Raw genomic sequence first — 40,853 nt, 5'->3', positions numbered from 1 at the left:
TGTCATGCGTTGAAGAGCGAGACGGGGTGGCAGGTGTTGCACCATCGGTGATGGCACGCTTGAGTGGACGTCGCCGACCGGGCGCACGTTCGTGAGTGAGCCGGCCACGGTCATCCGCACGGCGTCGCCTGTGCCGAGACCCGCACCGGAACCGCGCACGCCCGATCCCGATCCCGAGCCCGACCCGGCGCCGTACTGACGGTCGGCTCGCCCGGCCGCAGATCCAGAACTCAGTCCCGACCCCAGCGGCTCAGTCGGTGCTTTGAGGGGCTAGCGTTGGGTCATGACTGCGATCACTGACGATCTGCCCGCCCGCCTCCTTCACGAAGAGCACGATGGGTGGCAGGCGATTCTCGCCGGCCGCGGCGGAGACTATTACCGGCGAACGATGACCGCGGACGGACTGCTGATCCTGCCGGGCAGGATCGTCACCCGCGACGAAGCGATCGCCTTCTTCAAGGAGATGCCCGCCATCACGAGCTACCAGCTGCGCGAGCCGGCCGTGGTGCGTCAGAACGAACACGCCGGGGTGCTCGTCTACCGGCTCCTGGCCCACCGCGGAGACGAGGTGATCGAGGCGAACGCGGCCACGACCTACGTATTCGCTGACGGCGGCTGGTGCGTCGCGACGCACCAGCAGACCGCCCTGTAACGGCAGAGCGGGGCAGTTTTTCCGCTCCGTTGCGGGCCGTCCCGGCAGGGTTGTGAACGCCGGAGCCCGGGGATACCGTGGCTGTCAAACTGCCACAGAAGGGACTCCGGCCATGGCTGATTTCAGTAATGAGGGACTAGCGGACCTGTACCGTCGATCCGGTTCGGTGTCGAGTGCCTACGTTGACGTGACCCAGGATGCGCAGAACCCCCGGCGCACCTCCTCCCTGCGCCAACGCACACTGCGGGAGGCGCTGACCGACGTCGGTGCCCCGGAGATCGACATCAGCACCATCATCGAGCTGATTGAGGAGCCGCCGGGCGTGGGCGGTCCGATAAGCCGGCTGATGTTCGTGCGGCAGGGCGTGGTCGAATTCAACGAGGTGCTCTCGGGGGAGCCGCTCGGCGAGTTGCTGGTCTCCTACGGGCCGGTGCCCGCTCTGATCCCCCTGCTGATCCACCGCCCGCGGGACCTCAGCTACGTGGTGGCCGAGGCCGGGCGCGACGGCGGCGAGGTCACCCTCTACCGGCTCAGCCGCTCGCACCCGGTCTCCAAGGTGAAGGTGGAGGGCGACACGGAGTTTCTCACGAAGGTGGGTTCCGAAGACGACTTCCTCGCGAACGGGCGCTATCAGCACCACACCGAGGAGGTGTGGAAGCGCAACGAGGGCCAGATCTCCGCCGCGATCGACGAGGTCGTGCGGGACAGTAAGGCCGAGCTGCTCGTGCTCACCGGCGACGTGCGTGCCCGCCAGTTGCTCGTCGACCAGCTCTCTCCCGCAAGCCGCGCGGTGCTGCACGTCGTTCCCACGAACACCCGCCCGGGTGGTGCCACACAGGAGGAACTCGAAGGTGACCTCAATCGCCACCTCGCGGCGATTCTCGCGCAGGAGGAGCACGACGCCCTCGAGCGGCTGGGGACGGGACAGGGCAGCGGCCTCTCCGAGCTCGACTTCGCGGCCGTAGTGCGGGCCATGCAGCAGGGCCAGGTCGATGTGCTTATGCTGGCCCCGGACCGGATGATGGGGACGACTCTGATCGCCCTCGACCGCGAGCCGTGGCTGGCAGCCACCTCGGCCGATGCCCTCGGCGCAAGTGAGCTCGGATCGGTGCCGGCCGCCGACGCGCTGATCCGTGCGGCGATGCTGACGGATGCGCGGGTGATGGTGGTGTCTCCCGGAGAGCTTCCGGCGGAGACGAGCGCCGCCGCTCTACTGCGCTGGTCGACCCTCCCGGCCTCGGCCGAAGCTCCCACCCCCGCGGAGGCCGAGCTCGCGAAGCTTCCCAGCCGCGGCGATGCGGTGACATTCCCGCGTCGTCGCGCAGCATCCGGTACTCCGGAGTCTTAGCCGCGGCCAGAACGGCGTTCACTGTGGCGAAGGCCACGGTGCCGTCCGGGCGGCACCCGGGGCGCGCAGGCCTGAGCCGTGGCACGCGGCACGTCGATCTCTCGTTCTATACTGACTAGTCAGTACAAACGAGAGGATCGACGTGCAGTCGACAGTAAGGGCGCACGACCTGGCCCTGCGATTCAAGCGGGGCTCGGTTTACGGGCCCCTGAGCTTTGAGGCCGGCCCCGGCCTCACCGTGCTCTGCGGCCCCACCGGCAGCGGCCGGACCAGCCTGATGCTGACCCTGGCCGGTCGCATGAAGTCGAGCGAGGGAACCCTCGAGGTGCTCGGCCACGAGCTGCCCCGCCGGGCCCGCCGGGTGCAGAAGCGCACCGGCATCTCGGGCTTCCACGACATCGACACCCTCGAGGAATCGGTCACCGTCGGCGCCGCAATCCGTGAGCGCACGGCCTGGATCTCCCCCTGGTGGGCGTTCATCCGCTCGGTCGACGACACCGAGGTGCGCCGCGTCTGCGCCCCCGTGTTCGGCGGAGTGCCGATTCCGGCTGCCGACACCGTGATCTGGGACCTCAATGAGGTGCAGACCGTGCTGCTGCGGGCCGCGCTCGCGGTCATGAACGAGCCGAGCATCCTCTTCTTCGACCAGGTCGAGCAGGTGCACGCACCGGAGTCCCGGCGCATCCTCTGGCAGCGCCTCGCCTGTGTCGCCGCCGCCGGAACCAGCGTGATCGCGTCCGCGACCGCGCCCGAAACCGAGATGTGGGCCGAGCTCGGCATCGACCCGACCGTTGTCATGATGATCAAGGCTGGGATGACCCCGTCCGTTCCACTGAATCAGGAGACCCGCTGAATGTTCGCCTTCCTCTCCTCCGGCACCGAGCTGCACCGCTTCGGCAAGGGCAAGATGCCCAAGATCGCCCTCGTCGTGCTCATGTTCATCCCGCTCATCTACGGGGCGCTCTACCTCTGGGCCTTCTGGGCGCCCGACCACGAACTCGACCACCTGCCCGTGGCGCTGGTCAACGGAGACACCGGCGCCAGCCGGGACGGTGAACCGGTCACCGCCGGTCAGGATCTGGTTGACGAGCTGGTCGACGGCCACGAGCTCGGCTGGATCGTGACGAACGGGACGGATGCCGCCGCGGGCGTCAGGGACGGCGACTACTACTTCTCGGTCACCATCCCGAGCGACTTCTCGGCCAGCGCCGTCTCCGCCGGCACCGACACCCCGCTTTCGGCCACCGTGCAGGTCGACTACAACGACAGCAACAGTTTCCTCGCCACCACCATGGGCAAGCAGGCCATGGTTCAACTGCGGGACGCGGTCGCCACCGAGATCGGCGACCAGACCGTCAATGCGCTCCTGGTGGGGGTTAACGAGGCCGGTGACGGCATCCGTTCGGCAGCGGATGGCGCCGGCCGGCTGTTCGACGGGCTCACCACAGCGTCGGCCGGGACCGGCTCCCTCCTGGTCGGCCTCGATGCCCTTGCCGAGGGAGCGCTCACCCTCGACGACGGCGTCGCGCGCCTCACCGACGGCGCCGGCACCCTGGCGACCGGACTGGACACGCTGTCCGACGGCGCCCGGGCGCTCGCCAGCTCCTCGGTGACCCTCTCCGACGGCACCGTGCAGGTGTCCGAGGGGATGCAGGCCGCCGCCACGGGGGCCGCGACCCTCTCCGAGAAATCGGTGCAGCTCGCCGACGGCGCCGACCAGATCGCCGCGGGAACCGGCACGCTCGCCGGCGGCACCGCCTCGGTGTCGACCGGACTGCACGACCTGCTCCTGCAGATGCAGGCGGCAGCGGAAGGCACCCCCGCGTCGGCGTTCCTGCCGGCCGTGGAGCACCTCGGCGCCGGCGCCGGAGCCGTGAACGCGGGTGCCCAAGGCGCGCTCACCCAGACCCAGACCTACGCCGGGCTCAGCGACCAGTTCTCCACCGGAGCCGGTGAACTCTCCGGCAAGCTGATCGCCGGGGCTTCCGGCGCCGCCCAGGTGGCCACCGGTGCCGGGCGACTCTCGGCCGGTGCGGCCTCCCTGGCAGAGGGGGCCGCCACCGCGGCTTCCGGGGCAGACTCCGTACTCGCCGGCAGCGAGCTGCTGGGCGAGGGCACGGGGTCACTGTCCGACGGCACCCGGCAGCTCGCCGACGGCGGCGCGAGCCTGAACACCGGCGCCGTTGAACTCGCCGCCGGCAGCGGCACCCTCGCCGGCTCCCTCACCACAGGCGGGCAAAGTGCCCCCGACCTCACCGCGGAACAGATTGCAGAGAAGACGGCCGTAATCGCCAGCCCGGTCACGCTCGTGCAGAAGTGGGAGAACGCCTCCGACAGTTTCGGCGAGGGGTTCGCACCCTTCTTCCTGGCCCTGGCCACCTTCGTCGGCGGCCTGATCACCTGGCTGATCCTGCGGGCTCTGCCCACCCGGGCCCTCGCCAGCGCCGCCTCCGGGCTGCGCTCGACCATGACCGGCTTTCTGCCGGCGATGGCCATCGGGCTCGCCCAGGTCGTGATCATGGTGCTCGTGCTGGTCTACGGCATCGGCCTGCAGCCCGAACACTGGCTCGGGATGAGCGCGTTCCTCTACCTGACGACGCTCGCCTTCCTAGCTCTGCAGCAGATGTTCATCATCCTGCTCGGCACCGCGGCCGGCCGCGTGGTCAGCCTCGTGCTGCTCATGCTGCAGCTGAGTTCGTCGGGCGGCACCTATCCGGTGGAGACCACGCCTGTGTTCTTCCAGGTGCTGCATCCCTTCATGCCGGCGTCATACGTCGTGACCGGGCTGCGCGAACTGATCACCGGAGGCATCGACTCTAGACTGTGGGTTTCGGTTGCCGTTCTCGCCGTGATGTTGGTCGGCTCGATCGCGATCAGCGCCTGGAGCGCCGGCCGCCAGCGGATCTGGACCGTGGGCCGGCTGCACCCCGAACTGACCATCTAGAGCGGTCCCGGCCGGCACCGAACCTGCCGGCACCGAACCTGCCCGTGGAAAGGAACTCCAATGGCACGCGCCACCGGAACGAAACGCGCCATCCTCGACGCCACGCTGGAGCTGGCCGCGACCAGGGGCATCAGCGGCACCACGATGGATGAGGTCGCCGAGCGGGCCGGGGTGGCCAAGGGCAGCCTGTATTACAACTTCAGCTCCAAAGACAAACTGTTCGAGGAACTGCTGCAGGAGGGGGTCGGCGCGCTCGCCGAGACCCTCCGCCGATCGTCGGCCGGTCTGCACGGCAGCGCGGCCCTCGAGGCGCTGATGCACGCGCTGCTCGACCGGATCGCGGCGAACACAGCACTGTCCAAGCTGATGGCGGCGGAGATCTTCCGCACCGACCGCACCTGGCAGAAGACGCTCTTTGCGCTGCGGCACGAGGCCCTCGCCGTGTTCGCCGACGCGATCGCGGAGGCGAAACCGGGCAGCCGTGCCGACTCGACCTGCGGCCTGATGGCATCGAGCGTGTTCGGCGCCGTGCTGATGGCGGGCCTGGAATGGCTCGTTTTCGAACCGGACCGGCCGCGGGACGAGGTCGCCGCGGCCATCCTCGGTTCCCTCTCCGGCGGCCTGTTCGGCGAGGAGCGGTCCGGGCCTTGTTAGGATCGAGTGTGACCGGCGACAATTTGATTGAGCAGCCCGAGACCCTTCTTCCCGCGGAACCGGAGGTGATCGAGGCGCTCCGCCGAGCCGAAAGCGGCAGCATTTCCGGCGTGGTGGAGGCTCATCCGACGTCCTCCCTGGCGTGGGCCGTGCTGGCCGACGCCACGCACCTCGAGGGTCGAACCCTGGAGTCGTATGCCTACGCGCGCGTGGGCTACCACCGCGGTCTCGACGCGCTCCGCAAGGCAGGCTGGCACGGCCAGGGCCCGGTGCGCTGGACCCACGAACCCAATCGCGGAGTCCTGCGGGCGCTCTACGCGCTGCGCCGGGCCGCGGGCGAGATCAATGAACAGAACGAGTTCGAGCGTCTCACCACCTTCCTGAACGGCGCCGATCCCACGGTGATCAGCCGCCTTGATCAGGAAACCATCACGCCGGACGGCTATCGGGCCACCGACCCGGCCCCGCCGACCGAGGCGTTCTTTATCCGAGGAGAAAACTAAATGCCAGCGATCGTTCTGATCGGAGCCCAGTGGGGCGACGAGGGTAAGGGCAAGGCCACCGACCTCCTCGGCAGCCGGGTTGACTACGTGGTCAAATTCAACGGCGGAAACAACGCCGGCCACACCGTGGTCATCGGCACCGAGAAGTACGCGCTGCACCTGCTCCCGTCGGGCATCCTCACCGCCGGTGTCACGCCGATCATCGCCAACGGCGTGGTCGTCGATATCGAGGTGCTTTTCGAAGAACTTGACGCGCTGATCTCCCGCGGCGTAGACGTGTCCGGGCTCAAGGTGAGCGCCAACGCTCACATCATCACCCAGTACCACCGCACGGTCGACAAGGTCACCGAGCGTTTCCTCGGCAAGCGCCAGATCGGTACCACCGGCCGTGGCATCGGCCCGACCTACGCCGACAAGATCAACCGCGTCGGCATCCGCGTGCAGGACCTGTTCGACGAGAACATTCTGCGCCAGAAGGTCGAGGGTGCCCTGGCCCAGAAGAACCACCTGCTGGTCAAGGTCTACAACCGTCGCGCGATCACGGTCGACGAAATTGTCGAGGACCTGCTCAGCTACGCCGAGCGCCTGCGCCCGATGGTCGCCGACACCGCCCTGCTGCTGCACGAGGCCCTCACCGCCGGAAAGACCGTGCTCTTCGAGGGCGGCCAGGCCACGATGCTGGATGTCGACCACGGCACCTACCCGTTCGTCACCTCCTCGAACGCGACCTCCGGCGGCGCTGTGACCGGCTCGGGCATCGGCCCGAACCGGATCGACCGGATCATCGCCGTCGTCAAGGCGTACACGACCCGCGTCGGCGCAGGCCCGTTCCCGACCGAATTGTTCGACGAGTCGGGCGAGTTCCTGCGCGCTAACGGCTTCGAGTTCGGCACCACCACGGGGCGCCCGCGCCGCTGCGGCTGGTACGACGCGCCCGTCGCCCGTTACACGGCCCGCATCAACGGGGTGACCGACTTCGTGCTGACCAAGCTCGACGTGCTGACCGGCCTGGACACGATTCCCGTCTGCGTCGCGTACAGCGTCGACGGCGTGCGCTTCGACGAGGTGCCCGTGTCGCAGTCCGACTTCCATCACGCGAAGCCCATCTTCGAGCACTTCCCCGGCTGGACCGATGACATCACGGGCGCGCGCACCTTCGAGGACTTGCCGCGGAACGCGCAGGCCTACGTGCTCGCGATCGAGAAGATGAGCGGCGCCCGCATCTCGGCGATCGGCGTCGGTCCCGGCCGCGAGGAGATCATCTCGCGCCACGATCTCGTCGACTGAGGTAGCGCGGCTGCGAGCTGCGAGCTGCGAGCTGCGGGCTGCGGGCTGCGGGCTGCGGGCTGCGGGCGGTGCTGAAGGGCTCCGCCCGGTGCCCGGACGAATTCGACGGAGATTGTGCTGCTGGGGGGCGAAAACCGGCCCGCGGCATCCGTTCTCGGCTCAATCTCCGTCGAAATCGTTCACGCCGACCTGACCGCTGCCGTTCATTCGGTGGCAACCTGGCGCTGCCACAGTGTCGGCATGACTGCCGAACGACCTCAGAGCATCGCCATCGTGGGCCACTATGTGCGGCTCGAACCTCTCACCCGCGCGCTGCTGCCCGAGCTGCACGGCGCGATCGCGCATCCAATGGTTTTCGACGGCGGTTTTGGCGGCGGCCCGGGTGGGCTCCGCACCGACCCGGCCGAGTTCACCGACTGGGCGGATGCCTACGTTCACTGGGCGGGACTCCCCTACGCGGTGCGCGTGGCCGGCGGCCCGCACGCCGGTGACCTCGTGGGCATGTCCACGCTCGGCGACCTGCACCTGGAACACGAGTCGGCCCATGTGGGCTGGACCGCCTACGATCCGCGGGTCTGGGGCACCGCCGTCAACGCGGAGACGAAGCTACTGCTGCTCGGGCTGGCCTTCGACCACGGGTTCGGTCGGGTGAAGATCCAGGCGGATGTGATGAACGTGCGGTCCTGCGCGGCCATCGCGGGCATCGGGGCCACGTATGAGGGGATTATCCGCCGGGAGCGGCGCCGGGCTGACGGCAGCTGGCGGGACACCGTGATCTACTCGATCCTCGACAACGAGTGGCCTCGGGTGCGGGCCGGGCTGCGGGCGCGGCTCGACGGGTACGGCGCGCGATCGGTTCAGTACCGGGTGCGGCCGCTCGAGACGAGAGACGTGGCCTGACGGCGACGCCGCCGGATGCCCGTTTGCGTCGTCCGGCGCGTTCCGGCGCGTTCCGGCGCGCGCTGCGGGACGCGGTCGAGCGCGTCCGTGCGGAGTGTCGGCGGGGCGCGGTACAGTCGGCAGGTGAGAGACGTTTCCGCCGCCGGACGAATCCGGGTCACCCTGCAGTTCATGGGCATGGGTGTGGTCTGGGGATCCAGTTTCCTGTTCATGAAAGTGGCCCTCGAGGGGGTCACGTTCGGCCAGGTGGCGTGGTCGCGGCTGGTGCTCGGCGGATTCACGCTCGGCCTGATCGTGCTGGTCAGCCGTCCGCGTGTGGCCAATGGGCCGGTGCTACCGCGCGAGAAGGTGGTCTGGCTGCATTTCCTGGTGATCGCGATCACCGGATGCGTCGTGCCGCATATTCTGTTCGCGTGGGCGGAGCAGTACGTGTCGTCGAGTTTGGCCAGCATCTACAACGCCGTGACGCCGATCATGACCGCGGTGATGGCGACGCTCGCGTTCCGGGTGGAGCGGCTCGTGCGCGGGCAGGTGGCAGGCATCCTCGTGGGCATCGCCGGCGTTGTCGTGATCATCGCGCCGTGGCGCTACGCGGCCCTGACCGGCGACCTCTGGGGCCAGCTGGCCTGCCTGGGCGCGGCGGTCTGCTACGGTTTCACGTTCGGCTACACGCGCCGGTTCCTGAGTGGCCGGCCGATCGCCCCCGCGACCTTCGCGTTCTTGAACATCGGCATCGCCGGGGCGATCATGCTTGTGGCCACCCCGGTGGTGGCGGCGTATCCGGTGGCACTGACCGTGCCGATCGTGGCCGGACTGCTCACTCTCGGCGCGCTCGGCACTGGCGTTGCCTACATCTGGCACATCAACGTGCTGCGCGCTTGGGGACCGACGAACGCGTCGACGGTGACGTATGTCACACCCGTCGTCGGGGTGCTGCTGGGGGTGCTCGTGCTCTCGGAGACCTTCTCGTGGCACGAGCCGGCCGGGGCGGCGCTGGTGCTGCTCGGCATCCTGCTGACCCAGCGGCGGCTGCTCTTGCCTGGGCGGGCGGGGTCGGCGCGGCGGTCGGCGCGGCCGGTGAGGGCGGCCCGGTCGTCAGGGTCGTCCGGGTCGGCGGAGTCGTCCGCGCCGCTGCAGCGGTCACGGAGTTGACGGCGGTCGGTATGGCGCCGGAATCGGAGCGGCCGGAAATGCGCTGGGAACGGGTGGCCGCGTCCGGGTAGGAGCCCTCGGCCTCCATCGGGGACGGCGGGCAGTGCCGATCGTGCGGTCACCGCGCGCGAAACGGTATCGTCGAACCATGGCTGCACACGAGGAATTGCCCGCCGGCGCGGGGCAGGAAGCGATCGACGAACTGGGCAGCATCCGTCAGAGCATCGACAACATCGACGCCGCGCTGATCCACTTGCTGGCGGAGCGGTTCAAGTTCACCCAGCAGGTCGGACGGCTCAAGGCCACGCACGGCCTGCCCCCGGCCGACCCCGAGCGGGAGCTGTTACAGATCCAGCGACTGCGCGGACTGGCCGAGGAGGCCCGGCTCGACCCGGCCTTCGCCGAGAAGTTCCTGAACTTCATCATCGCCGAGGTCATCCACCACCACGAGAAGATCGCCGGCACCGAGTCCGCGAACGGGTCAGCGCCGCGAGCTGCGGGGGCACGAACAGATGTCGCACGGCCGGTCGTGGGCACCAGCCCCGCTTCTTCCGCCACCACGTCGCCGGCCACCTCATGACTTCTCAGACCAACGCGCTCGCCGGGGCGGCGCGCGCCCTTCCGGCCCAGTTCGGGAAGACCTTCGTCGTCACCGGCGCCAACGCCGGCCTCGGCTACTTCACCACCGAGCAACTCGCCGCCGCGGGCGCCCACGTCGTGCTGGCCTGCCGCAATCTCCCGAAGACGGAGGCCGCGGTCGCGGCCATCCACGCCCGGGTGCCCGGGGCATCCGTGTCGGCGATACCGCTGGACCTGAGCGACCTCACCCAGGTGCACCGTGCCGCGGACGCGCTGCTGGAGTTGCCGCGGATCGATGGGTTGATCCTGAACGCGGGCATCGTGCACCCGCCGCGCAGGCGCGAGCTGAGCCCCGACGGGCACGAACTCGTCTTCGCGACCAATTTCCTCGGCCATTTCTCGCTCACCGAGCGGGTGCTGCCGGCTCTGCGGCGCACGCCCGGCAGCCGGGTCGTCGCGCTCGGGTCGATGATTTCACGGCTGCTGGACTCGCCGCTGCTCGACCTGCAGTTGGAGTCCGGCTACAACCGGTGGAAGGCTTACGCGCAGTCGAAGATCGCCATGCAGGTGTTCGGCTTCGAGCTCGATCGACGGCTGCGGGCGGCCGGCGCCGGCGGCACTGACGGGGTGCAAAGCCTCGTCGCACACCCCGGTTACTCGATTTCGGGTCTGACGCCGGGCATCCGCGGGGTCAATCAGCCGTCGCGTGCGAGCCGGTTCGCCGACACCCTGCAGTCCTTCGGTGCTCAGGGCAAGGACGCCGGCGCCTGGCCCACGGTGAGTGCGGCCGTCGACCCGGATGCCCGTGGCGGCGACTACTACGGCCCTCGCTACCTCACGCGCGGCCTGCCGACGCTGCAGGAGCCCACGCGCACCTCGCTCGACCCCGCGGTCGCAGAGTCGCTCTGGTCACGCTCGGAGCTCCTCCTCGGCGCCCCCTTCTCGATCTAGCGGTCGCCCCGCTGCACGGCCCCGCGTGCGCTCAAAACGCCGCCATACGATGGGGAATGGCGGCGTTTCTCGCGCACGCGACCTCCTGGAGAAGGCATGGGGCGGGAGGTGGGATTTAGGAGATCCAACCGCGATCGAGAAGGGCGGTGCGAATTCGGGCGATGATCGCAAGGGGAGAGTGGGATTTGTTGACACGGATGACCCGCCACCCTTCTTCCATGGGTTCGTCCAGCCGGTCGATGTCGCGGTGAAACTGTCGTTCGTCTTCGCGGTGCTGCCCGCCGTCATACTCGATCAGGACCTTGTAGCGCAGGTAGGCGAGATCGCCCAGGGCCATGAAGGCGCCGTATCGATTGACGAGGGTCAGGTTCACTTCCGGCTCAGGCAGGCCGGCCCGCACGATGAGGAGGCGCAGCACTGTTTCCTTGGCCGAATCGGTGCGCGGACGGACCAGGGCGAGGGCCTCGCGGAGTCGACAGGCACCGGGCAAGCCCGCGTGCCGTGCAACGGCCACCTGGAGTTCCGCCATCGTGGCCGGAGGCCGCTGTCGGCGCACGAGGGAGTCGCCAATGATGATCAACTCATCGAGGGTGAGGACCGTCGACAGCTGGACCCACGCGTCGACCGCTGAAGCGACGGCAAGGTGTCCCACCGAAACCACGCGCACCCGGTCCAGCGGAATCAGATGCCCGCGCACGCCCTTGCCGCGGCGGCGCCGGGTCCGAATGCTTGTGCCGACATCCACGATTGACCGCTCGAGGAGCCGTGCAGGAAGAGGTAGCCCGTGGAGAAGCGCGGCCGTCGCGTGGCTGAAGAACTGATCTGACGGCATCCGCACCGCGTAGTCACAGGCCCGGGTGCGCGCTGCTGCACGGATCCGGGCCCACCTGTCCGCGTCGCTGATGGGGGCCGGCGACGGGCCGCGCCCCACAGGCACCCGCACGCCGTGGAAGGGCCGCGCGAGGTCGCTGCGCCGCAGCCGCCCGGAATTGACTCCCCGCTGTCGAGCGTCGGCGACGGAAAACGGCCCATCACCGAGCCCGGCCGGCAGCTCAGAAGGCGGTCTCATCGCACGATGATGCCACCCGCTACGATTCGCGCGGTGCTCTATCCACAGGCGCCGACCGCAGACGCTCGCGCGTGCGCGGAAAGTGCCACTTTGATCCCGGCGATGGCGGCCGATTGGTCGCACGCAGGGGCGAAACGGGGTCGGACGGGCGGGCGGAGGGAGGAGGGAGGCGGGAGAACGGGCAGAGGAGGAACCCCTACTGCGCGAAACGGGAGGGGAGGGTGCTGCGGTGACGCGTCTGCAGGTCGGCGAGCAACACCGTGAAGTGGTCCTGGATCTCCAGGCTCGCCGAGGTCGCGTCCGTCACGCCGATGCGCAGCACCGGGTAGCCCCGCCCCTCGCAGAGTCCGAGGAACTTTACGTCGTCTTCCCGAGGAACCGATACGATCACGCGTCCGGCCGACTCCGAGAACAGGGCTACGGATGCGTCCACGCCGTCGCGCTCGCAGATGTCGCCGAGCCACACGCGGGCTCCGACCCCGAACCGGAGCACCGCTTCGGCCAGCGTCTGCGCCAGCCCACCCGAGCTGAGGTCGTGGGCGCTGTCGATGAGCGCCTCGATCGACGCCGCGTGCAGCAGCCCCGCCAGGGCGGCTTCGCCGGCCAGGTCGACGACGGGCGGCAGCCCGCCCAGGTGGTCGTGGATGACATCGGCCCAGGCAGAGCCGTCCAGTTCCTCGCGGGTCACGCCGAGCAGGTAGATGTTGTGGCCGTCGTCCTGCCAGCCGCTGGGCACGCGGCGGGCGACGTCGTCGATCACGCCGAGCACGGCGACCACAGGGGTCGGGTGGATCGGCTGGTCGCCGGTCTGGTTGTAGAACGACACGTTGCCGCCGGTGACCGGGATCTCGAGCGCCAGGCATCCGTCGGCCAGACCGTCGACGGTCTGGGCGAACTGCCACATCACCTCGGGGTTCTCCGGCGAGCCGAAGTTGAGGCAGTCGCTGATGCCGACCGGCACCGCGCCGGTCACGGCCACGTTGCGGTAGGCCTCGGCGAGAGCGAGCTGCGCGCCGCGGTACGGGTCGAGCTGGCAGTAACGGCCGTTCGCATCGGTGGCGATGACGAAGCCGAGGCCCGACTCCTCGTCGATCCGGATCATGCCCGCGTCGTCGGGGAACGAGAGGGCCGTGTTGCCCATCACGTAGCGGTCGTACTGGTCGGTGATCCAGCTCGGGTCGGCCAGGTTCGGCGAGCCGAGCAGGGCCAGGAACTGCTCACGCAGCACCTCGGGTGAGGTCGGGCGGGGCAGCGCGGAGGCGGTGTCGGCCTGCAGCGCGTCGAGCCAGGTGGGGTAGGCGACCGGGCGGTCGTAGACCGGCCCGTCGACCGCGACAGTGCGCGGGTCCACGTTGACGATCTCCTCGCCGTGCCAGTCGATGATGAGCCGGCCGGAGTCGGTGACCTCGCCGAGCACGCTGGTCTCGACATCCCATTTGGCGGTGACAGCGAGGAAGCCGGCGAGCTTCTCCGGGGTGACGACGGCCATCATGCGTTCCTGGCTCTCGCTCATCAGGATCTCTTCGGCCGTCAGGGTGGGGTCACGCAGCAGCACCTTGTCGAGCTCGATGAACATGCCGCCGTCGCCGTTGGAGGCGAGCTCGCTGGTGGCGCAGGAGATGCCTGCGGCGCCCAGGTCCTGGATGCCCTCGACGAGCTTCTCGCGGTAGAGCTCGAGGCAGCACTCGATCAGCACCTTCTCGGCGAACGGGTCGCCGACCTGCACGGCGGGGCGTTTGGTCGGGCCGCCTTCGGAGAAGGTGTCCGAGGCGAGAATGGATGCCCCGCCGATGCCGTCGCCGCCGGTGCGGGCTCCGAAGAGCACCACCTGGTTGCCGGCGCCGGTGGCGTTGGCGAGGTGCAGGTCCTCGTGGCGCAGCACGCCCACGGAGAGCGCGTTGACGAGCGGGTTGCCCTGGTAGACCTTGTCGAACCAGGTCTCGCCGCCGATGTTGGGCAGGCCGAGGCAGTTGCCGTAGAAGGAGATGCCCGACACGACGCCGTGCACGACGCGGGCGGTGTCGGGGTCGTCGAGACGTCCGAAGCGGAGGGCATCCATCACGGCGACCGGGCGGGCGCCCATCGAGATGATGTCGCGCACGATGCCGCCGACGCCGGTCGCGGCCCCCTGGAACGGCTCGATGTAGGAGGGGTGGTTGTGCGACTCGATCTTGAACGTGACCGCCCAGCCCTCGCCGACGTCCAGCACGCCGGCGTTCTCGCCCATGCCGACCATGAGGTTCTTCTTCATGGCGGGGGAGACCTTCTCGCCGAACGAGCGCAGGTACTTCTTCGAACTCTTGTAGGAGCAGTGCTCGCTCCACATCACCGAGTACATGGCGAGCTCGCCGCTGGTGGGGCGGCGGCCGAGGATCTGGCGGATCTCGGCGTACTCGCCCGGGGTCAACCCCAGCGCGTCGAACGGCTGCTCTTTCTCGGGCGTCGCAATCGCGTTTGCAACGGTGTCGGCAATGCCGCGGGAGGGTGTGGTGGTAACAGCGGTCACGAGTGGCGTTCTCCCAGAGATAACGGATGCTTGACCTGGCGAGTCTACCCGCCGCGCCGCTTCAGCGCCGGTTCCGAGACCGCCCGGCTAGAGCCTGGCCGCGGCCTGGCCGCCCGCTAGCTGCGCCCGCCGGGAGGACCCAGCGACAGCATCACCGTCATGATCGCCACCGCGGCCACGGCGAAACTGCTGATCAGGATCACCGGACGGTTCAGCATCCAGCGCAGCAGCGTGCCCACCCAGGTGTGGTCGCGCGGGTCGTCGGTGGCGACGCGGCGCCAGTCGCCGTCGAGCCGGCCGGTGCGGTCGAGACGGATGTCGAACGGCACCGTCGCGTAGGGCACGATCGCCGTGGCGACGGCGAGCACCATCAGCCGGACCGGCCAGCGCTGGTTCAAGCCCACCAGCACGGCGGTCAGGGCGTAACTGATGAAGACGAACCCGTGCAGGGAGCCTGCGATCCGCACCGGGGTGCCGCCGGCATCCGCCACGTATTTCAGCAGCATGCCGCCGATCAGGAGGGTCCAGGTCACCGCCTCAGCGATGGCGATGGTGCGGTAGAAGAGGCGGGGAGACACGGGGGAACACTCCAGGGGGTGGGGAACGGGACGAAAAAAAGGGGGAGCTTCGATCTTCGCAGGGTTGCGGCGGAGCCGCGCATCGGTCGATCGGATGACACGACGGATCAGTGGGGCAGAGGACCGCCCAGCCGACTGTGCGAGTCTGAAGGGATGACGTACCTTCCCGCAGACACCCGCTACGACTCCATGCCCTACCGCCGCACCGGGCGCAGCGGCCTCAAACTTCCCGCGATCTCGCTGGGCCTCTGGCAGAATTTCGGCGGCACCGCACCGATGGAGACACAGCGCGCCATCCTGCGCCGCGCCTTCGACCTGGGCGTCACCCACTTCGACCTGGCCAACAACTACGGCCCGCCCAAGGGCAGCTCCGAGAGCAACTTCGGCGTGCACCTCGCGCAGGATTTCGCCTCGCACCGCGACGAGCTGGTCATCTCGACCAAGGCCGGCTACGGCATGTGGTCGGGCCCGTACGGCTCGTGGGGTTCCCGCAAGTACCTGCTCTCGAGCCTCGACGCGTCCCTCGGCCGCATGGGCCTGGACTACGTCGACATCTTCTACTCCCATCGGGCCGACCCGGACACCCCGCTCGAGGAGACGATGGGCGCGCTGCACACGGCCGTCACGAGCGGTCGGGCGCTGTACGCCGGCATCTCCTCGTACTCGCCCGAGCGCACCCGGCAGGCCGCCGCGATCCTGGCCGAGATGGGCACGCCGCTGCTGATCCACCAGCCCTCGTACTCGATGTTCAACCGCTGGGTCGAAGACGGACTGCTCGACACCCTCGACGACCTCGGCGTCGGCTGCATCGCCTTCTCCCCGCTGGCGCAGGGGCTGCTCACCGACCGCTACCTGAACGGGGTGCCCGAGGGGTCCCGCGCCTCGCAGGCCGGCTCGATGAGCCGCGACATGGTGAACGACCAGACGGTGGGGCGCATCCGTGCCCTGACCGAGATCGCGGATGCCCGCAGTCAGTCGCTCGCCCAGCTCGCCCTGTCGTGGGTGCTGCGACGCGAAACCGTCACCACGGCGCTGGTCGGCGCCTCCTCGGTGAAGCAGTTGGAGACGAACATCGCCGCGATCGACAACCTTGCGTTCACCGACGCCGAGATCGCGGCGGTCGACGAGCACGCCGTCGACATGGGCATCAACCTGTGGGAGCCGTCTAGCGCCGTCTAGCCTTGGCGACATCGACGGATGACTCGGGCGGGCCGCTGCGGCGCCCGCGCCGTGAGCGCCGGGAAACTTTCCTCGACAGGTTATTAAAAGCAGAGTTATCCTTTTAATAAATCGAACGATGAGATCGAGGAGACTGCTAGTGGCCAGAATGAGTGTGGAAGTGGAACTCGAGAAGGGCGAAGTGACGAAGTACCGGCGTCACGAGAACGGGCGTGGACTGGTGTCGCCCGGCGCCCAGGTGAACCCGAGCGCCTACGTGTCGAGCGCAACGTATGTGGAGAGTGACGCCCAGGTCGGGCCTGAATCGTGGATCGGGCAGGGGAGCTGGATCGACCACGGGGCGATCATCGGAGCGCGGGTCTTCGTCGGCGCGAACGTGCATGTCGGGGCCGATGCGATTGTCGGAAACGAGGCGCGCCTGGCCAGTAACACGGACATCGGCCGCGGGGCTTTCATCGCCGACGGTGCGGTCATCGACCACGAAATTGCGGTCCCGGAGTTCACCGACGTCAGCGCACGGCCGTCCGCCCGATCGCACACGGTCCCGCCGGGAGGACTGTCGGCGGCACCCGGCCTCGACCGTGCCGGATGGCGGCGAACCTGGGGTGCTCGGCGCAGGCCGTCGCCTCGCCTGCCGGCTCCTCCGGCGACGGCCACGGTGTCCTGAGCCACGGTGTCCTCAGCCACGGTGTCCTCAGAGCAGGAAGCAGGCAGGACGGGATCCGATTCCGGTTGTCCCTAGTCGTGGCTGGCGGGCTCTGCCTCAGGGCCCGCCGAGTGCCGGGCGAGCACGTAGAGCAGGTCGGACAGCCGGTTGAGGTAGTGGAAGACGTCATCGCTGACCAAGTGACCGGCCGCTCCGGCCCGGACCGTGTGCCGCTCGGCTCGCCGCACGACCGTTCTGGACAGGTCGATGGCGGCCTCGGTGGGCGTCGACCCGGGGATCAGGAAGACCGGGCGCAGCGGCCGGGCGGCGACGAGCCCGTCGATGAGTTCCTCCAGCTCCGTGACCATTTCGGGAACGACCTGCGATATGCGCGGGACGAGGCGGTCGCGGCGCTCCGGGTTGGCGGCCAGATCGGCTGCGACGACGAATAAATCGCGCTGCACCCGGAACAGGATCGCGGCATGCTCGGGCTCGGCGCAGCCCGCCCGCGCGATGCCGAGGGCCGACACCGCTTCGTCGATATCGCCGACCGCGTCCATGAGTTCATCACCCTTGGAGACCCTGCCGCCGTGAAGCATCCCGGTGCTGCCGGCGTCGCCGGTCCTGGTGTAGATTCTTGCCATTTCGTGGCCTTCCGTTGATCGCCGGACTAGGCTGACGAAGTCGCTGGACTAGCTCCGGACGATTCCATCGTTTCATGCATTCGCGTACCGGTGGGGGCTGTCTGCCCTCGGCACGCGAGGCGTCTGGCCACCGGTTGAAGGTCGCCCACGCACGGAACATCACCACCCCTATCGACGTGGTTGCGACACGGGGCTCAGATTCGCGAGACCTCCTCGCGTCGCGCGTTTCGCGCGCCGCAAGGTCGAGGAACAGTTCGGGCTTTCATCGCGAACTGCAGGAAAGGCCCGCAATGACGGCCCGCGCACACTTCCGAACCTTCGCCGGAATCCTCCTGACGATCGCCACCACCGGCCTGGTGGTGTTGGCGTCACCCTCGGTCTCGGCGAACGCCCAGAGCCGCGCCGACGCGTGCGCCGCCGGCACCGGAGTCACCGTCGTCGTCGATTCCAGCGATCTGGGCGGCACGACGACGACGGGATGCGCACCGGGCGACCCTGAGACCGGTCGCGACGCGCTGTCCTCGGCCGGCTTCACGGCCCAGGACTCCGCACCCGGCATGATCTGCGCGATCGACAGCCTGCCTGACCCGTGCCCGACGACCTTTGACGGATCGTTCTGGTCGTACTGGCACGCGCAGCCGGGGGACGCGTGGACCAGCTACCTCGTCGGTGCGGACGCCAGTGCCCCCGTGCGGGGCGAGGTCGAGGGGTGGCGCTACAACGACGGCTCGGTCGGACCCGGCAGCGGCACCGCCACGGAACAGGGTCCGCCGGCCGAGGTGGAAACCGAGGCCTCGGGGAGCTCGCAGGAGGAGTCGTCTCAGGGAGACGGCCTGGTGATCACGGCCGTTGCGTCCGCATCCCTGCTCCTGCTGATCGCCGCCGCGATCGTGCTGTTCGTGCGTCGCCGGAAGGCTCAGGCCCAGCCGTGAGCGTTGCCCTGCACCCGATGGCGTGGTGGGTGTGGGCGCTCGGCCTCGCGCTGGCCACGACGCGCACCGAAGACGCCTGGTTGGTCGGGTTGATCGTGGCCGCCGCCGTGGTCGTCGTCTTCTCCTGCCGGGATGAGTCCCCCTGGGCCAGGGCCTTTCCCGCCTATCTGGTTCTGGGGGCGGTGATCGTGCTGGTCCGGGTCGCTTTCCATGTGCTCGTGGGCCTCAAGACGGGAGACCCGACGATCATCGCCCTGCCGCGGATCCCGCTTCCCCGGTGGGCCGGCGGCATCCAGTTGCTGGGCCCCGTCTCGCTTCCCGGCCTGCTGTCTGCGGCCTTCACCGGCTTCCAGCTGGCGGCACTGATCATCTGCATCGGGGCCGCGAACGCCCTGGCCAACCCCAAGCGGGCTCTGCGGAGTCTGCCGGCGGCCCTGCACCAGCTCGGCACCGCGGTTGTCATCGCGGTGACGCTCGCACCCCAACTCGTGGGCTCGTGGCGACGCGTGCAGCGTGCCCGTTCGTTGCGCGGCCACCGCCCGCGCGGGATGCGCGCGGCGCTCGCCCCCAGGATGCCGGTGTTGCAGGATGCCCTGGACCGGGTGCTCGCCCTGGCCGCGTCGATGGACTCCCGCGGTTATGCGCGCTCGGTGCCCGGCCGGGGGAGCCGGGTGGTGCTGCCGCTGATGCTCGTTGCCCTGCTCGGCGCCGTGGTGGGCACCTACGTGCTGCTGGACGGGACCGCGCCGAGCCGGCTGGGACTGCCGCTGCTCGCGGTCAGCGCCGTGGTGGCGGTCGCGGGTTCGATCGTGGCGTCGCACCGGATCCGGCACACCCGCTACCGGCCGGATCCCTGGCGGGCGCAGGAGAGCCTCGTCGCGGCATCCGGGATCACCGGGGCCGTTCTCGTGACCGTCGCGGCCGGCAGCGGGAATCGACCGGTTGCGGGTGTATATCTGCTGGGCTGGCTGATGCCGATCCTCCTCGCCGCCATCGCGGCGATGCCGGCCGCACTCGCACCACGGTCCGTGCGATGATCCGGCTCGACGGGGTCACGTTCACCTACCCCGACGCCCCGGAACCGGCGTTGAACCGCCTCGACCTCACCATCCCGGAGGGCGAGTTGTGCCTCGTGGTCGGCCCGACGGGATCCGGCAAGTCGACCCTGCTGCAACTGGTGAACGGGCCCGCGCCGCACTTCACGGGCGGCCTGCTGCAGGGCACGGTCACGGTGGACGACCGTGACACCCGGCTGCACCGCCCGCGCGATCTCGCTGATCTCGTCGGTGTCGTCGGCCAGGACCCCGCGGCGGGATTCGTGACCGACACGGTGGACGAAGAACTCGCCTATGGCATGGAACAGCTCGGTCTGCCCGGCGCCGTGACGCGCAAACGCGTCGAGGAGATCGTCGACCTGCTCGGCCTGGAACCGCTGCGCGGACGTGCCCTCGCCGACCTGTCGGGTGGTGAGCAGCAACGGGTCGCGCTCGGTGCGGTGATGACCAGCCACCCCCGCGTCCTGGTGCTGGACGAACCCACCTCGGCGCTCGACCCGACGGCCGCCGAAGAGGTGCTCGCGGCGATCAGCCGGCTGGTTCAGGATGTCGGCATGACGGTTCTGCTCGCTGAGCACCGCCTCGAGCGCGTCGCCCAGTTCGCGGATTCCGCGATCTGTCTCCATCCGGACGGGACCGCCACGCACGGCCCCACGGCAAAGGTGCTGGCATCCTCCCCGATCGCCCCTCCGGTGATCGAGCTCGGACGTCTGATGGGCTGGGATCCGGTGTCGGTGCGGGATGCGCGCCGTCAGGCAGAGGCCCTGCGGGCACGGCTGCAGGGGAGCGCGGCGTCCCCGCCCGCCGCACCACCGGAACCGACGGGCACGGTCATTCTCTCCGCCCGCGGACTCCGGGTGCGGTATGGGGCGATCCCGGCCCTCGACGGTGTTGACCTGTCCCTGCGGGCCGGTGAGGTCGTCGCGGTGATGGGTCGGAACGGTTCCGGCAAGTCGTCGCTGCTCTGGGCGTTGCAGGGGGCCGGACGGCGAGCCGGCGGAACGGTGCAGATCGCTCTGCCCGAGGGGCGGCTCCCGGCCGGGACACCCCCGATCCGCGCGTTCCGGTGGCCTCGGCCGCCGGCCGGCGGGACGGCCGGGGCCGTCGGCCCGGCGACGCTGCGGGCGGATCTGGCGCGGAGGCAGATCGCCTTGGTGCCGCAGGTGCCGGCCGACCTGCTCTACCTCGACACGGTGGCGGCGGAGTGCGCAGACTCGGATCGGCAGGGTGCCGCGGTCCCGGGTGCGACCGCGGCCATTCTGAGGCGGCTGGCCCCCGGAATCCCGCCGGGCCGGCATCCCCGGGACCTGTCCGAGGGGCAGCGCCTGGCGCTGGTGCTGGCGATCCAGTCGGCCGTGTCCCCGCGCATCCTGTTGCTGGACGAACCGACCCGGGGACTCGACTACGCGACGAAGGGGCGGGTGGCCGCCGAGATCGCAGACCGTGCGGCGGCGGCAGGCAGCGTGCTGCTGTCCAGCCACGACGTGGAATTCGTGGCGGGGGTCGCCGACCGGGTGGTCGTGCTGGCCCACGGCGAGATCGTCGCTGACGGCTCCGCCCGCGAGGTGCTCTCGGCCTCACCCGGCTTCGCGCCCCAGGTCGCGAAGATCCTGCGCCCGGTGCCCCTGCTGACGGTCGACGCCGTGCGTCGCGCCCTGATGGTGGCCCGGTGATCACCGGCAGCCGTGCGCTTCCGGTGCCGCCGCGCACGGCTCTAGCCCTGATGCTGGCGTCCCTGGTGGGGATTCTTGCCTTCGGCTGGCCGCTGTTCGCGGGCCGGGGCACCATCCTGGAGCGGAATGCGAGCGCTCCGCTGATTCTCGGCGCGGTGCTTGTCGGAGTGATGGCGACCGTCCTGGTCGCCCTCGGCGACGGCGGGATCGACGTCAAGGCCATCGCGATCCTCGGGTTGCTCTCCGGTGTCGGCGCCGACCTGCGGCCGCTCTCGGCCGGCAGCGCCGGCATCGAATTCGTCTTCTTCTTCATCATTCTCGGAGGGCGCGTCTTCGGGCCGGGATTCGGCTTCGCGCTGGGGTCGACGACCCTGTTCGCGTCGGCACTCCTCACGGGCGGGGTCGGGCCGTGGCTGCCGTTTCAGATGCTCGCCGCGTCCTGGATCGGGATGGGAGCCGGGTTGTTGCCCGCACGGGTGCGCGGACGCACCGAGATCGTGGTGCTCGCGTTCTATGCGGCGTTGTGCGGATTCGTCTACGGGCAGGCGATGAACCTGTCGTTCTGGCCCTTCACCCTGGGGCCGGACACGGCGCTCAGCTTCGTTCCGGGGGCTCCGCTCGGCGAGACGCTGACGACCTTTTTCCGCTTCAGCATCGCAACCTCTTTCGGTTGGGACCTGATGCGGGCCATCGTGCTGGCCGGCGGTGTGGCACTGATCGGCTGGCCCGTGCTGGCAGCCCTGCGCCGCACGGCGAGGCGGGCCTTCTTCTCCGCCGCACTGCCCGCACGGGACACGCCCGAGCCGAAGCCGAAAAAACAAAATCACTACATGTAGTGGTTCACTAGGTAGTTGACACCCACTGGTAGTGATCCTGAATTCGGGTGTCGTGAATGGGGAGCGAACGTGAGTAACAGGAATCAGAACGCCGAAGCCGGGTCCGGCGGAAGTAAGAAAGGCGCGCGCGGCGCCGGACTGGCCATCGAGCGCCACTTCAGCACGGCCGGGGTTCACCCATACGACGAGGTGGTCTGGGAGCTCCGCGACGTCGTGCAGACGAACTGGAAGAGCGGCGAAACCGTCTTCGAGCAGACGGGCGTCGAGTTCCCGGACACCTGGTCGGCGAACGCCTCCACCATCGTCAGCACGAAGTACTTCCGCGGGGCCGTCGGGTCGTCCGAGCGGGAGTCCAGCCTCAAGCAGCTGATCGACCGGGTGGTCGGGGCGTATGTCGCTGCCGGGGCGGCGAACGGCTATTTCGCCGGCGATGATGACGCGGAGATATTCGGGGCGGAACTGACCTGGCTGCTGCTGCACCAGGTCTTCTCGTTCAACTCCCCGGTGTGGTTCAACGTCGGGACACCCTCGCCGCAGCAGGTCAGCGCCTGCTTCATCCTCGCCGTCGAGGACACCATGGAATCCATTCTCGGCTGGTACCGCGATGAGGGGATGATCTTCAAGGGCGGCTCCGGGGCTGGAGTGAACCTGTCCAACCTGCGGTCCTCCATGGAACTGCTCTCCTCCGGCGGAACCGCCAGTGGGCCCGTCTCGTTCATGCGTGGCGCCGACGCCAGCGCCGGCACGATCAAGTCCGGTGGGGCGACCCGGCGGGCGGCGAAAATGGTGGTGCTCGACGTGGACCACCCCGACATCGTGCAATTCATCGAGGCCAAGTCGCGGGAGGAAGGCAAGATCCGCGCTCTGCGTGACGCCGGCTACGACATGGACCTCGGCGGCGAGGACCTGGCCAGCGTGCAGTACCAGAACGCCAACAACACGGTTCGGGTCACCGACGCGTTCATGCGATCCGTGGAGAACGACACCAGCTTCTCCCTCACCTCCCGCCAGGACGGCAGCGAAATCGAGTCGGTGAGCGGCGCGGCCCTGTTCCGTCAGCTCGCCCAGGCGGCGTGGGACTGCGCCGACCCGGGCATCCAGTACGACGGCGCCATCAGCGACTGGCACACCACTCCCGAATCGGGTCGGATCTCGGCGTCGAATCCCTGCTCCGAGTACATGTCGCTCGACAACTCGTCGTGCAACCTGGCCTCCCTCAACCTGCTCGCATTCCTCCGCACCGACACCGCGGGGGAGGACGTGTTCGACACCGATGCGTTCGTTCGAGCGGTCGAGCTGATCATCACGGCGATGGACATCTCGATCTGTTTCGCCCACTACCCCACAGCGACCATCGGCGAGACGACCCGTGCGTTCCGCCAGCTGGGCATCGGCTATGCCAACCTCGGCGCCCTGCTGATGGCCACCGGCCACGCCTACGATTCCGAGTCCGGGCGGTCCCTGGCCGCCGGGATCACCTCCCTGATGACGGGAACCGCCTACCGGCGGTCCGCCGAGCTGGCCGGGGTGGTCGGCCCCTATGAGGGCTTCGCGCAGAACGCGGAGGCCCACACCCGGGTGATGCAGAAGCACGCGACAGCGGACATCACGCTGCACTCAATGGATGGCATGAGCGGAGAAATCCACGATCGGGCATTGGGCGTCTGGCACGAGGCCGTCACGCTCGGAGAGGTGTCGGGCTGGCGCAACGCGCAGGCGAGCCTTCTCGCGCCAACCGGCACCATCGGTTTCATGATGGACTGCGATACCACGGGAATCGAACCGGATTTCTCGCTGGTGAAGTTCAAGAAGCTGGTGGGCGGCGGCTCGATGCAGATCGTCAACCAGACCGTCCCCCGCGCGCTGCGCGGCCTGGGGTATCCGAAGGAGGCCGTCGAGGCGATCGTCGAACACATCGCCCTGCACGGGCATGTCGTCGACGCTCCCGGACTCGAGCCGGAACACTACGCGATCTTCGACTGCGCCATGGGTCAGCGGGCCATCGCGCCAATGGGCCACGTGCGCATGATGGCCGCGGTTCAGCCGTTCCTCTCCGGAGCCATCTCCAAGACCGTCAACCTGCCGCAGAGTGCCACGGTCGACGCGGTGGAGGAGGTCTACTTCCAGGGCTGGAAGCTCGGGCTTAAGGCGGTGGCCATCTACCGCGATAACTGCAAGGTCGGCCAGCCCCTGTCGGACGGCAAGGCCGACCCGGTCCCCCTGCCGGTCGCGCAGCCCTTGTCGGCGCAGTCAGCGACACCTCCGATCCGCCGGCGCCTGCCGAAGTCCCGCACGTCGATCACCACGTCCTTCGCCGTCGCCGGGGCCGAGGGACATCTCACGGCGGGGTTGTACCCCAACGCGGAACTCGGCGAGATCTTCCTGCGGTTGGGCAAGCAGGGCTCGACTCTGTCCGGGGTCATGGACGCGTTCTCCATCGCGGTCTCCATCGGCCTGCAGTACGGGGTGCCGCTGCCGACCTACGTCGAGAAGTTCACCAACCTGCGCTTCGAACCTGCGGGGATGACCGATGACCCGGACATCCGGATGGCGCAGTCGATGATGGACTACATTTTCCGCCGCCTGGCCCTGGACCACCTGCCCTACGCCACGCGCTCCGCGATGGGGATCTTTACGACCGCCGAACGCGTCTCGCAGCTCGATGCGGGTGGCTATGACGCAACGGAAACGGCGGAACCGAGCCCGGTGCTACCTCCGGCCGGGCCGGCGGTAGTGGCGACTCGGCCGGTGCATTCCTCGGCGGAACTGCTCGAGGCGCAGCAGGGTCTCAGCCTGGATTCGCCGCTGTGCATGTCGTGCGGCACCGCCATGCGCCCGTCCGGTTCGTGCTACGTGTGCGAAAGCTGTGGCAGCACGAGCGGCTGCAGCTGAGGCGCATCGCGGCCTGACTGCGGTGGGCTGTCGCCACTGGCCGCCTCGAGGAGCCAACGTCCTCGGCGAGATGCGCCAGGGCAGGATCGACGGTCGGGTCGTCATCACGGACTCGGCGCACCCGTTGCCGATGTGGCACCGGACGGGAGGCTCGCCGTCGTCAGCTGGATGACGGCCAGCGCGGACCGCGCGTGGACCGCGGCCTCGGCCGCGGTCACCGGTTCCAGCAGCCCGAGCAGCCGCCTCCGGTAGTCCTCGCCCAGCAGCAGTGCGTAGAGCTGCTCGGCATGGGCAGCGGCCACCTGGCCGTGCTCGGCCCGAATGTGGTCCGCGAGGCGCGCGATGTGGCGCATGTCGCCGTTGTCGTGCAGCCGTCGGGCGAGTTCGGGAAAACGCAGCGACTCGGCGATCACAAGGCGGTGCAGTCCGATCATCTGAGCCGAGTGCAACCCGTACACGATACGCGCGGCGAGTGATTCCAGCGTCTCCGGACGGAGAGGCTCGCCACTGACGTTCGCGGCGAGGCGTCGCTGCATCTCGGTGAAGACGCCATCCTTGTTGCCGAAGTAGGTGTAGATGGTGCGCTTGGTGACGCGGGCCGCGGCGGCAATCCGGTCCACCGTCGCCGTGCCGAAGCCATATTCAAGGAAGACCGGCAACGCGGCGTCGAGAATCTGGCCTCGACGCTCGACGCGCCCCGCCTCCGTGGGTCGGCCGCGCTTGCGAACCGGGCTCGCTGGGGTCGCTGAATCCATGGCCGGCCCTTCGGATCTTCGAAAAAACGTTAAACGCAAACGTACTCTCGGATGTAGAATGAAACTAATTCGTATCATTTAAATTCGATGCGACTCTTCGATCTCCGACCTCACGAAGGCCGAGCAGGGAGTTCTTTCATGACCACTCGAACGCGTACATCCGTGGCGACCAAGTCCCGACCATCAACCTCTTCGGGCCAACCGACCCCGAACGCCAAACCCGACGTCTCCCCGGCCGACCGGGAACTCTTGACCGGGTTCTACCGCCAGATGATGCTCATCCGCCGGTTTGAAGAACGAGCCGCACGGGCCTACACGCAAGCGCTGATCGGCGGCTACTGCCACCTGAATCTCGGCGAGGAGGCAGCGGTCGTCGGGCTCATGTCCGCGCTGCGCCCGAGCGACTACCTCTTCACCAACTACCGCGAGCATGGCTACGCGATCACCCGCGGCATCCACCCCAACCGGGTGATGGCCGAACTGTACGGCCGTGCCGACGGGGTGTCCAAGGGGTGGGGCGGCTCGATGCACATGTTCGACCTCGAGAAGCGGATGCTGGGCGGCTACGGCATCGTCGGCGGCCAGATCCCGCTGGCGACGGGGGCCGCCCTGGCCATCGACTACCGCGACGGCGACGAGATCGTGCTGTGCACGATGGGCGATGGCACTACGAACATCGGAGCATTCCACGAGTCTCTGAACATCGCGTCTCTCTGGAACCTTCCGATCGTCTACGTCATCATCAACAACAGGCTGGGAATGGCCACGACGGTCGACAAGGCGTCGGCCGAGCCGGACCTCTACAAGCGCGCATCCGCGTACCGGATGGCGTCGGAACGCGTCGATGGGCTCGATCCCGTCGCCGTGTTCGAGGCCGCCCAGCGTGCCGTTGCTCAGGCTCGCAGCGGTAAGCCCTTCCTGCTCGAGGTCGTGACGGAACGACTGCGTGGGCACTCCGTCGTCGACCCGGCCAAGTACCGCTCCGACGAGGAGATGTCCCTGGTCAAGGAACGAGACCCGGTGCACACCTTCGCCGACAAGCTGGTCGCGGACGGTCTGCTCGACGAGCAGGAACTGGCAAAGATCGACGAGGAAGTATCCCGTCAGGCAACCGAGGCGGCGGCGTTCGCCGAGAACAGCCCGTTCCCGGATGTGTCGACCCTGTTCGACTACACCTACGCCACAGCCGTGGCCAATGACTCCCATCGGTTGCCCGGGCAGCCTCTGTTCGAGCCGGCACCGATCCCCGACTACGGAGTCAACCAATGAGCATCATGACCTATCGCCAGGCACTGCACGACACGCTGCGTTCCGAGATGCTGCGGGACGAGAATGTGTTCCTGATGGGTGAGGAGATCGGCCTCTTCGAAGGCGCGTACAAGATCACCGCGGGCATGCTCGATGAGTTCGGCGAGAAACGCGTGCGGGACACCTCGATCGCCGAAGAGGGTTTCACCGGTGCCGCCATCGGCGCCGCGATGCTCGGGCTCCGCCCCGTGGTCGAGATCATGACCATCAACTTCTCCCTGCTCGCGCTCGACCAGATCGTGAACCACGCCGCCAAGATCTACGGCATGTTCGGTGGACAGGCCCGGGTGCCCCTCGTCATCCGTACGCCGGGTGGCGGCGGACAGCAACTGGGTGCGACCCACTCGCAGAACATCGAGCTCTTCTACGCCTTCGTCCCCGGAATGAAGGTCGTCGCACCCAGCACACCGGCCGACGCCAAGGCGCTTCTGATCGCGGCGATCCGGGACGATGACCCCGTGCTCTTCCTGGAAAACCTGTCGCTCTACAACGTCAAGGGCGAGGTGCCCGACGGTGACGTGCCGGCCGAAATCGGCAAGGCCGCCGTCACCCGCACGGGGAGCGACATCACCCTGATCGGCTATTCACGGATGGCCCACGTCGCGTCTCAGGTCGCGGCGCAGCTCGCGGAATCGGACGGCCTCAACATCGAGGTCATCGACCTGCGCAGTCTGCGTCCGCTGGACCGCGAAACGGTCGTGGAGTCCGTCAAGAAGACTCACGCCGCCGTCATCCTCGAGGATGACTGGCTGACCTATGGAATCGGCGCCGAGATTGCGGCCTCGATCTCCGATGGCGCCTTCGACTACCTGGACGCGCCCGTGCGCCGCGTCGCCATGGCCGAGGTGCCCCTGCCGTACTCAAAACCACTGGAGACGGCCGCGTTGCCGTCGGCGGAGGACGTCATCGGCGCCATCCGTCAGACCCTCGACGCCGTCGGTCGCCGCCGCTACCCGATGGGTGAAAAATCATGATCGAAATCACAATGCCCCGCCTCTCCGACACCATGGAGGAAGGCGCCATCGCCATCTGGCACAAGCAGCCCGGTGACCGGGTCGAGGTCGGGGACCTGCTCGTCGAGATCGAGACCGACAAGGCGACGATGGAGTACGAGGCCTACGAGGCCGGCACCCTGTCCGAGCACCTCGTGGCCGAGGGAAAGCTGGTCTCCATCGGCGTGCCGATCGCGCTGCTGGACGATGGCAAGGCGGGCGCCGCGCCCGCACCCGCGGCGACGCCGGCCACCGCTGCCGACGCACCGGCGGCTGCTCCGGCGACCGAAGCTGCCCCCGCGGCCGAGGCCGCACCGGCACCTGCTCCGACCGACGACACTGCCGATGGGACTGCCGCCGGGAACGGTGAGCGTCTCTTCGCGTCTCCGCTGGTGCGCAAGCTCGCACGGGAACACCACCTCGACCTGAGCCAGGTGCGCGGCACGGGACCCGGCGGCCGCATCATCCGTTCGGACACCGACGCGCTGCTCGCCCAGGCGACCGCGCCCGCCGCCGACTCCGCCGCCCCCAGCACACCCGTCGTCGCTCCGAGCGCGGCAGCCGCCACAACCTCACCGGACACCGTCGACAAGCGCGCGTCCGAGGCCATCCCGCTCAGCAACATGCGCCGCATCATCGCGCGGCGGCTGGGCGAGAGCGCCCGCACCATTCCGCACTTCTTCGTCACCGGTGCGGCCGATGCCGAGAACCTGGTGCAGCTGCGCACCGAGTTGAACGCGCAACTGGTTCAGGCCGGTCGGCCGAAGGTGAGCATCAACGACCTACTGATCAGGGCGAGCGCGCTCGCCCTGCGCGAGCACCCCGAGGTCAACGCGTCCTACATCGACGACGCGAGCGGCGAGATGCTGGTGCACCACCGCGTCAACATCGGTGTGGCCGTCGCCTCGGGCAACGGCCTCGTGGTTCCCGTGATCGAGGACGCGGACCAGAAGACAGTCAGCCAGCTCGGTACGGAGGCCAAGCAGCTTGTCGGCCTGGCCAACGCCAAGAAGCTCACGGCCGGCCAGATGTCGGGTGGGACGTTCACGATCAGCAACCTCGGCATGTTCGGGGTGGAGCAGTTCACCGCGATCATCAACCCGCCCGAAGGGGCGATCCTGGCCGTCGGCGGCACCGCCCGCGAGGCGGTCGTGGTCGGGGATGATATCGTCGCCCGGCACCGGATGCGCTACACCCTGTCAGCGGACCACCGGATCATCGACGGGGCCGTGGCCGCACAGTTCCTGCAGACGCTGACCCGTCTGATCGAGAACCCGTGGACGATCATCGCCTGATCACCGGATTGCCTGATCGCCTGATGGCCTGATCTCGGCGAGAGGAGTCACCTGGGCACTTATTTGTCGTTCTAGCTTTTCTTGGCCACGGACATCAGGACCGTGGAGTCCTCGTCCGCCTCGAGGCTGTGGCGTGAGTCCGGGACGATCAGGAAATCACCGGTGCGTGCTTCCCAGACGTCGTCGCCGGCCCTCAGCCGCACGCGGCCGCTGAGGACCAGGATGGTGGCCTCACCCGGATTCTCATGCTCGCTCAGGGAGACCCCGGCCAGCAGTGCGATGACGGTTTGACGCATCACCTTCTCATGGCCGCCGAAGACCGTTCCGGCTGCGCGACCACTTGTGCCGGCGGCGGCCGCCTTCAGATGTTCACGGGCGAACGCCTCGATCGAGATTTTCTGCACGGTTCAGTTCTCACTTTCTCGATCCGTCGGTGACGGTCGGTTCGTCGCTGACTGCCGACTCGGCGGCCAGGTGCAGCTGGTCAGGGGCGCCGCGCAGTGGACCGCCTGCCTTCAGCGGCTGGCGGAGCATGGCGGTGAAGATGGCCAGCCACACGACGAGGGCCACCCAGAGGGCGACGGTCCCGATCCGTCCGACCAGCGGAAGGTCATCGGCCTGGCCCAGGTAGATTCCGGCGACCGCGTACATCCCCACGGGGAACGCGATGCTCCACAGCGTCGCTTCGTAGCGCAGCGGCACCCGGTGCTTGACGTGACGCCAGTATCCCACCGCGATCAGCACGGGGATGAGCCAGGTGGCGAACGCCCAGAACATGACGGAGACGCCCGCAACGAGCCCTCGGGTCGCGGTCACCATCGGTGCGTCCGCCATTTCGACGATCCGTGCGCCGGCCAGCACCGTGATCGCGCAGGCACCCATGGACACCCAGTAGGGCGGGTCCAACTGCTCGGGCCGGATTTCGTAGAGCACCAGCCGCAAGGAGACGAAGACACCCGCGGCGCCGTAGAGGAAGATGCCCACCGACCAGGACAGGATCGCGAGGACGGCGAGCAGCGCTCGGGCATCGCCCGCCACGGGCTCCAACGAGGCCGCCACGACGGCGACCGACTGGCTGGCGACGACCCAGATGAACCAGGTCCCGTTCGCGGCGTTGAGCACGGGGCGCTCGCTGCGGCCCAGGACCGCGAACCAGGGGAGGGCGTAGCCGAGCAGCAGCCAGGTGATTCCGGATACTCCGAGGAGGACCGTCGCCGTGCCGAACCAGCCCTCGATGGCCAGGCGGGCAGCCAGGACGTTGGTGCCGGCGACGAACGTGAAGAACTGGAATCCGCGATGCGGATCGTGCATGTCCGCAAGGAAGGCCGAGCGGTAGGCGACGAACCGCCACCCGGTGAGAGCCACGAGAATCACGTAGGCCGCAGCGCACACGACCATGAGAACGAAACTGAGCGTCTGGACGCCGATCAGGTTCATCCCGACCGAGATGATTCCCGTGGCCATGACCAACGCGAAGTAGCCGGGCGGCATCCCTCGGACAGCGGCACCCACGCGCACACCACTGATAGACGTCATCCTGACAGGCTAGCCCGGCTGCCCCCTGCCGCGCTCCACCTACGTCACGCTCCCTACCCGCACGGCGAGCGGATGCTGCTACGCGCTGACGAGCATCCGTTCGATCACGGAGGTGAAGAAGGTGATCCCGTCGGTGCCGCTGCGCATGGCGTCGACGGTGTCGGGGCCGAAGCCGGGCTCGACCGCGTGCTCGGGGTGCGGCATCAGGCCGACGACGTTGCCGCGCATGTTGCTAATGCCGGCGATGTCGTTGAGCGAGCCGTTCGGGTTCATGCCGACGTAGCGCACAACCACGCGGCCCTCGCCCTCGAGGCGCTCGAGCGTGTCGGCGGAGGCGATGAAGCCGCCCTCGCCGTTCTTGAGCGGGATGGTGATCTCCTGGCCGGCAGCGAAACCACCGGTCCAGTCGGTGAGGGCGTTCTCGACGCGCAATCTCTGGTCGCGGCAGATGAACGAGCCGTGGTCGTTGCGGATCAAGCCACCCTCCAGCAGGTGCGCCTCGGTTAGCATCTGGAAGCCGTTGCAGACACCGAGCACGGGCATGCCGCTGTTGGCCGCGCTGATGACCTCGGCCATGATCGGAGAGAGGCTCGCGATGGCGCCGCAGCGCAGGTAGTCGCCGTAGCTGAAGCCGCCGGGCAGTACGAGCGCGTCCACGCCGTGCAGGTCGTGCTCGCCGTGCCAGAGGGCGACGGGCTCGGCGCCGGCCAGACGGATCGCGCGCGCGGCGTCGCGATCGTCGAGCGAACCGGGGAACGTGACGACGCCGATACGCATCAGTGCGTCTCTCCGGCGGGTGCCTCCAGCACGTGGATGCCGACGACATCCTCGATCACCGTGTTGGACAGCACGGTGTCGGCGAGTTCCCGCACTTCGGCGAGCACGGCGTCGTCGACGTGGCCGTCGATGGTGAGCTCAAACCGCTTGCCCAGGCGAACGCTGGTGAAACGGGTCTTTCCGAGGCGACCCAGGGCGCCGGCGACGGCCTTCCCCTGCGGGTCGAGCAGCTCGGCCTTGGGCATAACTTCTACGACGATTGTTGGCATAGCTCACTCCGGAGGCATCGAGGGGTGGATCCCACGATTCTACAGGCCGACACCCAGGCCGCCGAGCGCACCGGCCAGGCCGGTGCCGAGACCACCGTTGGCTCCGCCGGCAAGCCCGCTCTGCCCGAGCAGCAGACCGCGCAGCACGTCCCGGATCGCCGCGAGGCCCTCGAAGGTCTCGACAAAGCTTGTGCTCAGCGGGGACAGGCCGATGCGCAGTGCATCGGGCGTGCGGAAATCGGGGATCACATCGTGCTCCCACAGGATCTGCGTCACCTGCCTCATAGCGGGGTGGTTCACGGTCACGTGACCGCCGCGGTGCGTGGGCTCTCGCGGCGACGACACAGTCACGCCCATCGGAGCAAGCCAGGCATCCACGAGGGTCAGCGCGAACTCGGTCAGCGCCACCGACTTGGCGCGCACCTGGTCGATGCCGGCCTCCTCGATCATCGCGAGCGAATCCTGCATGGCCAGCATTCCCACGATCGGCGGGGTTCCGCTCATGAAACGACGGATGCCGTCGGCCGGCACATACCCCGGGCCCATCGTGAAGACATCCTTCGTTCCCATCCAGCCCTGAATCGGCTGGGTGAGAACGTCTTGCAGGTCGCTGCGCACGTAGGCGAACGCGGGGGCGCCGGGGCCACCGTTCAGGTATTTGTAGGAGCAGCCGACGGCCAGATCCACGTCGCACAGGTCGAGTTCGACCACCACGGAGCCGACCGAGTGGCTGAGGTCCCAGAGCACGAGGCCGCCCGCGGCGTGCACTACCGTGGTGATCTCGCGCATATCGGCAAGGAAGCCGGATCGGTAGGCCACGTGGCTGAGCAGCACGAGCGCCGTCTGCGGGCCCACGGCCTGCCGCACCTGCTCCACTGTGACGCCGCTCGCGGGGTCGGAGTGGATCCAGTGCAGCGTCATGCCACGTTCGGCCGCGATGCCCTCGAGCAGGTAGCGGTCGGTGGGGAAGTTGTCGGTGTCCAGCACGATCTCGGTACGCGTCGGTTCCACGTCGACGCGGAGGTAGTCGACGGCCGCCCGCGCCAACTTGTAGAGCAGCACGGTGGTCGAGTCGCCGACGAAGACCTGGCCGGGCGCGGCCCCGAGGGCGGCGCGGCCGATGTCGTCGCCGATTTTCAGCGGAAGGTCCAGCCAGGCCTCGTCCCAGCCGCGGATCAGGCGGGTGCCCCAGTCGTGGGTGAGGAACTCGGTGATGCGGGCCACGCTGGCCCGGGTGGGCCGGCCGAGGGAGTTGCCGTCGAGGTAGGCGACGAGGCTCGGGGTGTGCCCGGTCACGCCGACCGCACCGGTCGCGCTGTCGGGTTCGATGCCGACGAACTGCCGCCGGTAGTGCCCGAGCCCGTCGATGCGGTCCATCCGGCGGGCGAAGGCGAGCTGGGCATCCTGGCTGCCGTTGCCGGCGGGGCTGGTGTCGGTGTGGGGGGTCATCTGGATTCCTCGAGGTCGAACGGATGATGGGCAGCCATCGCGCAGCGATGCGCGCTTCCCGGGGACTCGCCGACACCGTGCCGCGCTGGAAGTATCCCACCCGCGCGGGTGGCCGCGCGACTGCGGGAAGCGCGGACGGCCGTGCGGTGGTGGATGCGGTCGGGGGTGCGCTCAGGAATTCCGCGGGTCGAGGTCGCCGAGGTCGCCGAGGTCGGCCGGGCTGATCGCCCGGGCGGTGCCGAGCCAGGCGCTGAACGCGGCCGGGTCGGCCGGGCGCTCGCCACACAGCACCGTGACCAGGCGCTCGGTGCCCGTTGGGCCGCGCAGCACGGTCCGGAAGCCACCGAGGTTTCCCATGGTCAGGCTCCGCAGCACGTCGGCGCCGCTCAGGCCGGCGCCGAGCAGCGCGGTGATCTCCCGCCGGTTCAGCCCGACCGGCAGCGGGCCGTTGCCGAGGTCGGTGCCGTAGAGCACCTGTCCGCCGGCCCGGTGGAAGCGGCGCAGATTGTCGACCGCGCGATCGAAATCGTCGGTCGGCTCGCCCCAGCCGTGGATGTCGAGGGTGCTGATCCAGGCCATCCGCCCGGCCATGGCCGCAATCACCTCGTCGCCCAGCCGCTCGCTGAACGGCGTGTGCGCCAGGGCGTCCACCCCGGCCTCGAACGCGCGAAGCGCCTGGCCGGCCCCCTCGGCGTGGGCGAGAACGGGGGCCCCGCGATCGTGGGCGTGCCCGACTATGGCCGCGAGAACCGCGCGCGGCAGCACTGGCCCGGCGTCGCCGTTCAGCGTGACCTTGATCACGGATGCCCCGAGCGCCAGCTGGTCGTCGACGGCGGCCGCGGCATCCGTTGCCTGGGCCACGAAGCGCACGCTGCCTGCCGGGGCCCAGGACCGTTCGCTCGGGTAGCCGCCCGGCGCGGCGAGGAACTGCCCCGCGAACACGGTCTCGGGCAGGAGCGCGCTCGCGGGACGCCCCGCCCGCTGGGGCTCTCCCGTGCCCACCTCCACCCGCCCAGGTCGAGCCCACGGGTCGGACTCGACCGGAAGCGTCGACCTCGGCGGCCTCCACCCGCCGAGGTCGAGCACGCGCGCGATGCCGCCCGCGGTGAGCGGGGCCGGATCGATCAGCGCGAGGTGCACATGCGCATCGAGGAAGCCCGGGAGCACGGTCCTGCCGACCGTCCTGCCCGGCACCGATCCGCCCGGCACCGATCCGCCCGGCACCGGTCCGCCTGGCAGGCCGCCGGTCATCCGTGCCTCATGTGCCGAGTTCGGTGCGCACGGCGAACAACTCGGGGAAGAAGGTCAGCTCGAGCGCCTTCTGCAGGAACGCGGCCCCGCTCGACCCACCGGTACCGGTCTTCATGCCGATGATGCGCTGCACGGTCTTGAGGTGACGGAACCGCCAGAGCTGGAAGTTGTCCTCCAGGTCGACGAGTTCCTCGCAGGCCTCGTAGGCACCCCAGTGCTCGCCCGCGTTCTCGTAGATCCTGCGGAAGGTGGCCACGAGTTCCGGATGCAGCACCCACGCCTTCGTGACGTCGCGCTCCAGCACGGATGCCGGGATAGCGAACCCCTGCCGGTGCAGGTAGCGCAAAAACTCGTCATAGATGCTGGGGGCCGCGAGCATCTCGGAGAGGAGCGCGTGAGCATCCGGGTCGCTCTCGAACACGCTCAGCATGCGCCTGTTCTTGTTGCCGAGCGCGAACTCGACGGCCCGGTATTGATACGACTGGAACCCGGACGAGTTGCCCAGGAAATGCCGGAACTCGGCGTATTCGCTGGGCGTGAGCGTGGCCAGCACCGACCACTGCTCGGTCAGGGTGCGCTGGATGTGCTTGACCCGGGCGATGCATTTGAGGGCCGGGGCGATCTGGTCCTGGCGGAGGAACGCGGTCGCGGCGCGCAGCTCGTGCAGCACGAGCTTCAGCCAGAGCTCAGTGGTCTGGTGCTGGATGATGAACAGAAGCTCGTCGTGGTGCTCGGGTGAGCTGACCGGCTTCTGCGCGCCGAGCAGGGTGTCCAGATCGAGGTAGGAGCCGTAACTCATCCGCTCCCGGAAATCCGTCACGATCTCGGGATCGAACTCGCGGGTGTTGTGCTCGACCGACATGGTGCTCCGTTTCGTTCGGGTGCTGACTGCAGTCTGCAAGACAGTGCCGGTTCGGCGCAACCAGTTGGCACCTGCCAGGGGGGCGTGGAGGTGAGCCTCCGCGATGCCAAGGTTCGGGACCTAGACTCAGGGTCATGACTTCGCCCGAATCGACCCCGCAGGATGGGGCGCAGCCTCGACGGCGTGACGCCCGGCAGAACCGTGAGCGTCTCCTCGTCGAGGCGCGGGCGCTGATCGCGGTGCACGGCGTTGACGCTTCGCTGGAGGAGATCGCCCGCCGCGCCGACGTGGGCGTGGCCACGCTGTACCGCAATTTTTCCACTCGGGATGACCTCGTCAGGGCCCTGCACGACATCTCCCTCGCCGAGCTGGCCTCGGTGCGCGACGAGATCGTGGCCGCCCCCACCGCGTGGGACGGCATCGTCGTCTACACCGAACGCGTCGCCGAGTGGCTCGTCGCCGACCCGTCGCTGCCGCCCATCCTCAAGCGCATGGAGACGGTCGACCCGGCGCGCGGCAAAGCGGCCTCGTTCAAAGCGGTGTTGTCGGCCCTCGTCACGCAGGCCAAACGCGACGGCGACCTCCGAACGGATGTCGATGCGGTCGACCTCGCGGTCCTCGTCACCATGGTGGGCTCGCTCGGCACCCTCGGCGGCGGTTACACCGGCCAGTGGCGGCGCCAGCTGTCGATCGTGCTCGACGGGCTGCGGGCCGTCGACCGAGGCCGGCCCAAGCTGCCGGGACGTCCGCTGGGAGCCAAGGAATACCAGGCGGCCGTGCACGGCCTGAGCCGTCGTGCCACCAGGGCGGCCTCCCGCGGCACGGGTGCGGCACCGGGAGCCGACGCTGCCCCGGGAGCCGGCGCATAGGACCTCTGCGTTCTTTGTCGGCGGGGTGCGCCGCGCTGACGCCGTGACCTGACGCCGTGCGGGCCCGCGGGCTACTTCGTGCGCACCACGATCTGGTTGCCCCACGGGTCGTCGAAGCCGAGGGTCTGCCCGTCGTGACGGGTCTGCACACCGAAGTGGGACATCCGTTCGTTGAGGGCACCGATGTCGTCGGTGCCCGGCAGGATGATATCGACCTCGCCGAGCCCGAGGGCCAGTCGGCGCTTGCCGGCGCCGGCGCTGTTCCAGGTGTTCATGGCCATGTGGTGGTGGTAGCCGCCGGCCGAGACGAACAGGGCCTGGCCGCCGAGGGTCGCGGTCGCCTCGAAGCCGAGGCGGTCCACGTAGAACTCGCGGGCCGTGCCCACGTCGCCGACGGAAAGGTGCACGTGCCCGACGATGGCGTTGCCGACCGCCGGATGCGCCTGGCCGTCCCGGGTCAGGTGCTCGCCGATGAAGGCGTTGGGGTCGAGGTAGAGGGTGGCCATCTCGACCTGGCCGTGGGCCCAGCTCCACTCGGTGCGGTCGCGGTCCCAGTACAGCTCGATGCCGTTGCCCTCCGGGTCGGTGAAGTAGAAGGCCTGGCTGACCAGGTGATCGGCACTGCCGGTGAACGATCCCGGATGCGTTGTGCCCACCGAGTAGACGGCCGCGGCGAGCTGCGCCTGGGTGTCGAAGAGGATGGCGGTGTGGAACAGCCCGCTCGAGCGGGGCTCGGCGGCGGTCAGCTCCGGGGCGTGCTGCAGAACAACGATCGGTGTGGTTCCGCGCCCGAGCACGGCGACCGGCCCCTCGTGGCTCTGCAGCTCGAGGGTCACCGCGTCGCGGTAATACGTGATCATGGCATCGAGGTCGCCCACGCGCAGGGTCACCGCGCCCATGCCGGTGGATGCGGGCAACAGGTCGTTCGCAAATCGATTCACACTTGCCCCAACGGATGACCCGGGCCCGGTATTCCGGTCGTGCGCCGAGCGGTGGGGGGCTAACTCAGGAGATCTGGCGGCACGGTCGCGATCGGACGCCATCCGCCGCGGAAACAGTGCCCCCGGGGACGGACTGGGTCGGGATCTCCTGAGTTAGCCACGCGTTGGAGTCGGGAGTCGGAGTGGAGGGGGAGACGGAGTGGAGTCGGGAGACGGAGTTGGAGGGGGAGACGGAGTTGGAGGGGGAGTCGGGAGCTGGAAGCGGGTCGGAGCGCAGAACGCGACCCGGCAGTCCGGGCGCTCGCTACTGCTCGTCTTCGTGGAGCTGGATCAAGTTGCCGCAGGTGTCGTCGAAGATGACGGAGGTGCCGTACGCATCCGTGCTGGGGGCGCCGGCGAACTGAACGCCCAGGGTGCGGAGTCGCTCGTACTCGGCCTGCACATCCGGTGTGCCGAACACGATGGCCGGCAGCCCGAGGCCGCGGATGCCCTGAGCGTACTTCTGGGAGACCTTGTTGTCACTCGGCTCGAGGAGGAGGCCGACCCCGTCGGGGTCTTCCGGGGACTTCACGATGTACAGCTGGTGCTCCGGCATGGACATCAGCTTCTCGAATCCGAGCACGGACGTGTAGAAGTCGAACGCGGCGGAGGGATCGTTCACGTGGACGCTGCACATCTTGATTCGCATGGCCGGAGCGTATCAGTTTGCGGCCCGTGGCCGCCCGGCTGCGACGCCGCGCGACGGCACGCCCAGTTGCGGGGAAGCGCAGCGACGGTGCGGTGCCCGCGCAGATACGCGGGCACCGCGACCGCGCCTACGCCACGCCTACGCCACGCCTTCGCCTTGACAGCGCCTCGACTACGCCTCGCCGGCCGCGGAAGCTGCGTGCGTCAGCCGCGCCAGCAGTTCCAGGTAGCGGGCCGCGGTCTGCTCGATGATCTCCGCCGGAAGCGTCGGCGGTATGCCGGTCAGGTCCCAGTTGGCCGCGAGCCAGTCGCGAACAATCTGCTTGTCGAAACTGGCCATCCGTTGTTCCGGGGTCGTGCCGGACTGCCAGAGCGAGGCGTCCCAATAGCGGCTCGAGTCGCTGGTGAGCACCTCGTCGGCGAGCGTGATGGCGCCCGTGACGCGGTCGGCGCCGAACTCGAATTTCGTGTCGGCCAGGATGACCCCGGCTTTCTCGGCGATCGCCGAGGCGCGGCCGAAGATCTCCAGCGACAGGCGGCGCAGCTCGTCGGCAACGGGGTCCCCGACCAGCTCCACCGTGCGCTCGAACGAGATGTTCTCATCGTGCTCGCCCATCGGGGCCTTCCACGCCGGGGTAAAGATGGGTTCGGGCAGGCGGTCGCCGTTCTGCAAATCGGCAGGCAGGTGGATGCCGCACACCGTCTGGGTGGACTGGTATTCCTTCCAGCCCGATCCGGTCAGGTACCCGCGCACGACGCACTCGATCGGGAACATGTCGAGGGTCTTGCAGAGCATGGCGCGCCCGACAACGGCGGATGGGAGCAGGCTGGTCACAGCCCCGTTGACGGTGTGGTCCGGCACGAGGTGGTTGGGGAAGCCCACGAGCTGGTCGAACCACCAGAGGCTGAGAGTGGTGAGCAGTTCGCCCTTGCCCGGGATGCCGGGCTCGAGCACGTGGTCGAACGCGCTGACGCGGTCGCTGGCGACCACGAGCACGCGTGCGGCGGTCGCGAGGTCGGCCGCGGCATCCGGAACGTAGAGGTCGCGCACCTTGCCCGAGTAGGCGTGACGCCATCCGGGCAGGTCGGGCAGAGCGGATGCGGCGGGCTGGTCTAGTGCGGTCACGGCTACATTCTTGCGCACCGGCCGGTGCCCGCGCCAACGCGGGGCCGGCTCGTGCCCGGCTCGTACCGGGCTCGTGCCCGGCTCGTACCGGGCTCATACCGCCCGTGGCGTGCCGCGCATCCGCGCCGAGGATCCCAGAGGGAGGGGCTAATTCAGGAGATTTGCGCTGCCGGTGTCGTCCGGCCTGGTGTTTTCGGGTGTTCTCAGCGCTCGCCGAATGGATCTCCTGAGTTGGCCACGGAAACGGCGGGCGGCGACAGCTCAGCCGGGCCCGTGATACGAGGGTTCGGCGGGCTCGGCGGGCTCAGCGGGCTCGGCGGGCTCGGCGGGCTCGGCGGGCTCGGCGGGCGACACCGGCGACGCGGGCGGCGATGTCGGTGCGGTACTGGCAACCCTCAAGCGTGATCAGGGTGAGGGCCTCGTAGGCGCGGGCGCGGGCATCCGTAAAGCCGTCGCCGACCGCGACGACGCTGAGCACGCGTCCGCCGGTGGACACGAGGGTGTCGTCGACGGCGGCCGTCGCCGCATGCGCAATACTGACGCCGGGCACAGCGGATGCCGCGGCCAGCCCGGTGAAAGCGCGTCCGGTGACCGGCTCATCGGGATAGTTCTCGCTCGCGAGCACGACCGTGACGCAGGCGTCAGCCGAGAATACCGGGCGGGCCAGGCCGCCGAGGCCGCCGGTGGAGGCCGCGAGCAGCAGACCCGACAGTGGCGTGACCAGGCGCGGCAGAACCACCTGGGTCTCCGGGTCGCCGAACCGGGCGTTGAATTCGATCACCCGGATGCCCTCGGTCGTGAGAATGAGGCCGCAGTAGAGCAGACCGATGAAGGGGGTGTCCTCGGCGGCGAGCTGGCGCACCGTTGGCAGCGCGATCGTTTCGATGACCTCGTCTACGAAAGCCTGTTCACTGCCGAATTCGGCGTCGAGCCAGGGCAGCGGCGAATAGGCGCCCATGCCGCCGGTGTTCGGGCCGAGGTCGCCGTCGCGGAGGCGTTTGTAGTCCTGGGCGGGGGAGAGCGGCAGCACGCTGTGGCCGTCGCTGAGCAGGAAGAGGGAGACCTCCTGCCCGTCCAGGAATTCTTCGATCAGCACGCTGCCGTGCTGAAGCCAGTAGATGGCGTGGTTGATCGCGGCCGTACGGTCCACGGTGACGAGCACGCCCTTGCCGGCGGCGAGACCATCGGCCTTGACCACGTAGGGCGCCCCGAACTCGTCGAGTGCGGACGTGGCTTCGGCGAGCGACCCGGCGCGTTCGGCGCGTCCGGTGGGCACGCCCGCAGCATCCATGATGCGTTTGGCGAAGGTTTTGCTGCCTTCGAGAGCTGCCGCGGCCCGGTCCGGACCGAATACCGGGATGCCCCGGGTGCGCAGCGCATCGGCGACTCCGGCGACGAGCGGCGCCTCCGGCCCCACCACGACGAGCTCGATGCCGTTGAGGTTCGCGTAGTTCGTGACCTGCTCGGGGTCGGCCGGGTCGAGCGGAATCACCGGCACATCCCGGGCAATGCCGGCATTGCCCGGCGCCGCCACGATGTCGTGGCGCGGCTCCTCGCGGAGCAGCGCGGTGATGATGGCGTGCTCGCGGGCACCTGAACCGAGGACCAGAATCTTCACCCCGTCAGATTAGCGGATGCCGCGTAGCCCCGCGCGGGCGGCGGGCGGCGGGCGGCGGGCGGCAGGCGGCGGGCACCGGGCGCTGGCGCAAGAGCGCTGCGCTCGTGCTGCGCCGATACGCGCATGGTGTGCCAGGCG

37 protein-coding genes and 1 pseudogene are annotated in these 40,853 nt (G+C 68.9%); 22 read left to right on the top strand and 16 right to left on the bottom strand.

The window, feature by feature from the left end:
* The first annotated feature begins 283 nt into the window (after nt 1-283).
* From E3O18_RS10815 to E3O18_RS10765, 11 genes and pseudogenes are all read left to right on the top strand, one after another.
* Nucleotides 284-652, top strand: coding sequence for a DUF4440 domain-containing protein (locus tag E3O18_RS10815; RefSeq protein ID WP_134395911.1), 369 nt, complete (start codon nt 284-286; stop codon nt 650-652).
* Nucleotides 653-764: 112 nt separating this feature from the next.
* Nucleotides 765-2,000, top strand: a complete 1,236-nt coding sequence (locus E3O18_RS10810; RefSeq protein ID WP_134395912.1) for a hypothetical protein — start codon at nt 765-767, stop codon at nt 1,998-2,000.
* 142 nt (nt 2,001-2,142) lie between these two features.
* Nucleotides 2,143-2,853, top strand: coding sequence for an ATP-binding cassette domain-containing protein (locus tag E3O18_RS10805; RefSeq protein WP_134418083.1), 711 nt, complete (start codon nt 2,143-2,145; stop codon nt 2,851-2,853).
* Complete coding sequence (locus E3O18_RS10800; RefSeq protein WP_134395914.1) at nt 2,854-4,944, top strand: YhgE/Pip domain-containing protein; 2,091 nt, start codon at nt 2,854-2,856, stop codon at nt 4,942-4,944.
* Nucleotides 4,945-5,004: 60 nt separating this feature from the next.
* A complete protein-coding gene (locus tag E3O18_RS10795; protein ID WP_134395915.1) occupies nt 5,005-5,598 on the top strand; it encodes a TetR/AcrR family transcriptional regulator in 594 nt (197 codons plus the stop codon).
* Between the two features lie 8 nt (nt 5,599-5,606).
* Nucleotides 5,607-6,101 carry a DUF3151 domain-containing protein gene (locus tag E3O18_RS10790; RefSeq protein WP_241973455.1) on the top strand — a complete coding sequence of 165 codons (495 nt, stop codon included), beginning with the start codon at nt 5,607-5,609 and terminating at the stop codon, nt 6,099-6,101.
* Nucleotides 6,102-7,388, top strand: coding sequence for an adenylosuccinate synthase (locus E3O18_RS10785; RefSeq protein WP_134395917.1), 1,287 nt, complete (start codon nt 6,102-6,104; stop codon nt 7,386-7,388).
* 240 nt (nt 7,389-7,628) lie between these two features.
* Nucleotides 7,629-8,288: a GNAT family protein gene (locus E3O18_RS10780; protein ID WP_134395918.1), complete on the top strand. Its 660-nt coding sequence runs from the start codon at nt 7,629-7,631 to the stop codon at nt 8,286-8,288.
* Nucleotides 8,289-8,411: 123 nt separating this feature from the next.
* Nucleotides 8,412-9,440 carry a DMT family transporter gene (locus E3O18_RS10775; protein WP_347232345.1) on the top strand — a complete coding sequence of 343 codons (1,029 nt, stop codon included), beginning with the start codon at nt 8,412-8,414 and terminating at the stop codon, nt 9,438-9,440.
* Nucleotides 9,441-9,588: 148 nt separating this feature from the next.
* A pseudogene (locus tag E3O18_RS10770) lies at nt 9,589-9,909 on the top strand (chorismate mutase); the annotation flags it as partial.
* Between the two features lie 107 nt (nt 9,910-10,016).
* Nucleotides 10,017-10,970 carry an SDR family NAD(P)-dependent oxidoreductase gene (locus E3O18_RS10765; protein ID WP_134395920.1) on the top strand — a complete coding sequence of 318 codons (954 nt, stop codon included), beginning with the start codon at nt 10,017-10,019 and terminating at the stop codon, nt 10,968-10,970.
* A gap of 115 nt (nt 10,971-11,085) precedes the next feature.
* Here the strand turns inward: E3O18_RS10765 and E3O18_RS10760 are convergent, their stop codons facing one another.
* From E3O18_RS10760 to E3O18_RS10750, 3 genes are all read right to left on the bottom strand, one after another.
* Nucleotides 11,086-12,039, bottom strand: coding sequence for a hypothetical protein (locus tag E3O18_RS10760; RefSeq protein WP_134395921.1), 954 nt, complete (start codon nt 12,037-12,039; stop codon nt 11,086-11,088).
* Between the two features lie 196 nt (nt 12,040-12,235).
* On the bottom strand, nt 12,236-14,545 hold the full coding sequence (gene purL / locus E3O18_RS10755) for a phosphoribosylformylglycinamidine synthase subunit PurL (protein WP_134395922.1): 2,310 nt from the start codon (nt 14,543-14,545) through the stop codon (nt 12,236-12,238).
* Between the two features lie 116 nt (nt 14,546-14,661).
* On the bottom strand, nt 14,662-15,123 hold the full coding sequence (locus tag E3O18_RS10750; RefSeq protein ID WP_134395923.1) for a DUF3817 domain-containing protein: 462 nt from the start codon (nt 15,121-15,123) through the stop codon (nt 14,662-14,664).
* 153 nt (nt 15,124-15,276) lie between these two features.
* Between E3O18_RS10750 and mgrA the strand changes: the two genes are divergently transcribed.
* Nucleotides 15,277-16,302 carry an L-glyceraldehyde 3-phosphate reductase gene (gene mgrA / locus E3O18_RS10745; protein WP_134395924.1) on the top strand — a complete coding sequence of 342 codons (1,026 nt, stop codon included), beginning with the start codon at nt 15,277-15,279 and terminating at the stop codon, nt 16,300-16,302.
* A gap of 148 nt (nt 16,303-16,450) precedes the next feature.
* The gene (locus E3O18_RS10740; protein ID WP_241976676.1) at nt 16,451-16,969 is read left to right on the top strand and encodes a hypothetical protein; all 519 of its coding nucleotides are present in this window, start codon (nt 16,451-16,453) and stop codon (nt 16,967-16,969) included.
* Between the two features lie 71 nt (nt 16,970-17,040).
* Here the strand turns inward: E3O18_RS10740 and E3O18_RS10735 are convergent, their stop codons facing one another.
* Nucleotides 17,041-17,592: a cob(I)yrinic acid a,c-diamide adenosyltransferase gene (locus E3O18_RS10735; protein WP_134395926.1), complete on the bottom strand. Its 552-nt coding sequence runs from the start codon at nt 17,590-17,592 to the stop codon at nt 17,041-17,043.
* Between the two features lie 290 nt (nt 17,593-17,882).
* Between E3O18_RS10735 and E3O18_RS10730 the strand changes: the two genes are divergently transcribed.
* The 5 genes from E3O18_RS10730 (at nt 17,883) to E3O18_RS10710 (ending at nt 24,980) form a co-directional block, all read left to right on the top strand.
* Nucleotides 17,883-18,524, top strand: coding sequence for a hypothetical protein (locus E3O18_RS10730; protein ID WP_134395927.1), 642 nt, complete (start codon nt 17,883-17,885; stop codon nt 18,522-18,524).
* Nucleotides 18,521-19,561 carry an energy-coupling factor transporter transmembrane protein EcfT gene (locus tag E3O18_RS10725; protein ID WP_134395928.1) on the top strand — a complete coding sequence of 347 codons (1,041 nt, stop codon included), beginning with the start codon at nt 18,521-18,523 and terminating at the stop codon, nt 19,559-19,561. The genes E3O18_RS10730 and E3O18_RS10725 overlap by 4 nt, the downstream gene beginning before the upstream one ends.
* Nucleotides 19,558-21,252, top strand: a complete 1,695-nt coding sequence (locus E3O18_RS10720) for an ABC transporter ATP-binding protein (protein WP_134395929.1) — start codon at nt 19,558-19,560, stop codon at nt 21,250-21,252. The genes E3O18_RS10725 and E3O18_RS10720 overlap by 4 nt, the downstream gene beginning before the upstream one ends.
* Nucleotides 21,249-22,088, top strand: coding sequence for an ECF transporter S component (locus E3O18_RS10715; RefSeq protein ID WP_241976675.1), 840 nt, complete (start codon nt 21,249-21,251; stop codon nt 22,086-22,088). Before E3O18_RS10720 ends, E3O18_RS10715 begins: the two co-directional genes overlap by 4 nt.
* A 69-nt stretch (nt 22,089-22,157) precedes the next feature.
* Nucleotides 22,158-24,980 (top strand): vitamin B12-dependent ribonucleotide reductase, encoded by a 2,823-nt coding sequence (locus tag E3O18_RS10710; protein ID WP_134395930.1) that lies wholly within the window; start codon nt 22,158-22,160, stop codon nt 24,978-24,980.
* Between the two features lie 104 nt (nt 24,981-25,084).
* Here the strand turns inward: E3O18_RS10710 and E3O18_RS10705 are convergent, their stop codons facing one another.
* Nucleotides 25,085-25,735, bottom strand: a complete 651-nt coding sequence (locus E3O18_RS10705; protein WP_134395931.1) for a TetR/AcrR family transcriptional regulator — start codon at nt 25,733-25,735, stop codon at nt 25,085-25,087.
* Between the two features lie 138 nt (nt 25,736-25,873).
* Between E3O18_RS10705 and pdhA the strand changes: the two genes are divergently transcribed.
* Genes pdhA through E3O18_RS10690 form a run of 3 tightly spaced genes read left to right on the top strand, consistent with a single transcriptional unit; the run spans nt 25,874 to nt 29,330 of the window.
* Nucleotides 25,874-27,004, top strand: coding sequence for a pyruvate dehydrogenase (acetyl-transferring) E1 component subunit alpha (pdhA, locus tag E3O18_RS10700; RefSeq protein ID WP_134418082.1), 1,131 nt, complete (start codon nt 25,874-25,876; stop codon nt 27,002-27,004).
* Nucleotides 27,001-28,017: an alpha-ketoacid dehydrogenase subunit beta gene (locus E3O18_RS10695; RefSeq protein WP_134395933.1), complete on the top strand. Its 1,017-nt coding sequence runs from the start codon at nt 27,001-27,003 to the stop codon at nt 28,015-28,017. Before pdhA ends, E3O18_RS10695 begins: the two co-directional genes overlap by 4 nt.
* Nucleotides 28,014-29,330, top strand: coding sequence for a dihydrolipoamide acetyltransferase family protein (locus E3O18_RS10690; protein WP_174722069.1), 1,317 nt, complete (start codon nt 28,014-28,016; stop codon nt 29,328-29,330). Before E3O18_RS10695 ends, E3O18_RS10690 begins: the two co-directional genes overlap by 4 nt.
* Nucleotides 29,331-29,401: 71 nt before the next feature.
* On the opposite strand, the gene E3O18_RS10685 is transcribed toward E3O18_RS10690, so the two are convergent.
* From E3O18_RS10685 to kynA, 7 genes are all read right to left on the bottom strand, one after another.
* Nucleotides 29,402-29,734, bottom strand: coding sequence for a cupin domain-containing protein (locus tag E3O18_RS10685; protein ID WP_134395934.1), 333 nt, complete (start codon nt 29,732-29,734; stop codon nt 29,402-29,404).
* Nucleotides 29,735-29,744: 10 nt separating this feature from the next.
* Nucleotides 29,745-30,866, bottom strand: coding sequence for a tellurite resistance/C4-dicarboxylate transporter family protein (locus tag E3O18_RS10680; protein WP_134395935.1), 1,122 nt, complete (start codon nt 30,864-30,866; stop codon nt 29,745-29,747).
* A gap of 78 nt (nt 30,867-30,944) precedes the next feature.
* Complete coding sequence (gene purQ / locus E3O18_RS10675) at nt 30,945-31,643, bottom strand: phosphoribosylformylglycinamidine synthase subunit PurQ (RefSeq protein ID WP_134395936.1); 699 nt, start codon at nt 31,641-31,643, stop codon at nt 30,945-30,947.
* Nucleotides 31,643-31,912, bottom strand: a complete 270-nt coding sequence (gene purS, locus E3O18_RS10670; RefSeq protein ID WP_134395937.1) for a phosphoribosylformylglycinamidine synthase subunit PurS — start codon at nt 31,910-31,912, stop codon at nt 31,643-31,645. Before purS ends, purQ begins: the two co-directional genes overlap by 1 nt.
* Nucleotides 31,913-31,951: 39 nt before the next feature.
* Nucleotides 31,952-33,289: an aminotransferase class V-fold PLP-dependent enzyme gene (locus tag E3O18_RS10665; protein WP_174722070.1), complete on the bottom strand. Its 1,338-nt coding sequence runs from the start codon at nt 33,287-33,289 to the stop codon at nt 31,952-31,954.
* A gap of 243 nt (nt 33,290-33,532) precedes the next feature.
* Nucleotides 33,533-34,612, bottom strand: a complete 1,080-nt coding sequence (locus tag E3O18_RS10660; RefSeq protein ID WP_134418081.1) for an amidohydrolase — start codon at nt 34,610-34,612, stop codon at nt 33,533-33,535.
* 7 nt (nt 34,613-34,619) lie between these two features.
* Nucleotides 34,620-35,474, bottom strand: a complete 855-nt coding sequence (kynA, locus tag E3O18_RS10655) for a tryptophan 2,3-dioxygenase (protein WP_134395940.1) — start codon at nt 35,472-35,474, stop codon at nt 34,620-34,622.
* A 134-nt stretch (nt 35,475-35,608) separates the two neighbouring features.
* Here kynA and E3O18_RS10650 point away from each other — a divergent pair, with 134 nt between their 5' ends.
* Complete coding sequence (locus E3O18_RS10650) at nt 35,609-36,343, top strand: TetR/AcrR family transcriptional regulator (RefSeq protein WP_134395941.1); 735 nt, start codon at nt 35,609-35,611, stop codon at nt 36,341-36,343.
* Between the two features lie 71 nt (nt 36,344-36,414).
* On the opposite strand, the gene E3O18_RS10645 is transcribed toward E3O18_RS10650, so the two are convergent.
* The 4 genes from E3O18_RS10645 to purD all read right to left on the bottom strand — a co-directional run bounded on the left by E3O18_RS10645 (nt 36,415) and on the right by purD (nt 40,715).
* Nucleotides 36,415-37,242, bottom strand: coding sequence for a VOC family protein (locus E3O18_RS10645; RefSeq protein ID WP_134395948.1), 828 nt, complete (start codon nt 37,240-37,242; stop codon nt 36,415-36,417).
* A 346-nt stretch (nt 37,243-37,588) separates the two neighbouring features.
* Entirely contained in the window at nt 37,589-37,972 is a 384-nt protein-coding gene (locus E3O18_RS10640) for a VOC family protein (protein ID WP_134395942.1), read from the bottom strand.
* Nucleotides 37,973-38,143: 171 nt separating this feature from the next.
* Nucleotides 38,144-39,064 (bottom strand): phosphoribosylaminoimidazolesuccinocarboxamide synthase, encoded by a 921-nt coding sequence (locus tag E3O18_RS10635; RefSeq protein ID WP_134395949.1) that lies wholly within the window; start codon nt 39,062-39,064, stop codon nt 38,144-38,146.
* 337 nt (nt 39,065-39,401) lie between these two features.
* On the bottom strand, nt 39,402-40,715 hold the full coding sequence (purD, locus tag E3O18_RS10625) for a phosphoribosylamine--glycine ligase (protein ID WP_134395944.1): 1,314 nt from the start codon (nt 40,713-40,715) through the stop codon (nt 39,402-39,404).
* Nucleotides 40,716-40,853 lie beyond the last annotated feature (138 nt).

Origin of the sequence: Cryobacterium sp. TMT2-42-4 (assembly GCF_004402645.1) — a bacterium.
Classification (GTDB): Bacteria; Actinomycetota; Actinomycetes; order Actinomycetales; family Microbacteriaceae; genus Cryobacterium; species Cryobacterium sandaracinum.
Note: the sequence above shows the minus strand (reverse complement) of the source record. Positions and strands in the feature narration are given on the sequence as shown.

Coding starts and splice junctions, on each gene's coding strand:
- E3O18_RS10815 (WP_134395911.1), top strand. CDS start 284: ATGACTGCGATCACTGACGATCTGCCCGCCCGCCTCCTTCACGAAGAG.
- E3O18_RS10810 (WP_134395912.1), top strand. CDS start 765: ATGGCTGATTTCAGTAATGAGGGACTAGCGGACCTGTACCGTCGATCC.
- E3O18_RS10800 (WP_134395914.1), top strand. CDS start 2,854: ATGTTCGCCTTCCTCTCCTCCGGCACCGAGCTGCACCGCTTCGGCAAG.
- E3O18_RS10795 (WP_134395915.1), top strand. CDS start 5,005: ATGGCACGCGCCACCGGAACGAAACGCGCCATCCTCGACGCCACGCTG.
- E3O18_RS10785 (WP_134395917.1), top strand. CDS start 6,102: ATGCCAGCGATCGTTCTGATCGGAGCCCAGTGGGGCGACGAGGGTAAG.
- E3O18_RS10780 (WP_134395918.1), top strand. CDS start 7,629: ATGACTGCCGAACGACCTCAGAGCATCGCCATCGTGGGCCACTATGTG.
- E3O18_RS10765 (WP_134395920.1), top strand. CDS start 10,017: ATGACTTCTCAGACCAACGCGCTCGCCGGGGCGGCGCGCGCCCTTCCG.
- E3O18_RS10760 (WP_134395921.1), bottom strand. CDS start 12,039: ATGAGACCGCCTTCTGAGCTGCCGGCCGGGCTCGGTGATGGGCCGTTT.
- mgrA (WP_134395924.1), top strand. CDS start 15,277: ATGACGTACCTTCCCGCAGACACCCGCTACGACTCCATGCCCTACCGC.
- E3O18_RS10740 (WP_241976676.1), top strand. CDS start 16,451: ATGAGTGTGGAAGTGGAACTCGAGAAGGGCGAAGTGACGAAGTACCGG.
- E3O18_RS10735 (WP_134395926.1), bottom strand. CDS start 17,592: ATGGCAAGAATCTACACCAGGACCGGCGACGCCGGCAGCACCGGGATG.
- E3O18_RS10730 (WP_134395927.1), top strand. CDS start 17,883: ATGACGGCCCGCGCACACTTCCGAACCTTCGCCGGAATCCTCCTGACG.
- E3O18_RS10720 (WP_134395929.1), top strand. CDS start 19,558: ATGATCCGGCTCGACGGGGTCACGTTCACCTACCCCGACGCCCCGGAA.
- E3O18_RS10705 (WP_134395931.1), bottom strand. CDS start 25,735: ATGGATTCAGCGACCCCAGCGAGCCCGGTTCGCAAGCGCGGCCGACCC.
- pdhA (WP_134418082.1), top strand. CDS start 25,874: ATGACCACTCGAACGCGTACATCCGTGGCGACCAAGTCCCGACCATCA.
- E3O18_RS10695 (WP_134395933.1), top strand. CDS start 27,001: ATGAGCATCATGACCTATCGCCAGGCACTGCACGACACGCTGCGTTCC.
- E3O18_RS10690 (WP_174722069.1), top strand. CDS start 28,014: ATGATCGAAATCACAATGCCCCGCCTCTCCGACACCATGGAGGAAGGC.
- E3O18_RS10680 (WP_134395935.1), bottom strand. CDS start 30,866: ATGACGTCTATCAGTGGTGTGCGCGTGGGTGCCGCTGTCCGAGGGATG.
- purQ (WP_134395936.1), bottom strand. CDS start 31,643: ATGCGTATCGGCGTCGTCACGTTCCCCGGTTCGCTCGACGATCGCGAC.
- purS (WP_134395937.1), bottom strand. CDS start 31,912: ATGCCAACAATCGTCGTAGAAGTTATGCCCAAGGCCGAGCTGCTCGAC.
- E3O18_RS10665 (WP_174722070.1), bottom strand. CDS start 33,289: ATGGACCGCATCGACGGGCTCGGGCACTACCGGCGGCAGTTCGTCGGC.
- E3O18_RS10660 (WP_134418081.1), bottom strand. CDS start 34,612: ATGACCGGCGGCCTGCCAGGCGGACCGGTGCCGGGCGGATCGGTGCCG.
- kynA (WP_134395940.1), bottom strand. CDS start 35,474: ATGTCGGTCGAGCACAACACCCGCGAGTTCGATCCCGAGATCGTGACG.
- E3O18_RS10650 (WP_134395941.1), top strand. CDS start 35,609: ATGACTTCGCCCGAATCGACCCCGCAGGATGGGGCGCAGCCTCGACGG.
- E3O18_RS10645 (WP_134395948.1), bottom strand. CDS start 37,242: ATGGGCGCGGTGACCCTGCGCGTGGGCGACCTCGATGCCATGATCACG.
- E3O18_RS10640 (WP_134395942.1), bottom strand. CDS start 37,972: ATGCGAATCAAGATGTGCAGCGTCCACGTGAACGATCCCTCCGCCGCG.